This window comes from Streptomyces sp. GbtcB7, assembly GCF_019091445.1.
Classification (GTDB): domain Bacteria; phylum Actinomycetota; class Actinomycetes; order Streptomycetales; family Streptomycetaceae; genus Streptomyces; species Streptomyces mirabilis.
Genome location: NZ_JAGXJM010000005.1, coordinates 284139 through 341809, shown reverse-complemented (window position 1 = coordinate 341809; position 57671 = coordinate 284139). Strand labels below are relative to the sequence as shown.

Genomic DNA, 57671 nt, shown 5'->3' with positions numbered 1-57671 from the left:
TGGCCTCGTGAGTGGCGCTGGGTGCATCGCGTTCGACCAGGCTCGCGACAGTAGTTCCTGGCGCTGAGGCGAGCCGAGAGAATCACGATCTCCCCTCCCGCCTGTTCCCCCGGGCTGTCGCTGGTCCTAGTGCTCGGCTGTGCGTCGTTGACGATGGCCGCGAGAGGCGGAGGCCTGCCGCACGGGCGGTCCGGGCCTGGCCATCCACCTCAGTCCGCGTGGACGCCGCCTTCGGTGCGGGAGGCGCCCTCGGTCGACGCCATGTCCTGCGTGCCGATGACGCCGAGCAGCTCAAGCTGAGCGGCGCCCTCGGTACCGGGCGGCGCCGTGAACCACAGGAGGCGCTGGCGGCCGTCCTCACTGAAGAGACTGTGGCAGTCCAACTCGATGACGCCCAGCGCGGGGTGCACGATGCGCTTGTGATCGGTGCGGCGCAGGCCGACGTCGTGGGTGTCCCACAGGGCAGCGAACTCCGCGCTGCGCCGCCGCAGTGCGGCCGTCATCCCGGCGACCTCGGCGTCGCGGCCCCGGCGGGCGGCGACCGCCTGCAGGTCAGCGACGAAGACCCGTGAGTGGTGCGGATGGTCCTCGGGCGGATAGACCGCGCGGGCGGCCGGATCGGTGAACCAGCGGTACGCGAAGCCGGTGGCGGGGCCGCGCGGCTCCGGAGCCCGGCCGAGCAGTGCCGCGGCCGGCTCGTTCTGGACGAGGGTCTCGTGCAGGTCGGTGATGACCTGGGCCGGGGTGGTGGCCAGCCGGTCCAACAGCCCGAGCAGGGCGGGCTGGACGTGCCGCGCGCTCGCGCCGTGCGCCGATGCGGGCAGCGGCCGGTCGGCGAGATGGAACAGGTGGTCGCGCTGGTCACCCCCCAGCCGCAGCGCCCGGGCGAGGGCGGCCAGTGTCTGGGACGAGGGCTGGGCGCCGCGTCCGCGCTCCAGCTCGGTGTAGTAGTCGGCCGACAGGCCCGCCAGTTGCGCGACCTCCTCGCGCCGCAGGCCGGGCACCCGGCGCCGGGGCCCCGCGGGCAGGCCGACGTCGGCCGGCCGGATCCGATCACGCCGGGACCTGAGGAACGCCGCAAGCTCGGGAAGGTTCACCCGCTCATCGTCGCCTCTCCGGCGGGGTCCGAGCCAGGGGCTGGTGACCCCAGGGTGGGCTCAGCCCTGGCCAGAGCAGGTGACTCGGACGGATGGTTGCCCCATCGGGGTCGACCTCCTGCTCGTTGTGAGCAGCCTCGGCGCCCCCGCACGAAGAGAGAGAGCACCATGCCGTTCGCCAACTTCAAGGTCCCCGCCGGCGCCCTCACCGCAGAGCAGAAGGAGCAGATCATCACGCGCACCACCGACCTGTACGCCGAGATCTTCGGCGACCGCGCCCGGGCCACCACCCTCGTACTGGTCGAAGAGGTCGCCGACGCCGGATGGGGCATCGGCGGCGGTGTCCTGACGCTTGCCAAGATCCAGCAGACGCCGCAGGAGTGACGGCCTGGCCGGTCGCCGCCCGCGGCGCGGCCGTCGAGATTCGTCGCCCCGTGGAGGGCGGCGTGGATCTCGACGAGGCCGCAGCCACGGCGCAGTGCCGCGTCACGGCACGCGCCGCCAGCCCGTGGCGCGGGAACGCGGCGACGGTCATGAAGCCGTCCGGGAAGCCCTTCGGCCGCACCAGGCGCGGTGGCGGCGCCGACCGGGCGGCTCGACGGGGTGGGCGGCCATCTCGGCCCGGTGCGCGAGGGAGCCCGGACCGCCGCCGAAGACCGGGCGTGCGCGGGGATGCCGCCGTCGGCGGACACCGCGAGCCCGGCCTGGACCTGCGTCCCAGTGCGACCTACCGACGTCGATGCCGAACTCGGCGATCGCCCGCGCCCCGACCGTGCCCTCGATCCGCTCCGGCTCCGGCTCCGGCTCCGGCTCCGGCTCCGTCTCCGGGGCGATCGCGTCCAGCGCCCGGGCAAGGCGGTCGTCGTACAGCAGACCCGGCTCGACTCCGAGCACTTCCTCCACCGACCAGGTACGAGCCCAGTCGCCCATCCGCACCAGCGGAGCGGGCGAGGTGAGCCGGTTGGCCCAGACGCTTCCACGGACACCACCGCGCACTCAAAGCACTGGCGCTGGGACCGAGGCCGCGGGGACCGGGAAGAAATCGCAAGGCGCCCCTTGGCGCATCCTCGCCACCTGCCCCGAACGCTGGCCCGAACTGGTCGGCCATCCCACGCTCGGCACGACCGTTCAGCATCTCCTCCTGGACCATGCCGAAGCGGAGCAAGACCTCAACCGTCAGAAGGCGGCAACCGGCAACTCCTTCCTCATGCGCGGCATCCAGGGCGACTCGGAAGAGAACCTGGAGCCAGGGCTGTCGCTCGACGCCGGTCTGCTGGAGGCCTGCCTGCCCTGTGCCTGCGGGAGACGGCCGGCCTGCCCAAGCCGAGCGTGACCGCCCGCCACCGCCTCCACCACATCCCCGAACCCTTCACCGACGAGGGTCTGCGCGCCGTGATCGACGTACGCAGGCAGATCCCCGGCCTGCCCATCGTGGTGCTCTCGCAGTACGTCGAGCAGCTGTACGCCAGGGAACTGATGTCGGACCGCGCCGGGGCGGTGGGCTACCTGCTGAAGGACCGGGTGCTGGACGTCGGCCAGTTCGTCGCAGGCGTCCGGCAGGTCGCCGCCGGCAGTACGGTCATGGATCCCGACGTGGTCGGCGCCCTCCTCACCCACCGCTCGGCAGACCCCCACCTGCTGGAGCTGACCCCGCGTGAGCACGAGGTGCTCTCGCTGATGGCCCAGGGCCGCTCCAACGCCGCCATCGCCGGCCGGATGTTCGTCAGCGAGAAGACCGTCAGCAAGCACAGCTACAACATCTTCACCAAACTCGGACTCGAACCGTCCGAGGACGACAACCGCCGGATCCTGGCAGTACTCGCCTACCTGGAAGGCTGAGCCGCTACCACCGTCCGCCACCGAAGCCGGCTACGTGCCGATCCGGACCCGGACGAGGGCGGTGCTCCAGGAGGCGCTGGTGGGTGCCCGAGAGGTAGCCGGGGACATCGGCAAAGGTCAGCAGCGGGATGCCGATCGCGGCCGCGACGGGATGGGTGTCTCGCGTGCGAGGCTCCGCGGCGCAGTATGCCTCTCTGGACCGCCGCTTCAAGGAGGAGCCACTCGTGCCATGCCGCGGGGCAGTGGAGGAGACAGCCTCGTGGCGCCCATGCGGCGCGTGCGCCCCGCCGGAGTCAAGGCGGACTCGAAGTCGCGCCGGCCTGCCTGTCCAACACCGGCCGGGCCGACGTGGTCCAGGAACCGGGAACCGGTCGGCAGAGTGCGTGACGAAGAGCTGGGGAACGTGCGGAAGCGAGCCCTGGAGCACGCTGGGGACGAGGACCTTGCCCCGTCGGTAACCCACCGTCCATGACGCATGGATCGCGCAAGAATTTGCGCTCCTTGCGTTCACTTGCGGTCTCGGAGCGCAAGCCCGCAACCGCCGCCGAGTCGCGGACCGGACTATGCGAGCCCGTAAAGCTGGCCCCGATGCCTGCCATTTGACCGCTTCAGTGGCTCGGAAGTGGCGCCCGCGCCGCCATCACTCCTGAGTGATGGGTGCTTCTGGTGAATATTGTGCCGTTCCGGCTGTAGACCCGCTCATGCTGCTCTGCAATATTTCGATGAAACAACGCAAAATACTGCCTCGCGGTGCCTTGAGGAGATCTTCTCCGTCAGGTCGGCTCCTGCCGCCTGAACGCACTGCACCCCGCTCCGCACTGATCGTCCTGCACCTTTCTGCACCACTCCGCCAGGAATGAGCCGCCCTCGCCGCCCCACCGGCGCGCGAGCCTCCGCAGGAAGCGACCCCGCATGACTCGACACAAGCAGAGATCCCCAAGGCGGCGCGCAGCGACCGCCGTACTCGCCTCCGCCGTCATGGTTCTGGGCCTGCCCGCCATCGGCGCACACGCGGCCGGCGGCCCCAACGCCGCTGCTGACGCCAAGACCACGGCGGGCAGCACCCGCGGGGCACACGCCGCCGCCAACATCACCGACGGCGACACCGACACCTACTGGCAGGCCGGAAAGAAGTCGGCCCAGTGGGTGCAGACCGACCTCGGGCGGACGAAGCGCGTCCGCGAAGTCGTGCTGCGACTGCCCGAGCACTGGCAGACCCGCAAACAGACACTGGCGCTCCAGGCAAGCGCCGACGGAAAGAGCTTCGCCACGCTCAAGTCGTCGGCGCAGTACGTCTTCAGCCCCGGCAACGACAACACGGTGAAGGTCTCCCTGCCCGCGACTCTCGCCCGGTACGTACGGGCCGATTTCAGCGCCAACTCGGTCGCCGGCACCGCTCAGCTCGCCGAGATGCAGGTCCTCACGACCGCCGCCGCGACCCCCAACCTCGCCCAGGGCAAACCCTTCAGCGAGAGCGGGCACGCCGACGTCTACGGCGCGGCCAACGCTGGTGACGGCAACCGCAACACCTACTGGGAGAGCACGAACAACGCCTTCCCGCAGTGGCTCCAGGTCGACCTCGGCTCGTCGGTCAAGATCAACCAGGTGACGTTGCGGCTGCCCAGCGGCTGGCCGAGCCGCAGCCAGACCTTCAAGGTCCAGGGCTCGACCGACAACCAGAACTTCACCGACCTCACGGCCTCGAAGGCATACACCTTCGACAGCACCAATGACCAGTCGACGTCCATCTCCTTCGACACGACCACCACGCGGTACGTGCGCGTGCTGTTCACCGCCAACACCGGCTGGCCCGCCGGGCAGGCGTCCGAGCTGGAGGTCTACGGACCGGCGACCGGCGACACCCAGGCGCCCACGGCGCCGTCCAACCTGAGCTACACCGAGCCGGCCACCGGGCAGATCAGACTGACCTGGAGCGCGGCCACCGACGACACGGCCGTGACCGGCTACGACATCTACGCGAACGGCCAGTTGCGGGCGAGCGTCGCCGGGAACGTCCTGACCTACACCGACACCCAGCCGGCCGGCAGCGACATCACGTACTTCGTGCGGGCCAAGGACGCCGCGGGCAACGTCTCCGCCAACAGCAACAGCGTCATCCGCAAGGGATCGAGCGGCGACACCCAGGCCCCCACCGCGCCCGGAAACCTCGCCTACACGCAGTCCGGCAACGACGTGAAGCTCACCTGGCAGGCGTCGAGCGACAACGTCCAGGTCACCGGCTACGACGTCTACGCCAACAACCAGGTCGTCAAGACCGTGGCGGGTGACGTCACGACGTACACCGACACTCCGTCGCCTGCGGCCACGGTCACCTACTACGTGAAGGCGAAGGACGCCGCCGGGAACGTGTCGGTGGCGAGCAACAGCGTCACCCGGACCGGTTCCGGCGCCGGTTCCGATCTCGCCCAGGGCAAGCCCATCGAGGCCTCCTCGTACACCTTCACCTACGTCGCCACGAACGCCAACGACGGTCAGAGCAGCACCTATTGGGAGAGCGCGGGCGGCGCCTACCCGGCCACCCTCACCACCAAGCTGGGTGCCAACGCCGACCTCAGCCAGGTCGTCGTCAAGCTCAACCCCGATGCCGCCTGGTCCACGCGCACGCAGAACATCCAGGTGCTCGGCCGCGACCAGGACGCGACGGCGTTCACGAGCCTCGTGGCCGCGAAGGACTATACGTTCAACCCGGCGAGCGGCAACACGGTGACCATCCCGGTCTCCGGCTCCGCCGCCGACATCCAGCTCAAGTTCGCCTCCAACTCCGGTGCTCCGGGCGCGCAGGTCGCCGAGCTCCAGGTGATCGGCACCCCGGCCGCCAACCCGGACCTCAAGGTCACCGGCATCACCAACACACCCGCGGCCCCGGTCGAGTCGGACGCCATCAGCCTGACGGCGACCGTCACCAACAGCGGCAGCAAGCCGTCCAAGGCCACCGACCTGAACTTCACGCTGGGCGGCACCAAGGCAGCCACCGCGGACGTCCCGGCCCTCGCGGCCGGCGATTCGACGACGGTCACGACGAGCATCGGCACCCGGGACGCGGGCAGTTACCCGCTCGGCGCCGAGGTGGACCCGTCGAACAAGGTCATCGAGCAGAACGAGGCGAACAACGTCTTCACCCGCTCCGACGCCCTCGTCGTCAAGCCCGTCTCCAGCTCGGACCTGGTCGCCGCTCCGGTCGCCTGGACGCCCTCCAGCGCCTCGGCGGGCGACAACGTCTCGTTCACCGTCGCGATCAAGAACCAGGGGACGGTGGCCTCGGCCTCCGGCGCCCACAACGTCACACTGACGGTCCAGGACTCCAACGGCGCCACCGTCAAGACGCTCACCGGCTCCTACAGTGGCGCCATCGCGTCCGGCCAGACGACCGCACCGGTCGGCCTCGGCTCATGGACCGCCGCCAACGGCAAGTACACCGTCAAGACGGTCATCGCCGACGACGCCAACGAACTGCCGGTCAAGCGGACCAACAACACCACCACACAACCCCTGTTCGTCGGCCGCGGCGCGGACATGCCGTACGACATGTACGAGGCCGAGGACGGCACCGTCGGCGGCGGCGCCAAGGTCGTCGGCCCGAACCGCACGATCGGCGACATCGCGGGCGAGGCGAGCGGCCGCAAGGCCGTGACCCTCACCGGGACCGGCCAGTACGTCGAGTGGACCACCCGGGCGGCCACCAACACCCTGGTCACCCGCTTCGAGATCCCGGACGGCACCGACACGACGCTCAATGTCTACGTGGACGGCCAGTTCCTCAAGCCGATCGACCTCACGTCGAAGTACGCCTGGCTCTACGGCAACGAGACCTCTCCGGGCAACTCGCCCGGCTCCGGTGCCCCGCGCCACATCTACGACGAGGCGAACCTGCAGCTCGGCAGGACCGTTCCGGCCGGCTCCAAGATCCGGCTCCAGAAGGACGCGGCCAACACCTCCACCTACGCCATCGACTTCATCAACACCGAACAGGCGACGGCGATCCCGAACCCGGACCCGGCCGCCTACACGGTCCCGGCCGGCTTCTCCCACCAGGACGTGCAGAACGCGCTCGACAAGGTCCGCATGGACACCACGGGCAAGCTCGTCGGCGTCTACCTGCCCGCCGGAGACTACGAGACCTCCAGCAAGTTCCAGGTCTACGGCAAGGCGGTCAAGGTCGTCGGAGCCGGGCCGTGGTTCACCCGCTTCCACGCACCCGCCTCGCAGGAGAACACCGACGTGGGCTTCCGGGCCGAGGCCACCGCCAACGGCTCGTCGTTCACCGGCTTCTCCTACTTCGGCAACTACACGTCCCGGATCGACGGTCCGGGCAAGGTGTTCGACTTCTCCAACGTCTCGGGCATCACCATCGACGACATCTGGGTCGAGCACATGGTGTGCCTCTACTGGGGCGCCAACACCGACAACATGACCATCAAGAACTCCCGCATCCGTGACACGTTCGCCGACGGCATCAACATGACGAACGGCTCCACGGACAACCACGTGGTCAACAACGACGCCCGGGCCACAGGCGACGACAGCTTCGCGCTCTTCTCGGCGATCGACGCGGGCGGCGCCGACGAGAAGAACAACCTCTACGAGAACCTGACGTCGACGCTCACCTGGCGCGCGGCCGGTATCGCCGTCTACGGCGGCTACAACAACACCTTCCGCAACATCCGGGTCGCCGACACCCTGGTCTACTCCGGCATCACCATCTCCTCGCTGGACTTCGGCTACCCGATGAACGGCTTCGGGACCGATCCGACGACGATCGAGAACGTCTCCCTGGACAGAACCGGCGGCCACTTCTGGGGCTCGCAGGTCTTCCCGGCCATCTGGGCGTTCTCGGCCTCCAAGGTCTTCCAGGGCATCCGGGTCAACGACGTCGACATCGACGACTCCACCTACGGAGGAGTGATGTTCCAGACCAACTACGTCGGCGGCCAGCCACAGTTCCCGGTGAAGGACACGATCTTCACCGACATCTCCATCACCAACTCCAAGAAGAGCGGAGACGCGTTCGACGCGAAGTCCGGTTTCGGCATCTGGGCCAACGAGCTGCCCGAGCCCGGTCAGGGACCGGCCGTCGGTTCGGCCACCTTCGTCAACCTTCGGATGAGCGGCAACGCCCAGGACATCCGCAACACCACGTCCACCTTCACGATCAACGTCCAGTAACTCCCGGCAGCACGGCTTGAAGCGGGGCCGCCCTTCCTGACAAGGGCGGCCCCGTTCCGGCATGTGCCTGTACCTACCAGCCGACGGCGACCAGGAGCCACTGCGGGTTGGCGTGGGAGATGAAGGAGGACTGGCCCGCCACATCGTCGTAGGGGAAGCCGTAGGCGAGCTGGTTGATGGCGTTGTCGTGCCAGAACTTGGCGTAGTAGTTCGCGGGGGCCGCCTTGTAGAACTGCGCCGGGTCGGACTGCTGCGACGCCGGCAGGGTGGCCACGTGGCGGTTGAGGGCGGCGCACATGTCGGGGTTGGCGGCCAGCGAGGCGGCGCAGCCGAAGATGTCGGAGGTGGCCGCGTTCACGCCGACCGACTGGGCGTAGGACGTGAAGTAGCCGGCGTTGGCGCCACCCGCGCGGAAGCTCGGATCGCTGCCGGGTGCGATGATCCGGTACGGAGCCTGGGTCTGGGCCAGGACCTTGAACTGGGACGGAACCGCGTCGGTGAAGCGCTGGAAGGTGGTGGCCCGGTCCTCGGCGAAGGTCTGCCGGTTCTCGCCGACCTCGACGTCGTAACCGTCCTTGGTGTGCAGGCGCATGGCGAGTTTGAGGCCGAAGGCGTCGACCCGTGTGGTGTTGCCGTTGAAGACGTTGTTGCCGACCGTGAACTCGATGAAGTCGTAGTAGGGGCCGTTGGGCGAGCCCAGGTAGAAGTACATACGGCCCGCGGAGTTGGCAGGCATGTCCAGGTAGGGCTGCTCGGCGATGGAGTGCGCCTGCCCGTTGAAGCTCCAGTACACCTGGCTGTCGGGGTACTTGCCGTTGGTGCGGTTGAGGATCTTCACCTCGACGGCGTTGCTCGCCGGGGGTATGTCACTGGTGCTGCCCCAGAAGTCGTCCGGCGGTGTGGTGCTCCCGGGGCCGTAGACCTGGAACTCCCACAGCGAGTAGCCGTACGGGGTGGCCCGTGCGGTGCCGTACACCCGGACGTAGCGCCCGCTGCCTGTGATGTTGATGTTCTGGGTGCCGCCGGTGGAGGTCGTGGTGGAGTAGACGGTGGTCCAACTGTTCGCGTCGGTCGAGGTCTGGATCTGGTATCCGGTGGCGTAGGCGGCCTCCCAGTTCAGCGAGACGCGGGTGAGCTGCTGCGTGGAACCGAGGTCCACCCGCAGCCACTGCGGATCGGCGAAGGCCGAGGACCATCGGGTGCCGGTGTCGCCGTCGACGGCCGCGCTCGCGGGGAAGGACCCGCTCTCGGTCGAGGACGCGGTGGCGGGCCGTCCTTGGGACAGCAACTGGTCGGCAGCGCGGGCGGGCGAGGGAGTCAGGGCGGCGAAGCAGGCGACTATCAGGATGACGACCAGACCGAGAGCCGTGCGGGAGCCTACGGCACCGGCCGAAGGTCTGCCGAGTGTGCCGGATACGCCGGCGGAAGTCTGCATGGGGGGGTCTCCTCAAGCCGGTTCGGCGTGCGGGGGCAGGAGCAACAGCGGGTGCGAGAGCGCTCTCACCGGGTTGTAGCCCCACCTGTGCCTGGCGTCAACAACTGAAGTCGAATCCACGGCAGTTCGTCGATACGGGGGCAGCAAGAGGCGGACGGCTTGGGCAACGCCGCGCGCCGCCCCGGCGATCCGTTCAGAATCCGATCACGGGCCTCACCTCGACCCGGCCTGTTCCTCCATCACTTGACGTCTCCGGTATGGACCTTCGTGATCGTCGTGGCCGTGAACGAGTAGACCCCTTGCGTCGGCGAGGAGCTTTGGATGAACGAGACCACCATGCCCGCGGCCATACCGGCAGACGGCTGCGCGCCACCCGAGGCCCCTGCCTCGAGCGAGCTGAGTGCGGGACCCCTTGCACACCTTGCTGGACACGGTGGCCACCTGCCGCCCGCTCGACCAGGTCACCACGCTGCCGGCACCGCTCAAGGAGAGCGGTCGGCACCCGGAGCTGGTACGGGAGGCCCTGCGCACGACCGCCGTCGCCCGCCCCGTCGACGAGGTGGGTCAGCTGATCGACCTGCTGTGCAAGTCCCCGCAGGGGCAGGCCGAGGCCGACATCCTGCTGCGTGCGGCGGCCGTGAAGCGACCCATGGAGGACGTCGCCTCCGCGCCGCGCGGGGCGGCCGGGAACCCCGCCGTGTCGTGGGCGGTCCCAGCCTGGCAGCGGGCCCTGCGCCGGCCGGTGGCGCTCGCGCTACCGGCCCTCGCCGCCCCGCACTTGCCCGCGGACCTGGCAGAAGCTCGGGTTCTTCCAGAGCCGGGGCAACGTTCCCCTCCAGACAACCGACTTGAGACGGCCGTTTGCCGCGACCGGATTGCGGTTAGGGTGCTGACGGCTCCCGCGGAGGCGTACATGCCAGGAGCGGGTGTCCGCGGGGCGGTCATGGTCGCTGGAGAGTGAATCGGACACGACGGGGGGCTCGCGTTGGATCACGGCGCGCGGCAGCGGAACAAAGTCACTACCGCAGGTCGACCGGACGCGGTGAACGTGTGACCGGCCGACCGGCGCCCACGGTGCTGCCCCCGTCACTGCGCCCGTGGCTCGGGCTGATCGCGGCCCTCGCCGCGCTGGTGGTCGTCGCGCTCGGGGTCCTCTACGCCGGCCACAGCGAGCCCGGCGTGGTGGACAGGTGGATCATCCAGCCGACGGCGGACAGTTTGCGGCCGCCGTGGCGGCACGTCGCCCTGGCCCTGGACTTCTTGGGGGAACCCGCGGGATCGGCGATGCTGATCGTGGCCGGCGTGGCGGGCTGCCTGCTGCTTCGGCGTCCCCGCGCGGCGGTGCTCGTCGTTGTCGGCGTCGGCATGACCGTGGGGACGACCACGCTGCTCAAGCACCTGGTGGGACGCACCATCCACGGCGCCGGCAACCTGTCCTATCCGAGCGGGCACACCGCCTTCTTCACCGCACTCGCCCTCATCGTGGCGCTGCTCGCGACCGGCCGGCTCGGTCTCGGCAGGACGGCCGGCACGTCACTCGTGCTCGCCGCGGCGCTGGTTGCCGGCGCCGCCATGGGATGGGCGCAGGTCGGCCTGGGCGCGCACTATCCGACCGACGTCCTCGGCGGCTGGTGCACCGCGCTGGCGGTGATACCGGCGACCGCGTGGCTGGTCGACCGGATGGCTGACCGGCTGGTCGATCGGATGGCCGACGCCGGTCTGCGGGAGCGTCGCTGACGTCGCGTCACGCCAAGCGGCGGAATACGGGCTTCACGGGTCGTCCGCCCAGCCAGGGGGTGGGGTCAGCGGCGTCCAGTGCCTTCCGGTACACCGCACATGCCTGGGCCACCACGTCGACGGTGTGATCGATGTCGGCGTCGTCGAGCGCGCTGCTCACCACGAACGACGGTGCCAGCACCCCGCCCGCGAGGAGCCGGCGCAGGAACAGGGTGCGGTACTGCTGCGACGGCTGCCGGTTCTCGTCGAGGGTGGCGAAGACCAGGTTGCTGGCCCGGCCCCGGACGACGATGTGGTCGCCGACGCCCATGCCGGCCGCGGCGTCGCGGACACCGGCGGCCAACCGCTCGCCGAGGGTGTGCAGCCGCGCGGTGACGCCCTCTTCGACGTAGGTGGTGAGCACGGCCATCGCTGCTGCCAGGGAGTGCGTTTCCGCACCGTGCGTGGTGGACAGCAGGAACACCCGGTCGCCGGAGTGACGCAGCCCGCCCCGCTCCATCAGATCGCGGCGCCCGGCCAGCGCGGAGACGGCGAATCCGTTGCCCAGCGCCTTGCCGAACGTGGAGAGGTCGGGGACGACGCCGTACAGGCCCTGGGCGCCCGCCTCGGACCAGCGGAAGCCGGTGATCATCTCATCGAAGATCAGTACGCAGCCGTACCGGTCGGCCAGCTCGCGCAGGCCGGCGAGGTACCCGGGCGGCGGCTCGGTGTGGGTGGCGGGTTCGACGATCAGGCAGGCGACCTCGTCCTCGTACCGGGTGAGCAGCTCCTCCGTGGCGGCCAGGTCCCCGTAAGGGAACGCCACGGTCAGCTCGTTGGTCGCCGCCGGAACACCGGCGGCCATCGGCGTGGTGCCGATGAACCAGTCGTCGACGGAGAAGAACGGATGGTCGGCGCAGAGGGCCACCCGCGGGCGCCCGGTGGCGGCGCGAGCGAGGCGCACCGCGGCGGTGGTGGCGTCGGAGCCGTTCTTCGCGAACTTCACCATCTCGGCGGTCGGCACCGTGGCCAGGAAGCGTTCCGCGGCCTCGACCTCCACGATGGACGGCCGGACGAAATTGCTGCCGCGGTCGAGTTCCCGCCGCACCGCCTCGATCACGCGTGGGTGGGCGTGGCCGAGGCTGACCGACCGCAGGCCGGAGCCGTACTCGATGTAGCGGTTGCCGTCGATGTCCCACACGTGGGCACCGTGGCCGTGGCTGATGACCGGGGCCAGGTTCTCGGGGTACTGGTCGTCGCCCTTGGCGTAGGTGTGCGCGCCACCGGGGATCAGGGCGTGCAGCCGCTCGTTGGCCAGCCGCGAGCGGGGCAGGAGGAACTCTTCGGTGTCTTCGGTATGCACGCCGACCTCAACCTTCTTGGTGCTTAAGGACCTCGGCGAGGCTCGGCGCCTCCCGGTCCCGCTGGGACATCGATACGACCGGCAGCGGCCAGGGTATGGCGAGCTCGGGGTCGTCGAAGGCGATCGTCACGTCCTCGGCCGGATCGTGCGGGCGGTCGATCCGGTACGAGGTGTCGGCGGTCTCGGTCAGCGCCTGGAAGCCGTGCGCGCACCCCGCCGGGATGTACAAGGTCACCTGCGTCTCGCCGGACAGCTCGAAGAAGGCCCGGTTCCGGTACGTCGGCGAGTCCGGCCGCAGGTCCACGACGACGTCGAAGATCCTCCCGTACGAGCACCTCACCAGCTTGGCCTCGCCTGCGCCGGAGCGCAGGTGCAGGCCGCGCAGCACGCCCCCGGCCGAACGGGACAGGCTGTCCTGGACGAAGGCGTCCGGGTCGAGGCCCACCGAGCGGACCACGTCGGCGTCGAAGGTGCGGCAGAAGAAGCCGCGTTCGTCGGCGTACGGCGTCGGCTCGAAGAGGTACGCGCCGGTGATCTCCGGGACTTCGGTCGCCTTCATGGAGACTCCTGCCGAGCGTGAGCGTGGGTGTGGGCGGTCGCGGGGAACACGGCCGCGGTCAAGGAGGTGAACTGGTCCTCCAGTTGCCGCGCGGCGGCCAGGTTCCGCTCGGTGAGGGTCTGCCGCAGCTCGGCCGAACGCTTCTCCAGCGCCCGGAACTGTTCGAGCAGCCGGTCGGCGTCGACCTCGCGCGCCGGGTGACAGTACGCGCCGAGGCCCATCCGGTCCATGAGCGCGTCGCTCTTCGCCGCATAGCTGAGGGCGAGCACCGGCGTGCCGGTCTTCAGCGCGCAGATGAGGTTGTGGTAGCGGACCGCCACTACGGTGTCGGCGGCCACCATCTCCTTCATCAGGTCGGCCAGGGAGGCCGGCTCGGCCGCGGTGACCAGCGGTGAGTCGACCGCGTCGAGGATCGCGGCGACCACCGAGGCATCGCACTGGTCGCCGGTGAGCAACCGGACCGGCCTGCCCTCCTCGACGAGCGTGCGGACGAACCGGATCGTCCCGTCGAGATAGCGCCGGTATATCTCCTCGGCGCGGGCGCGGTCGTCGTTGCCGCCGTGGAAGTCCATGACGCCGACGCAGACCGGGCCCGGCGGGCCCGAGGGCACACTGGCCGGCGGTGTCGGCAGGGCGAACGCGAGGTCCGGGTAGACCTCGTCGCGCGCGGTGTCCACGCCCATCGCCCGCATCGCGTCCCGGGACTGGGCGTCCCGGTAGGACCGGTAGGCGGCCAGGCGCCCCGACCAGCGGACCAGGGCCCGGGTCGGCCGGTTGCGGATCTCGGCGGCGCCGACGCTGACCAGCGCGACCCGGGTGCCGAGCAGCCGGCCGCTCGCGCAGAGCAGGAACAGCGAGTACGGGAAGCCCCACGGCCGTAGCGGGAGGGTGGCTTCCAGGACGCCCATGCCCGGCACGATCACCACGTCGTGTCGGCGTACCCAGGCGGCGGTGCGGAAGACGTCGACGAGTTTGCCGAGCCCCTTCGCCGCGATCGCGCCCGCGCGTGAGGCGGTCCGGTACTCGGCGCGGTTCCAGTGCATCCGTGTGGCGGGGATCCCGAACCGGGCCGTCACGGCCTCGGGCCCGCCGCACAGCGCGTCCACGACCGCCTCCGGGTGGTCGGCGCGGAGGTAGCCGAGGACGGCTTCGAGCGATCCGTCGTTGCCGAGGTTGCCGGAGCCGAGCAGGCCGAACACCCCGACGCGCACCGGCGTTCCGTCCGCGGACGTCATGCGTGCCTCCCCTCGCGGCCGGCGACGAGGGCGTCGACGGAGACCGTGAGCTGGGCCGGGTCGACCGGGGCGCGGTCCTCGACCCGCTCGCCGGCGCCCGGCCTGACCCGGCTGGTCATCCACGCGGCCAGGTGGCGGTAGCACGCGCGCCGGTCGGCCGGGGACAGGGGCGCCCGCCGGATCGCCGAGGCGAAGCCCCAGACGTACTCGGCGAGCAGCCGGGGCGTCGGGTGCAGCGGGCCTGCCCGGCGCGGGTCCAGGTTGACGCACCGGGCGCGCTTGGAGGGGTTCGCCCGCTCGGCGCGGGTGGGGTGGTCGCGGCGGAAGTACAGCAGTTCCGGCACCTGGTGGAAGCGTCCGTGCAGGGTGATCTCGGCGACGAACGTGCGGTCCGCGTGGTGGTAGCTGTCCATCGGTTTCACCCGGCGCAGCATGTCGGCCCGCATCACCCCGTAGAAGTCGTCGCCGCCCGGCTCGAACAGCAGACTGCGGAAGCGCTCCGGCGCGTGCGGGGAGTCGGTGGCGAGCGTGTACTCGTAGGGCACCGTCACCTGGCCGTCGCCGTCGATGACCGCCTGGTCGGTGTGGGCGAGGATCACGTCCGGCCGCTCGTCCAGCGCTTCGACGCAGCGCCGCAACAGGTCGCGGCCGTAGAGGTCGTCGTGCGAGGCCCACTTGAACAGTTCGCCTCGGGACTCGGCGAAGACATGGTTGTGGTTCGGCGTGGCGCCGATGTTCCGGGGCAGCCGGAGGTACCGGATGCGGGAGTCCTGCGCGGCGTACTTGCGGCAGATGTCCTCGGTCCCGTCGGTCGAGGCGTTGTCGGAGACGACCAGTTCGAAGTCCTCGTAGGTCTGGCCGAGCAGGGCGTCGAACGACTCGGCCAGGTACTCCTCGCCGTTGTACACGGGCAGGCCGATGCTCAGCCTCGGTCGGTCGGTCATGAGGTCCTCACTTCGGGGATGGGATCGCGGTGGCGCTCGCGCAGGGCGGAGCGCAGTTGCAGCCACCACACGGCCGAGCCACTGATGGTCGCGGCGGCGACGCCCCAGGCCGAGCCGGCCGTGCCGCCGAGGGCCGCGCCGCCGAGCCCGCCGCCGACGTAGCAGGCGGAGGCGAACAGTTGGCAGCGCAGGCTGCGCCGGGCGGCGCCGAGCGCGCGCAGCCCGGCCGCGGCGCCGGTGCCGAGGCCCGCTCCCGCGACGCTGAGGGTGATCTGCACGATGAGGTGCGATGAGGAGTGCCAGACGTCGCCGAGCGCCAGCTCGCCGAGCCGCCCGGGCATCAGCAGCAGCGCCGAGCCCCAGAGCAGCGCCCCGGCGGCCTGTCCCCCGCCCAGGAGGAGGCAGAACCTGCCCAGTTGATGCGGGGCCTGCCGCAGCACGCGTGCCGCCTCCGGGACAGTGACCAGCGAAAGCCCCATGAGCACCGCCAGGAACGGGCCGAGCAGGAGCTCGGCGCCCCGCACCGCGCCCACCGCGCTCACTCCGACGATCACGCCGAGCCCGTACGCCCGTAGCTGGCTCGCGCCGCTGAGGCTGACGTTCTCGACCAGATACCGGTAGCCGAGATCACGCTGTTCGCGCAGCCACCCGCGGGCCCGTGCCGTCCGGGGCCGGATGCCGGACTGGACGCAGCCGTATCCCGCCGCCACCGTGGCCGACGCGCCCCAGGCGAGCACGAAGGCGGCCACGCTGCCCACATGGGCCGCCACCACCATGGCCGGGACGAGCGCGACGCCCCACACGACGTCGTTGACGAACGCCTTCCGCCCGTCGCCGGCGGCGAAGAACGAGAACCGCCAGGCGTCCTGGAGCAGCAGCCCCGGCATCATGAGACCGAGGGCGGCGAAGGCCGGCCCGACCCGGCCGCCGAGACCGAGCCCGGCCGCGAGGCACAGCACTCCGAGGGCCGTGCCGACGCCGAGCGCGGTGCCCGTCGAGCGGGCCACCGCCCCGCGCCAGGACGCCTCCGGCACCCCACTGAAGCGCACCACGAGCGGGTCGGTGGCCAGGCCGCGGGAGACGTTGAGCACCACGCCGTAGGTCACCCAGGCGAGGCTGAACACGCCGAACGCGGTGACCCCCAGCGAGCGGGCCACGTAGATGCCCACCGCGAAGTTGCTGATGCTGGAGGCCGCCTGGTCGGCCAGTCCCCAGGACAGTCGGCCGACGAGGGCCCGCTTGGCGGATCGGGCCGGCGCCGTCGCCTTCTCCCCGTCGGTGGTCATCGGCGTCATGTCTTGATCAGCCCGGCCTCGTGCAGAGCGCCGGCCGCGCCCGCGACGGTGTCGAACGGGAGCCCGGACCGCTCGGCGACGTCCAGCAGACTGTGCTCGCCGTCGGAGAGGTTGAGCACCCAGAGCATGGCCATCTGGGCCTGCTTGGTGTCGCTGCGTCCGCCGAGCGCGTCGTACAACCCGCGCCGGCCCAGCTGGGGTTCGCCGTAGGGGCTGAGGTTGAGATACCGCCGGTTGCGGTCCAGGACGGCGAACGCCTCGCGGCAGACCGCGAGGGTGTCCGCCATCGCCTCCGGGGAGACGAAGTCCGGGTTGTCCGCCGAGGTGTGGTACTCGGGGTACCCGGCGTACGGGGTCCGGCTGAGCGATCCCACGCCCAGATTGAACCCGGGCGAGCAGTACTGCCGCTCGTCGTAGCCGTACGGGGTGAACTCGTCGACGCGGTGCGGGCGTTCGGACGCGGCCAGCACGTGCCGCAGCACCCGGTCGATCTCCGCGTCGCCGCGCCTGCTCTGTTTGTACGTCAACTGTCCTGGGTCCCCGGCGCAGGCCAGGACGAGGCCGTGCTTGACCCGTTCCATCCGCTCCGCGTTGCGGGCCAGCCAGGTGATCGCCCCGATGGTGCCGGGCGCGTAGATGAACCGGTAGGTGTAGTACGGCGTCTCCCGCGCCAGCGCGCGGGCCAGGAACGTCGCCACGGCGATGCCGGCCAGGTTGTCGTTGGCCAGCGACGGATGGCAGACGTGGCAGGAGACGATCACCTCGTCGGCCACCTGTCCGGGGACCACGTGCTCGGCGTAGGTGAGGTGGCCGTCGGCGAGCGTGGAGTCGATGCGCACCTCGTACTCGCCCTCGGGCAGCGCGTCCAGGGTCTCCTGCGCAAGGCAGAAACCCCACTCCGGCTTGTAGTAACTCGTGCGGTACGGCACCCAGGACGGGTGGTCCGGCAGCGTGTGCAGGTGTGCCCGCAGCTCGGCGAGCGGCATGCTCGCCGACACCGGCACGCTGTAGCCGAGCACGTGCAGGCTGGACGCGGCGAAGTCGACGATCCGCCGGCCGGTGGTGTCGGCGATGTACGCGTCCCGGATGTTCCACTCCTGCGGAATCGTCCAGTCGAGCACCTGCGTCCCGGTCGGCACCTCGTGCACCTGGAGCGGGACGTACTCGCCGACGATGTCCAGGGTGGCGCGCACACCGTCGCCGGTGATGCTCCGGCAGAGCGGGTACAGCCGCTCCACCAGCGCGTGCATCTCCTCGCCGACTGCGGTCATCGGCGCCACCGCAGGGTGTCGTCGACGGTGCCGGCGTCGGAGGCCGCGCGCAGCACGGCGAGGCGGGTGAAGCGCTGCTCGAAGTCCTCCCGGGTCAGCCCGAACTTCCGGTAGGCGTCGGCGAGTTCGAGTGCGCCCTGCTTCACCGTCCATTCGCAGTCGAAGTCGGGGATCGCGTTGCGGAAGCGGGAGAAGTCCACCCGGTACGACCGCGGGTCGGCACCGTTCTCCCCGGTGATCACCACCTTCGCGCCGGAGACCGCCTCGGCGACCTGCTCGGCGATCTCGGCGACGGTGACGTTGTTGGTCTCGCTGCCGATGTTGAACGCCCGGTCGTGCACCGCCTCGCGCGGCGCGGTCAGCGCGGCCGTGAAGGCGCGCGCGATGTCGGCGGCGTGCACCAGCGGGCGCCAGGGGGTGCCGTCGGAGAGGACCAACACCTCGCCGGAAAGGAGCGCGTGGCCGACAAGATTGTTGAGCACAATGTCGGCACGCAGCCGGGGCGAGTAGCCGAAGGCGGTGGCGTTGCGCATGAACACCGGGGTGAAGTCGCCGTCGGCCAGCGCGTGCAGGTCGTCCTCCACCCGCACCTTCGACTCCGCGTACGGCGTCACCGGGCGCAGCGGGGCGTCCTCGGTCACCAGGTCGTCGCCGCCGGAGGCGCCGTAGACGGAGCAGGTCGACGCGTACAGGAAGCGCCGCACTCCGGCGTCGCGGGCCAGTTGGGCCAGCCGTACGGACGCGTGGTGGTTGATGTCGTAGGTGAGTTCCGGCGCCAGCGAGCCCAGCGGGTCGTTGGACAGGGCGGCCAGGTGGATGACGGCGTCCACTCCGGCCACGTGGTCGGCGGTGATGTCGCGCAGGTCCACCCGCACCCCGGGCGGGTCGGCGGGCGCGGGGCCGAGGACGGAGTCGGCGAACAGGCCGGAGTCGAGGCCGACGACCTCGTGTCCGGCGGCGGTGAGGACGGGTGCCATCACGGTGCCCAGATAGCCCTGGTGTCCGGTCAGTAGTACGCGCAAGGTGTTCAACCCCCCAGGTTGAGCGTGAGTTTGGTGACAGCGAACGCCTCGGCGTAGCGCGCGTGGCATTCGATACCGCGGATCCGGGCGAGGCCGAGGAATGCCTCCCGGTCGTACCAGGGCCGGTGCCGCTGCGAGGGGTAGTGCTCCTGCAGCAGTCGGACCTTCTGTTCGGCGGTCTCCGTCTCCAGCGGCTGGTATGCCGCCGGTCGGCCGAGGTCGCCGTCCCACTTGACGATCTCGTAGCCGAGCACGAGGTGGTCGCGGAACGCGGTGGTCATCAGCTTCGCCAGGCCGCGGTGGTCCTGATGAGCGTCGTCGGTGCGCGGCGCGAGGACCAGTTCCGGCTCGGTCTGCGCGCGCAGTTCCTCGACCGCGGCCTTGGCCTCCTCCCAGTGCGCGGGCAGCCGGCCGTCCGGCAGCTTGTGCACGGTCAGCCGCAGGTCGGCGCCCGGGCAGAAGGCGGCGAGCGCGGCCTGCTCCTCCTGCTCCCGCTCGCTGCCACCGCCGGAGAGCACCAGCGCGTCGACGCGGATACCCGGTCGCGCGAGGCAGAGCGTCAGCAGCGTGCCGCCGGCGCCGATGGCGATGTCGTCGCAGTGCGCGCCCACTGCGACGATCCGGTCCAGGGGCCCCGCCCCGAGCCGGATCACGCTCTGACTCCGGCACTGTCCCGCTCCCACACGGCCCACGGACGGTCGCCCCGGGTGTAGGCGTCGTCGAGCGCGGCCCGCTCCTTCACGGTGTCGGTCGGCTTCCAGAAGCCGCGGTGCTGATGGGCCACCAGCCGCCCGCGCTTGGCCAGTTGGGCGCATCCGTCGGCGACCAGGTCCCCGTTCTCCGGTATGTGGTCGAAGACCTCCTGGCGGAGCACGAAGTAGCCGCCGTTCTCCCACAGCGGCATGTCGCTCACCGCGGTGATGCCGCCCACCAGGCCGTCCTCGCCCAGGTCCACGCAGTGGAACGAGGACTGCGGCGGTACGACCATCATCGAGGCACCGGCGTCGCGCTGGGCGAAGTTCTCGATCATCGCCGGCAGCGGGGCGTCGGTGAGCACGTCGGCGTAGTTGGCGAGGAACATCTCGTCGCCGTCCAGGTGGTGCCGCACCCTGCGCAGCCGCTCCCCGATCGGTGACTCGATGCCGGTCTGCGCGAACGTGATCGTCCAGTCCGCGATGTCGGTGGACAGCAGCTCGGTCCGCCCGCCCCGCAGCACGAAGTCGTTGGACGCCGTCTCCTCGTAGTTGAGGAAGAACTCCTTGATGTGGTGGGCCCCGTAGCCGAGGCACAGGATGAACTCCGTGTGCCCGAAGTGCGCGTAGTAGCGCATGACGTGCCAGATCAGCGGTCGCGGCCCGACCATCGCCATCGGCTTGGGCACGTCGTCGGAGGTTCCGTTGCGCATGCGCATCCCGTAACCGCCGCAGAACAGAACGACCTTCATGACTTGACCTCGACAATGCTCAGTTCCGGGATCGGAAAGACCAGCCGGCCGCCCCAGTCGTGCACGAAGGACAGCTGCTCGACCAGCTCGGCTCGCAGGTTCCACGGGAGGACGAGGACGTAGTCCGGCTTGTCGGCGGCTATCTGCTCGGGCGGCAGGATCGGGATGCGGGTGCCCGGGGTGAACCTGCCGTGCTTGTACGGATTACGGTCGACCGTGTACGCGAGCAGGTCCGGTCGGATGCCGCAGTGGTTGAGGAGGGTGTTGCCCTTGCCCGGGGCGCCGTAACCGACGACCGTCTCGCCGCGCTCGGCCGCCTCGATGAGGAACCGCAGCAGGTCCCGGCGCACCTTGGCCACCCGGGCGGAGAACTCGGTGTATCCGGCCAGCTCCTGCAGTCCGGCGGCCTTCTCGCGGGCCAGTACGTCGGCCACCCGCTGAGTCGGCTCGCCCGCCACCTCGGCCGGCCGGGCCCACAGCCGGATGGAGCCACCGTGCGTGGGCAGCAACTCGACATCCACGAGCGCGAGTCCGCCGCTCGCGAGGGCCCGGATCGCGGACGCGACCGTGTAGTACTGGAAGTGCTCGTGGTAGATCGTGTCGTACTGGTTCTCCTCGATCAGGGTCAGCAGGTGCTGCACCTCGATGGAGACCCAGCCGTCGTCGGCGACCAGGGCGCGCAGCCCCTGGGTGAACCCGACCACGTCGGGGATGTGCGCGTACACGTTGTTGGCCACGACCAGGTCCGCCGGGCCGTGCTCGGCTCGGACGGCCGAGCCGGTGTCGGGGCTCAGGAACTCCGTGAGCGTGGGCACACCCGCCTCCCGCGCCGCGGCACCGACGTTCACCGACGGCTCGATGCCCAGGCAGCGGATCCCCCGGTCCACCACGTGCCTCAGCAGGTACCCGTCGTTGCTCGCGACCTCGACCACGAAGGCGTCGGCGCCGAGATCCAGCCGCTGAACGGCGCCGTCGACGAACGTGCGCGCGTGCTCCACCCAGGAGGTCGAGTAGGACGAGAAGTACGCGTACTCCTTGAACGTCTCCTCCGGCGTGATCAGCGGCGGAATCTGCGCCAGCCAGCAGTCGGTGCAGACCCGCAGGTGCAGCGGGTACGCCGGCTCCGGCCGGTCCAGTTGGTCCGCGGCGAGAAAGCTCTCACACGGCGGCGTCGCCCCAAGATCGACGACGCTCGCCATCGCTTCCGAGCCGCACAGTCGGCATCGTGTCATCTGCTGTCCCCATCCCCCCTGCTCGCGCGGGTGTCCCCACCGCGAGCCAGTGCTGACCGACCCGCGATCGCGGTGCGGTACTCCTCCACCAGGCGCTCAAGGCCGACGGCCGGGCTGAATCCCTGCTCGTAACGGCGCCGGGCCGCCTGGCCCATCTCCTGGTTGCGGGCCGGCTCGGCCGCGATCCCGCGTATGCAGGACGCGAGCGAGGCGGGCTCGCCCGGCTGGTGCAGCAGCCCGGTGACGCCGTCCTCGACGAGTTCGACGAAGGCGCCGTGACCGGCGGCGACGGTCGGGACCCCGGCCGCCATCGCCTCCACGACCACCAGGCCGAACGCCTCCAGCCACGTCGAGGGAGCCACCACGGCGACCGACCGCGCGATGGCCTTCCGGCACTCCGCCGGGTCCAGCAGGCCGACGTAGCGCACGTCGTCCCGGCCCGCCGCCCAGGCGGTGACCTCTCGCTCCAGCGGCCCCGTGCCGGCGATCACGAGCGGCACACCCACACCGCCGCTCGCCGCGACCTCGTCCCACGCGGCCATGAGCAGCCGTACGCCCTTGGCCTCCGCGAGCCGGCCGAGATAGAGCAACTGCTCTCCCCCGCCTTCCCGGCGGATGTCGGGTTCGGGGACGAAGTTGTGCTTCACCGCCAGGCGTTCGGCCGGCATGCCGGAGCGCACCAGGACGTCTCGCTGCGCGGCGGAGATGCAGAGGAAGCGCTCGACGCCGGTCCACCAGCGCCGCCGGTTGACCGACAGGCTGACCGCGAGCGGCACGGTCGCGAGGCGGGAGTTGCGGTAGCAGCCGTGCCGGACTGCGGGCAGCGGCGTCGAGCCGACGCACTCGGTGCACGGTCGGCCGTCCCGCTGGAGTGTGCCGGGCGGGCACACCTGGGTGTAGTTGTGCAGCGTGGCGACGGCGGGCACACCGGCGTCGGCGCAGGCGGCGAGGACCGCGGGCGACAGGAGCGGGAACACGTTGTGGACGTGCACCACGTCCGGCCGCTCGGCGCGCAGCCTGTCGGCGAGTTCCGTGCGGACCGCCGGATTCCACGGCACCAGGAGCGGCACCGCGACCTTGCCGAGGAGGGAGCGGGCGCCGATGTCGTCGCTGCGCCGCTCGAACACCTCGACCCGGTGGCCGGCCGCGCGCAGCAGCTCCACCTCCTGGTCGACGACCTTGTTCTCCCCGCTCGGCTGCGCCGAGGCGTAGCGGTTGTGCACCACGAGAACGTGCATGCTCAGTTCACCTCCGATCTACGGGCCCAGCGCGGGACGTGCCGTCGAGGGGCTTCGGGCAGCGCGAGCGGAGCGGCCTGGGCGGGTGCCGCCAACAGCGAGGCGGCCAGGGCCAGATGGAGCAGATAGGGCGAGGCGTCGCCGAGGCCGGCCTCGGTGTACGACGCGATCGCGCAGTAGCTGATCAGGAAGATCGCGCAGGCCCTCTGCAGCGACGGTGGCCGCAGCAACGCGACGCCGCCCAACACGATGATGATCGCCGCGACGAGGGTGACGCCGATCAGACCCTGCTCGTTGTAGACGGCCAGCCAGCTGTTGTCGATCGGCAGCCCGCCGAACGACTTGTCGCCCAGGCCCACGCCGAACAGCTTCTCCGAGGTCGACCGGGGCGCGCCCAGCAGGGCGTTCCAGACCTTGGCCCGGCCGGTGAGACTCGAGAAGTTCTCCTGGCTCTGTCCGCGCAGGAACCAGGTCTGCAGCGCGGAGGCGAAGCCGACCGCGGCCACCACGGAGCACAGCACCGCCCAGGTGAAGAACCGGCGGGCCGCGGCGCTGGTCAGAACGAGCGAGCCGATCGCCAGCACCAGCCCGAGCAGCAGGCCGAGCGTGGCCGTCCGGGTGTGGGTCAGCGCGAGCAGCACCAGCGACGGCACGATGACCAGCACGGCGCTGGTCCGGTCGGTCCGCCTGCCGATGACGAGCAGCACGGTGAGCCCGATGATGACCGCCGCGTACTGCCCGATCTGCGGCGGGGTGAGCGGCCACAGCGCGCCGACCAGGCGTCCGCCGTAGAGGTCGGGCAGGGCCTTGCCCGGTGAGACGACCAGGCCGACGGCCACCGAGCCGAGGACCGCGAAGTACGCCCGGATGTGGTAGCGGACGAACGTGAGGCTGCCGTCCCACCAGCGGCTGAGCAGCCACAGGGTGCCGACGAAGAGGGTCAGGCGGAAGCAGCGGAACAGCGCGCCCATCCCTGACTCCAGGCTCGCGCTGGAGATCACGCTGGACACCAGCAGCAGGGTGAGCAGCAGCACGTAGGCGCTGGCCCTGATGCGCACCCGCTGGTTGACCACGAGTGCCAGCGCGAACGCGGCGACCAGCGAGCCCATGGTGACCATCTGGATGAGGGAGCGGGGCAGCGGGACGATGGTCTTCGCCCCGGCGGAGCCGAGCGTGTTGAGGACCAGCAGCCCCCAGACGATCCCGACGATCTTCGGTGTGCCGGCCGGGCGCGGCTCGGCGCCGGGCAGCCTCCCCGCCGTGTCCGGTCCGCGCGTCAGGTTCTCACCCATCTCAACCACCGGCCTGTAGGTCGAGGGTGCTGCCCTTGTCCTGCTGGTACGGCGTCGCCTGCCACTGCCCGAAGTCGAGCGCCCGGCTCTGGTCCTCGGCGACGAACTTCCACGGCCCGACGTAGACGTTGTCGTGCCAGCGGTTGTGCTGCTTCTCGGTGATGGCGTCGGCCACCCCTTCGCCGTGGTAGGGCGACCAGTCCGGATAGGTGCCGTAGTTGGACAGCACCGCCATGCGGTCGCACATCTCCGTGCACTTGACGACGGACTCGTCGAGCACGAAGCGGTTGTCGTGGATGTCCACCCACTGGGTCTTCCACCGGCAGTCGGAGTAGAGCGGCGCCTTGGCGATCGCCGGTCTCACACAGCTGCTCGTCTTCTTCACCAGCAGCGTGCAGTCACCTGACGAGGTGTTGGCCGGGCTGTTGCAGAACCGGTCGGCGTTCTCCCACAGGGTGATCCCGGACCAGTTGTTCTCCAGCACGTTCCCGTAGATCTCGATCTTGTGGGTGCGGGCCGGGACCCGCGGTTCGCCGCCGGACTCGGACAGGTAGACCGTCGCGTACGGGAAGTTGTCGCCGCTGTCGGCTGCCTTGCGTCCCTCGACCCAGTTGTTCCGCCGGATCGTGTTGTTCCGGATGACCGCGTTGTAGCTGATCTCGTAGATCAGCGCGGCACCGTCGTTGGCCTCGAGCACGTTGTTCTCGATGCGGAAGTCGTTGTTGTTGGTGTCCGCCCACAACCCGGCTCCACGGTTGTCGTGCACCCAGTTGCCGCTTACGTCGGCGCCGTTGACGGCCCAGAACTTGATGCCTCCGGTGCAGCCGCAGCCCTTCCTCCGCCGCTCCCAGTCACCGGTGTTGTTGCCCACGATCTCGTTGCCCTCGACCACCAGGCCGGTGATACGGCCGTTGCCCTTGTACGCGTTCATGCCGTACTGACCGTTGTCGCGCAGGCAGCTGGCGCGGACCTGCTGGCGGGCACCGGCCATCAGCCCGGCGCCGGAGTTGTCCTGGATCGTCGCGTGTTCGATCACCCATCCGTCGGCCGAGTCATGGTTGACCACGCCCTCGTCCTGCGGCGCGACGAAACCCTGCACGGTCAGGTAGCGGATGGTGACATCACTGGCGGTGCCGGCGAAGGCGTACTGGTTGACCTTCCGGCCGTCGAGCACCGCGCCCGGCGCGCCGAGGTAGCGGTCCCCCTTCTTGGGGATGACCTGGGAGTAGCGGTCCCGCTCCAGCTTGTGCGTGCCCGGCTTGAGCCAGAACGTGGTGTTCGGGGGGCTCTTCTTGGTCTTCGCCGCCAGGTCGCCGACCACAGCGGGGTCCACGGTGACCGCGCCCGTCGGCGCCTTCACCGGTCCGGCGGCGGGGTTGGCGCACACCCGGGCCACGGACCGGGCGGCGGACGTGGCCGTGGACGGCGCGGCGTTCGGCTTCGTCGCGGCCGGGGCGCTCGACGTGCTGTCGCAGCCGGTGACCGTCAGCAGGGCCAGCGCCAGCGGTGCCGCCGCCAGCGCCCAGTGCCGTTTCATGTTCCCCACGCGCCCCCCTGGCCGCGGAACCCGAGCACGGTGGTGAATCCGTCCGTGCCGTCGGCGAAGCCGGTGCCGATCAGCGTGGTGGTGGGTTCCTTGCGCCCGAATCCGGCGGAGTACCAGCCCAGCGGCGGTTCGCTCTCACCGCGGTGCGCCCGCCAGGACAGCTGCCCGGGCAGGTCGAGCACCGCGGAGCGCCCCTCGCCGTCCCGGATCCAGGTGAGCACCACGCGGTGCCCCACCAGGTCCGCGGCGATCGCCGGACCGAGGTGGAACGCCAGTTGGACCTCCCGGCGCGGACCCTGCACCTCGTCGACGATCCTCAGCTCCTGGCTCGCGGCCGTCAGCTCCACCCGGCGGCGGTGCACCGAGCCCTGGTAGCCGTCATGCTCGGCGGACCAACGGGCCACCCCTGCCCCGGAGTTGTCCACGTCCAGCACGCGGGTGCGGGCATGCCGGGTCCACAGGAACGGCCCGCCGGAGACTGACTGGTCACCGCCGTCCAGCTGGAGGGTGTTGTGGCCGAGGGTCGACCGGAAGTACTGCCGCCACTCGGGCTGCCCGTGGTAGCAGTACGTCCCCGGGTCGGCGAGCACGTCGATCCCGTCGTGCCGGACCTCCACGGACAGCGCGTCGGCGTGGGCGTGCGCGGCGATGGACAGGAAGCCGTGCGGACCGCCGTCGCAGCGGCACCAGATCTCTCCCGGACCGCGCAGGACGGTGAGCCCCGCGTCGGCGAAGTGGGCGGGCCTGGTCGCCGGGCGGGCGGTTCCGTCCTTCGCGTACGGCCGGAGGAGCGCGGCCAGCAACGGAGTGCGCACGTCGGTGCCGGTCACCTCCGGCCACCAGCCGAGCCGGCCGAACACGGCATCGCCGGTGGCCAGCAGCGAGCCCCAGCGGTCGGTGCCCTCGCCGTCCAGGATCAGGCCGTGGCCGTCGTCCGCGTCCCCCTGGCGGGGCGGTCGCAGTCGGTTGTCCACGACGGCCGCGAGGGCGTCGGTCATCCGCAGCAGCACCAGCCGGAGCGACTCGGGGACCGGCACGCCGGCGGCGTCGGCCTCGGCCAGCGCGGCCAGGCCGAGTTCCAGTACGAGTCCGTGGTACTCGGTGGCCAGCTCGCGGTTGAGGCCGGAGTCGAAGGTGTTGGCGCGCAGCTGCCGCTCCAGCGACCGCAGTGCGTCGCACCGCCAACGCGCCGACGAGGGGAACCAGTTGAAGGCGCAGGCCGCGGCGAACTGTCCGGCAGTCTCGGCGATGACGTGGTTGTTCGCCGAGGAGCCCCGGCTGGGGAAGGCGGCCAGCCAGCGCTGGTGGTGCCAGATCTGGTTGAGCGCCACCGGGTTGTCCTCGAACAGTTCGGCCGCGCCCGGCCAGCCGTCGAGCAGCCGGCGGATCCACACCCAGGACAGCAGCCGGATGCCCAGCTCGATGCCGCTGATCCAGTGCACACCGCGCAGCGGCGGGTTGGCCGCCCACCAGGACCGCAGGTGCTCGGCGACGCGCTCGGCGTACCGCTCGTCCCCGGTGACCGCGTAGGCGGCGGCGAGCACGGTGAGGTACTGGTGCCGCGAGGGCTCCCAGATCTGCTTGATGTCCCCGGCCACGTTCTCGTCGCGGTACGGCACGTCGAAGGCGTAGCCCGAGGGGGCCCGGCGCCCGGTCTTCGGGTCGTACGACCAGTCCGGGTCGGTGAGGTCGTCGCGGTCCACCCCGAAGAACTCGGCGTGCCCGGCCATCAGCCGGTCCGCCTCGGCGACGAGCCGTTTCGCGGCGTCCGGCGGCACCTCGGCGATCGTCGCCGCGGGCAGTACCGCGGTGAACCGGGCGCCGGTCACGCTCGGGCAGTCCGGCCGCGCCGACCGCCACCGCCGTCTGCGCACGGCGTCGCCCGCCCGGCCCGCGACCTCCCGCGGTCCCATCCGGGACAGCCGCCGCAGGTACCAGCCCACGCTCATGGTCATCGCGTCCTCGCCAACGCCACCGGCACACCGCCGGCCAGGCCGGCCTGCACGGCGAGGGTGGCCGAGGTGGTGGCGACCAGCGACTCCAGCGGCACCGGCATCGGCCCGCCGGTCCGCACGGCCTTGATGAACGCGGCGAGTTCGGCGTTCTGACCCTTGTCCCGGGCCTTGGGCAGCCGCGAGCTGACCCACCGCTTGCTCCCGTAGACCGAGGCGCGGACGAAGTCGTCGAGCCGCAGCACCTTGCCGTCCGCGAGCAGGTCCAGGGTTTCCTTGGGGAAGCCGGGCGCGCCGGTGGTGACGTAGCTGATGGTGGCGGTGGAGCCGTCCGGGTAGCGCAGGACGACCTGGAGGTCCTCGTTGCCGGGCGCGGCTGTCGCGTACACCGATATCGGGTCGGCCTCCAGCAGCCAACTCGCCGTGTCGATGAAGTGTCCGCCCTCGCCGGCGAACCGTGAGCCCTCGGTGCCCTGTTGGAGGTACCAGCTGCCGTGCTGCAGCCGGCCCGCGTTGACCAGGTAGCGCAGGCTCGCCGGGCCGGTCCGGGCGCCGAACCGCTTCCTGGCCTCTTGGAGCAGCGGCGCGAACCGGCGGTTGAAGCCCACCTGGAGCCGGTCGTTGCCGGACTCCTCCACCGCCGCGAGTACGCCGGCCAGCTCGTCCTCGGTGAGGGCCAACGGCTTTTCCACGAACACGGTCTTGCCGGCCAGCAACGCCTTCCGGGTCAGTTCGGCGTGCGAGCTGTGCCGGGTGACCACGAACACCGCGTCGATGGACTTGTCGCCGAGGACGGCGTCGAGATCGGTGGTCGCCTCGGCGAAGCCGAACTTCCGCTGCGCGTTGGCCGCGGACAGCGCCGTCGTGGTGACGACTGTCGACAGCTCGACGCCGTCGCGCTGTGCCAGGTGCGGCAGCAGCATCGACGTCGCGTAGTTTCCCGCGCCGACGAACGCGAGGCGCACCGGCGTCTTGGCGGCCCGGGCCGGGGTGGACGCTCCGCCGGCTGGTCGCTTCACCGCGGGCACGGCCACCGCCGGGGCCGCCGCTTCCTCCGTTTCCCCCGCTTCCGCTTTCTGCTCGGGGTACCGGAACAGCACGGCCACGGCCTTGAGGTCGCCGTCCTTCAGGCGCTGGTACGTCTCGACGGCGTCATCGAAGTCTGCGATGTGGGAGACCAGGGGCTCCACGTCGACGCTGCCGCGGGCGAGGAGATCGAGGAAGCACGCCAGGTTGCGGCGCTCGGTCCAGCGCACGTAGCCGATCGGGTAGTCCCGGCCGTCGAGTTCGTACTCCGGGTCGTAGCGCCCGGGGCCGTACGAGCGCGAGAACCGGACGTCGAGTTCTTTCTCGTAGTACGCGTTCCATGGCAGGTCCAGGCGGCACTTGCCGATGTCGACGACCCGGCCGCGGTCCCGGCAGAGCCGGGCGGCCAGCTCGACGGGTTGGTTGCTGCCGCCGCCGGCGGCCAGGTACACCTGGTCCACGCCGTGACCGCCGGTGAGTTCGGCTACGGCGGCTTCCACGGCCGCGGACGCGGGATCGCCGCAGGCCGCGGCGCCCAGGTGCTCGGCGAGCTCGCAGCGCACCGGGTCGGGGTCGGCTCCGACCACGCGGACTCCCGAGGCGGCGAGCAGCTGCACCACCAGCTGCCCGATCAGCCCGAGGCCGATGACCAGCGCCACCTCGCCGAGCTGCGGCTCGCCTTGGCGCACGCCCTGCATCGCGATCGACCCGACAGTGCCGAAGGCCGCGTGCCGCGGCGCGAGGCCGTCGGGGACCGGGGCGTAGAGGTTCTTCGGCACCCAGTTCAGCTCGGCGTGCAGCGCGTGCTCGTTGCCGGCGCAGGCCACGAGGTCGCCGACCTTCACATCGTCGATCCCGGTGCCGACCTGCTCGACCACCCCGCACAGCGAGTAGCCCAGCGGCGTGTAGGAGTCCAGCTTGCCCATCACCTTGCGGTAGGTGGCGGGCACCCCGTTGGTGGCCACGCTCTGCATGACCTTGGCCACCTGGTCCGGCCGGGAGCGGGCCTTGCCCAGCATCGACATGCCGGCCTCGGAGACCTTCATGAGCTCGGTTCCGGTGGATATCAGCGAGTAGGCGCTGCGGACCAGCACACCGCCCGGCTTGCACCCCGGTACCGGAACGTCGAGCACCGCCAGCTCGCCGCTCTTGTAGTTCTGTACGACCTGCTTCACCCGAACTCCTGATTCCTAAGCCGTCAACCGAGTGCTCTGGCCGGACCCGGAGGTCGCGTCGCGATACCAGTACTCGAGGGTCAGTACGTGCCACAGATGTTTGGAGAAGTCCCGCTGCCCGGCGGCGTCCTCGGCGACCATCCGCGCCAGCGCGTCGCGGCGCAGGAGCCCGGAACGGACGAGCTCGCCGTCGTTGACCACCTCGCGCACCAGCGGTGCCAGATCCCGGCTCATCCAGGCCCGCAGCGGGGCGCTGAACAGGCCCTTGGGCCGGTACACGATCTCCCGGGGCAGGACCGAGGTGGCCGCCTCCTTGAGGACGGCCTTGCCCTGTCGTCCGACGATCTTGCGATCGCCGGGCACGGCGAACGCCGCCCTGACCACCTCGACGTCCACATACGGCACCCGTACCTCGGTGGAGGCGGCCATGCTCGACCGGTCCGTGTACGCGAGGTTCAGGCCCGGCAGGAACATCCGGGCGTCGGTCAGGCACATGCGGTTGACGAAGTCGTCGAGGTCGTTGTCCTGGTAGACGTCCGCATGTTCGGTCAGCACGTCGTCGACCGTCCCGGCCAGGTCCGGATCGAGAAGGGCGAGCAGCTCGTCCTGGTCGTACATGGTGTAGCTGCGCCGGAACGCGGTCTCCTCCGGCAGTTCGGCGAAGGAGAGGAACCGCTTCGCGAAGCGCACCGACCGGTACCCCCGGCGGGACGTGGCGACCGGCAGCCGGTCCACGACCCCGGACACCCCGCGGCGCAGTGGCCGCGGGACGCGCTGGTAGCGCAGCGCGAGCAGGTTGGCCAGGTGCTTGCGGTACCCCGCGAACAGCTCGTCGGCGCCCATCCCCGAGAGCATCACCTTGACCCCGGCCTCCCGGGCGGCCGAGCAGATCAGGTACGTGTTGATCGCGGCTGGGTCGCCGATCGGCTCGTCCAGGCTGTACGTCATCTGCGGCAGCAGGTCGAGCACGTTCGGGGCGATCTCGATCTCGTGCAGGTCCACGCCGAACCGCTCGGCGACCTGCCGGGCGTAGCGCAGGTCGTCCGGCATCGCCTCGAACTTGGCGTCCTCGGCGCGGAAGCCGATCGTGTAGGCGGAGATCCCGGGTTGGTGGCGGGCCGCCAGCGCGGTGAGGTAGCTGGAGTCGAGGCCGCCGGAGAGGAAGGTCGCCACGGGTACGTCGGAGAGCAGGTGGCGCCGGGTCGACTCCTCGACGACGGCGGCGAGGTCCGGCTGCTCGCCCGTCCGGGCCCGCTCCCGGCCCTCGGCGGCGACGTCCTTCAGGTTCCAGAACCGGCCGCGCTCCACCCGGCCGTCGGGCCGGCACCTCAGCCAGCTCCCCGGCGGCAGCTTCTCCGCTTCGCGGAACGCGCAGCGCGAGTCCGGCACCCAGTAGTACAGCAGTGAGGCCACCAGCGCCGCGTGGTCCACCTGCAGCGACCCGCCGGTCGCGGCGGCGAGCGCCTTGAGCTCGGAGGCGAACATCAGGCCCTCGCCGCGCCGGAGCAGGAACAGCGGCTTGATGCCGAGCTGGTCGCGGGCGAGCACCAGGTCACCGGTTCGCTCGTCGAAGATGCCGAACGCGAACATGCCGCGCAGTCGGGGCAGGCAGTCCGTGCCCCAGCGCCGCCAGGCCTCAAGGAGTACCTCGGTGTCGGAGGTACCGCGGAAGCGCACCCCGGTGGCCGCCAACTCGGCACGCAGTTCGGGCGCGTTGTACAGCTCGCCGTTGTACGTCAGGGCGAGGCCGTCCGAGACCATCGGCTGGGCGCCGGTCTCGGACAGGTCGATGATGGCCAGCCGGCGGTGCCCGAGCTGTACTTCGCCGTCACCGACGGGGTGGCCGTAGCGGCCCGCGCCGTCCGGGCCGCGGTGGGCGAGGGTGTCGGTGAGCCGGTCGGTCACGACCTTTCCGTCCGGCCATCGGTAAGTGCCTGCGATACCACACATGTCCTACCGCACCTCCTGGTCGTCGTCCGGGACCCGTGCCGCCCACATCGGCAGCCGCTCAGCCCGCCGCCGGCCCGTCCCGTTCTGTCGGGCCAGCAGCTCGATCTGGCCGCGCAGCGCGGTGTGCAGCCCGTCCCACAGCGTGCCGTCGGTCCGGTCACGCGGATCGGGGTCGATCAGCACCACACCGATCACCGGAATGCGCTGGTCCGCGAGCTGCCGCGCCACTGTGTGCAGCCATGCGGCGCTGCCGTGCCCGGCACGCACGACGAGCACGGTCTGGGTGCCGAGGTACTGGAGGTCGGTCCACGCCGTGCCGGGTGCCACCGAGCCGACACCGATCCGCTGCTCCTGGGGCGACACGGCCGCGGCATGTTCGCCGCCGACCACGGTGGGGTCGCCTGGTTTCGGGCGGCGCCTTGCGAGCTGCGGGCCGGGGAGACCGTCGACGACGATCACCGGCCCGTCCGCCGCCAGTGCCCGGGCGAGGCTCAGGGCGATCACGCTCGTGCTGCGTGCACAGCCCAGTTCCAGCAGCGACAGCGGTTCCGCCGAGCCGCGCACGGTGCGAGCCAGCGTCGTGGTGAGCCGTTCGCGTGCCACCCGGGTCCGTCGGCGCTGCCACAGCCTGCCCGACCGGCGGGGCAGTTCGGCGATGACGGAGGCGCCGAGGTTCGCCGCGATGTCCCGGCGCAGCACGGGGCGGTCCGCGACCACCACGCCGACCGCGGCCAGCGCGAGCCCGAGGAAGAGCCCGAGGACGAGTCCGATCACGGCGTTGGTGACGACGGCCTTGGGCAGGGAGTGCAGCACCGCGCGCGGGGCGTCCACGATCTGCGTGCCGGCGACGAGCTGGGGCGCGCCGACGCGCGCCTCCTCGGCACGTTGGCCGAAGTCGGAGATCTGCGAGGTGAGTTCGGACCGCCGGGCGAAGAGCGACTCGAGGTTCGCCGCGTCCTTCGGGTCGGTGGCGGGCGACCGGCCGCCGATCGCCTTGTTGACGTCGGCAAGCTCCGCCTGCATGCGGTCACGCTGGTCGAGCAGGCCCTGGGCGTTGGCGTTGGCGATGGCCTGGATGCGCTTGGCGTGGTCCGCGACGAACGCCTCGGCCAGTGCCTTGGCCCGGGCCACCGCTTCCGCGTCGGTCTTACCTGTCACATCGATCTGGAGGACGTTGTTGGTCAGTCCGGTGCCCCGGTAGTCCCGCATGAGGTCCTCCGGTTTTTCCGGGGACTTGAGGATCCGCAGGGCCTGGCCGGCGATCCGCGAGGTGCCCAGCAGCTGGGCGTCGGTGCGGATCAGCGTTCCGGTGTCGTTCGGCTGGTCCTCCTGATGCGCGACCAGCACCTTGGTCACGGCGGCCGGTGCCGGCGGCAGCAGGACCGCCACAGCCGCGCCGATCAGCAGTCCGAGCAGCGCCATGGCGCTCCACAGGCGGCGGCGTCTGCGGACCGCGACCACCAGCGCCTGCAGGTCGAGGAGCGGAGTGGCGGCCGACGACTCCGAAGTCGTGCTCGTCGTCACGCTGAATCTCCCGTCGCGTGGCCGTGAACCGCAAAGGCCAAAGTGGCCTCGTCCGAAGGACGGTCGGCGGTCCGCGTCGGGCGTGTGCGGACCGTGCCGGCGACGACGACGCCGACGACCTCGTGCCCGCCGTCCGCACACGCCTCGGCGATGCCGGCGAGCTCGTCAGCGGTCCAGCTGCCCGCGCTGAGGACGACCAGGGCACCGGACTCCGTGTCGCGGTCCGGCACGATCGGCCGGTCCACCGAGACCTCCACCACCCGCAGCAGCGGATCGCTCGTGGCCTCGGCGACGAGCTGCCCGGCGGCCCGGCGGGCGACCTCGTCGCCTTCCGGTACGACGACCAGCAGCCGCCGGGGGGCAGGCAGTTGGTCCCGAAGGCGAGCGCACACCCGCCGGTAGCGGATCCGTCTCTCGGCCTCGTCGCCGGATCTCTGCGGGGCAGGTATGTCCCACCGGGTGTCGATGCCGAGAAGCCGGCGGATCCGGGCCCGTGAGCCATGGCTTTCGGGCCGGTGCCCGCGCGGTTCACCGGGCACGTCGACGGTGCCGAGGAACGCCGAGCCGAGCGCCGCGGCGATCTCCGGTTCGGTGCGCAGCCGACGGCTCACCCGTGCGGCGGCGAGATGGCCGATGACCGCGAGCAGGACGAACAGCAGCGCCCCGGCGACGATGAGCTGCATCCTCGTCGGCGCCGCCGCGCCGGTGGGTCGGAGCGCCGGCCCCATGACGACCATGCTGGCCTTGGTGGTCGCCGGGTTGGCCTCCTCCAGCTTCTTCATGGCGTCCTGCAGCCCGGTGCGCAGACCCTCGAGCTCGGTGCGGGCCTGCACGCCCTCCACGGTCTGCCCCGGATCTGCCGAGTTGGCCAGGTCGGTGATGCGGCGGTTGGTCTCCGCCACCTGCTTCCGCAGCGCCTCTGTCGCCGTATCCGCCGCGGGGTCGGTGCTGCCGCCCGCGATGCGGGTGGCGAAGGTGACGAACTGCTGGGCCAGCTGGTCGGAGAGCCGCTGCGCGCGCTCCGGGGTGTCGGCCGTACCCGAGATCTTGATGATGTTCCCGTCGTCCGCCTTGGCGCTCACTTGATCCCGCAGTTCGGTGCCGTTGACGCCCTTCCAGTTGAGCGTGGCGGCCGCGCGGTCGACCACCGCCGAACTGGTCGCGATGTCCACCTGAGTCAGCAGTTCGCGCTCTTCCCACTGCCCCGGCAGCAGTACCGATGCCTCTGCCGTGTACCGCGGCGGAAGCAGCAGCACCGAGGTGCCGTAGCCGAAGAGCGCGCCCACTACGGCGAGGACGGCGAGAAGCCGCCACCGCCGACGGAGAATCCGTCCGATCGTGACCAGGCGGATCGTGTCGTCATTCAATGGTGCGGCCTCTTCCCCGTACGGACCGGCCCACCCGCCGTCACCGGGGCATGGTCCCGGCAGGCGGCGGCGTAGGCGGCGAGCAGTGACGCTTGCGAGTTCTGCCAGGAGAGCGGCCCGCTGATCCGCTCCTGGCCGATCTCTCCCATCCGGGCCCGCTTCTCGGGATCGTCGAGGAGCAGCGCGATGAGCTTGGCGAACTGGGCCTCGTCGTTGGCGGGCGCGTAGACGGCGGCGTCACCGGCGGAGACGCGCGCCTCCCGGAGGTCGAACGAGACGATCGGCCGCCCCATCGCCATGTACTCCAGGACCTTGTTCATGGTCGACACGTCGTTGAGCGGATTGTGCGGGTCGGGGGAGAGACACACGTCCGCGGTGCACAGGTAGCGCACCAGGTCGGCGTCCGGGATGCGCCCGGTGAACTGCACCTGCTCGGCGAGACCGAGCCGCCCGGACAGCTCCACCATCGCGTCGAAGGCGTCGCCGGCGCCGACGAAGACCGCATGCCAGTCGGTCCGGCCAAGCTCGTCGCGCAGCTTCGCGAGGGCCCGCAGGGCGTAATCGACGCCGTCCTGAGGGCCCATGACGCCGAGGTAGCACAGCAGATGGGGCTTGCCGCGCTTCAACTCCGGCTCCGGCGGCACCGGTTGGAACCGGTCGGTCGCGGGCGCGCTGCGCACCACGAAGACGTCCTCCGGCCGCCGGCCGCCACGGCGCAGCGCGACGTCCCGGTAGCTCTCGTTCGTGGCGAGCACGATGTCCGCGGCCCGGTAGGTCCGTCGTTCCAGCGCGCACACGGCGCGGTAGAGCAGGTCTTCGCCGCGGTCGAACCGGGAGAGGTACAGCTCGGGTACCAGGTCGTGCTGGTCGAAGACGAACCGCGCGCCGCGCCGCTTCATCCACAGGGCGGGCAGGAACAGCAGGTCGGGCGGGTTGCAGGCGTGGACCACGTCGACCGGGCCGACCTTGCGGGCCAGCCGGACCGTGTGCCACAACGCCGATCCGTACTCCCGCAGGTAGCCGGCCGGCCCTCCGGTGGCCGCGCGCAACGGGTAGCGGTGAATCCGCACCCCGTCGATCACCGCCTCCAGCTCCGTGTCCCGCTTCTCCCCCCGGGGACAGATGACGTGCACCTCCCAGCCCGCGTCGCGCAGGGTCGTGCACTCCTGCCACACCCGCCGGTCGAACGGCACCGACAGGTTCTCCACCAGGATCAGCGCGCGACGGTTCGTCCCGTCGCCGCTGGTCGCGTTACCAAGCAAGGCCCATGTACCCCGGTTCGGCCCGACGCGCCTCGGCGTCGGGAAGGCGGATGAGGTCGACGATCACCGGTCCGCCCGCATGGGGCAGCGCCGACAGCACGGCCGGGTCCTTGGTCCCCACCAGGCACACCTCGGCGTGCTCCAGCACTTCGTCGACCGAGTCCGCGAGCAGCTGCGCGAGATGCGGAAGCCTGCTCTCGATGTACTCGCGGTTCGCGCCGAGCAGCCGGGAGAGGCTCACGTTGGCGTCGTAGATCTTGAGGTCGTAGCCCTTGCCAAAGAGCCTCTCCGCCAGCTCGACGAGCGGGCTCTCGCGGAGGTCGTCGGTGCCGGGTTTGAAGGACAGCCCGAACAGGCCCACCCGGCGCTTGCCGGTGCGCTCGACCAGGTCCACCGCGCGCTGCAGATGGTCGGAGTTGGAGGCCAGCACATGGGAGAGGATGGGCACCGAGACGTCGGCCCGCTGCGCCGCGTGGACCAGGCTGCGCAGGTCCTTGGGCAGGCAGGAGCCACCGAAGGCGAAGCCGGGCCGCAGGTAGGCGGGGCTGATGTTCAGCTTGCGGTCGGCCAGGAACACGTCCATCACCTGGTGCGAGTCCACCCCGAGCGCCTGGCACACCGCGCCCAGCTCGTTCGCGAAGCCGATCTTGAGGCCGTGGAACGCGTTGTCCGCGTACTTGATCGCCTCGGCGGTCGGGACCGGCACCCGGAACACCTCGCCGGGCAGGCCGTCGTACAGCGCCGTCACCGCGTCGCCGCTTGCCGGGTCGAGCTCGCCGATGACGGTCTTGGGCGGGTCGAAGAAGTCCCGCACGCTCGTGCCCTCGCGCAGGAACTCCGGGTTGACCGCGACCCCGAAGTCCACCCCGGCCGTGCCGCCGACGCTCTTCTCCAGGATCGGCACCAGCAGGTTCAGGCAGGTGCCCGGGAGCATGGTGCTGCGGAACACGACGGTCTGCCGCCCGCCCCGCTCGGCGAGCGCGGCGCCGATCTCCTCGGTGACCCGCTCCAAGTACGTGGTGCACAGGCTGCCGTTGGGCTCTGACGGCGTGCCCACACAGACCAGCGATATCTCGCTGCCCATGATCGCCTCGTGGACGTCGCCGGTGGCGCGCAGCGCTCCGGTCCGCACGACCTCGGCGATGAGTTCGCCGATACGTTCCTCCACCACCGGGGCCTTGCCGTCGTTGACCAGGTCGACCTTCACCTGGTTCACGTCCACCCCGATGACCTCGTGCCCCATGCTGGCCAGGCACGCGGCCGATACGCAGCCCACGTAGCCGAGCCCGAAAACGCTGACTCTCATGACCCGTTCCTCCCCCCAGGCAGGCCCTTGCGGCCTGCGGTCCACGCGCCGGTCGGACGATCCCCGCGCATCAGTAGGCCCCCTGCCCGTGGAGCACGGCACGCAGCGTCTTCCACAAGATCACTGTGTCCAGGGCGAGCGACCAGTCCTCCACGTACCGCAGGTCGAGGCGGACCGCCTCCTCCCACGGCAGGTCGCTGCGTCCGCTGATCTGCCACAGGCCGGTGAGCCCGGGCTTGACCAGCAGCCGCCGCCGGATGTCCGGGTCGTACGCGGCGCACTCCTCCGGCAGCGGAGGCCGTGGACCGACGAGCGACATCGCTCCGGTGAGCACGTTGAAAAGCTGCGGGAGTTCGTCGATCGAGTACCGGCGCAGCACCGCTCCCACCCGGGTCACCCGCGGATCCCGGCGGAGCTTGAACAGCAGGCCCGCGCCCTCGTTGCGGTCGGCCAGCTCCGCACGTGCCTTGTGGGCGCCGGCGACCATGGTGCGGAACTTGAGCATGGTGAACTCGCGGCCGTCCTTGCCGACCCTGCGCTGGCGGTAGAACACCCCGCCCCGGCTGTCCGCCAGCACGAGCAGCCCTACGAAGACCATCAGCGGTGCGAACAGCACCAGCAGGATCGCCGCACCCATCCGGTCGACGACCCCCTTGATCGCCCGGCGGCCTCCGGTGAAGGTCGGCATGCTGACCCGCAGCAGCGGTATCCCGAGCACCGCGTCGACATGCAGCCGCGGGCCGGCCACCTCCATCAGCACGGGGGCCACGATCATCTCGGCGTCGCTGCCCTCGAGGTTCCAGGCCAGCCGCTGCAGGCGGTCCGGTGACCAGTGCGGGTCGGGTGTGACCGCGACGACCCGGTAGCCGTCGTGGCGGACGTGCTTGGCGACGTCCTCCAGCAGGCCGATGACCGGCACTCCGTCCAACTGGTCGCCGTCGAGCCCGCCTTGGTCTCCGTCGAGCCCGCGGCCGTCCGTCGTGCACACCGCCTCCACGCGCCAGCCGAGGTGCGGGAACTTGCGGGTCCGGTTGATCAGGTCGCGCACGGTGGCCGGGCTCCCGGCGGCGAGCACCGGTCTCAGGCATCGTCCTTCCTTGCGCTGCTTGTGCAGCCACAGGCGGAGCAGATACCGCTCGGTCATGGTGACGAGCGCGATCGCGGGGACCGCGACGAAGATCCAGAGTTTGATGTTGCGCGAGGTCAGGGCGATCCCGCCGAGCGCCAGGACGACGGTCGCCGTGAACAGCGAGCGTCCGAGCCGACGGAATTCCTCGGCACCCTGGCCGAGCACGGCCGGAGCCCACGACCGGCTCACCGCAAGCGCTCCCAGCACCAGCAGTTGGGTGCCGAATGCGAGAATTCCCCACTTCTCGTGCCAGTTGGCCGCGTCCCGGGCCCCGAAGAAGTTGCCGATCGCCGCCACCACGAAGGCGGTGGCCACGGTATCGCTGGTGATCACGGCACGCCGGTACCGCTGCTCCCATTCGATCGCGGGCTGGCTGATTGCGCCGTCCGCCAGACGCCCGCGCGCCGACGGAAACGGGCCGACTAGTCCCCCTTGCCGCACAGAACCCCCCAAGGTCCCCAGTGGTTCGACGTGTTCGCCTCACACTGTTTCGCCCCCTGCGGGAGGCCCCCGCCTCCCGCCGTGCTGTTCCCCCCTCGGGAGGCCCCCGCCCCCCGCGCATGACATCCCGGCTATTTCAGAGCTACGTGAACAACCCACCCTGGCCGCAGCGGACTCGCACGTCCTGCCAGGCTCTTGAGGTGCGTAGGAACCCGTCGAAACCTCGGATGCCCCCCGCGCCTCAAGCCCCTCTCGGGCTCCACGAATTGATCACCCCCACGTCTGGCGCGAGAGACGCGGCTGCTGGCCGTCTGTATCGCCGGACCCATAGATCATCATTTGTCGCCTGGTGTCCCACCATGCGAAGCACGGTCAATCTAGACCATCGGGGCCCGTCTGAAGAGAGGGGTGTGTGGAATTTGTGCGCAAGATTTGAAGCCGGATGCATGGATCGGTGACCGCTTGCGGGTGCCTTGGCGACGAAAGACGTCCTGACCTGCCTCGTCACGACCGTTCTTGTACTTGTGCAAACAGATCCACAGTCATGTCATGTGGCTCAAATGCTCTGCGGGTGGGCGCGCAGCCGGCCTCGTCTTGCCAACAGGACTCATCGGCTCCCAAGGGGGCGCCCGGCGACGACAGTTACCACTGCCAGTGCTTGACCGGAAAACCTCTCCCCAGACAGGGGCGCCCGGCACCACCGGCGATGGACCCCCACGCGCAGCGATCGTTCGTTGGTGTTGGTGGCGCGAGCCGACCACACGGTGACCTCCTGATACGTCGCACACATCCGTACTTCGGAAGGACTCGCCGTGATCTACCGCGGTATCGACTGGGCGGAACGCACGCACGATGTCGCCCTGGTCGACGACACCGGCGCGCTACTGGCCAAACGCCACATCACCGACGACGCAGCCGGCTACACGCTGCTGCTGGAACTCCTCGCCGAGCACGATGACTTCGGGAAAGACCCGATTCCGGTGGCAATCGAGACCTCCCGCGGCCTGCTGGTGGCGGTACTGCGGACCGGCAAGCGGCAGGTCTTCGCGATCAACCCGATGGCCGCGGCACGTTACCGCGACCGGCACTCCGTCTCGCGCAGGAAGTCCGACCCCGGTGATGCCCTTGCGCTGGCGAACATCGTGCGCACGGACATGCACGCCCACCGGCCCCTGCCGCAGGACAGTGACCCGGCCCGAGCCGTCGCCGTCCTGGCCCGCGCCCAGCAGGACGCCACCTGGAACCGCCGGCAGATCGCCAACCAGCTGCGCTCCCTGCTGGGCGAGTACGACCCGGCCGCACTGGAAGCCTTCGCGCCCTGGACCAACGGCCTATGCCGACCCGAAGCCCGCGAGCTGTTCAAGACCGCCCCGACACCCGCCCGGGCTGCGCGGCTGACCCGCACCCAGCTCCAGTCCGCTCTCAAGCGGGCCGGCCGCCGGCGCGGCACCGCCGCCGAGGCCGATCGCCTCCGCGACGTCTTCCGCTCCAACTGGACCCACCAGCGCCCCTCGTCGAGGACGCACTCGGCAAGCAGACCCACGCCCTCCTCATCCAGCTGGAAGCCACCTGCACCGCCGCCGACCAGCTCACCGACGCGGTGGAAGTGGCGCTCCCTCAACACCCGGACGCCGAGGTGCTGCTGAGCTTCCCCGGGCTCGGCATCCAGCTCGCCGCCCGGACCCTCGCCGAGATCGGGGACGACCACACCCGCTTCGCCGACGCCCCCGGCCTGAAGGCATACGCCGGCCCCTCGCCCATCACCAGGGCCTCCGGCCAGAAGTCGTCCATCACGAGACGGTGGGCGAAGAACGACCGGCTCAACCACGCCGGCTACCTCTGGACTTTTGCGGCCCTGCGGCCTTCACCCGGGGCCCACGCCCACTACCGGCGCCGACGAGATGTCGGAGAAACGCGGTGTGTTCGTCGAACAGCCCGTCGCGGCTTGACGGCATAACCACGTGAGGTGTCCGGGGAGTACGAGGGACGCTGGGGAGCCCTTGAGGAGACACACCACCAGTCCTGGTTGGACCAGACCAATCCTGTCGGAATCGTTGACATGTACGGCACCCGCCGCAATTCTGAGAGCGCTCTCAACGAGAACCGGACGGCTCCACTCCGCCGGAATCGACCTCGTTGGAATCCCCCCACCCAAGGAGAGAGCGAGTGTCCAGAAGGCTGAAATGGCATGCTCTGGCGGTGGCGGCGGCCACCGCCACCACGGCGCTTCTCACGTTCGGCGCCCCCGCCGACGCGAACGCGGCCGTCCCGACGACGATCCCACTCAAGTTCACGAACAACTCCGGCCGCAGCGAACCCGTTTACATCTACGACCTCGGAACACTCCTCTCGACGGGCCAGCAGGGCTGGGCCGACGCGAACGGCACGTTCCACGCCTGGCCCGCCGGCGGCAATCCGCCGACGCCCGCGCCCGACGCCTCGATCACGGGACCGGCCAACGGCCAGTCGATGACGATCCGGATGCCCAAGTTCTCCGGCCGGATCTACTTCTCCTACGGCCAGAAACTCGACTTCCGCCTGACCACCGGCGGCCTGGTGCAGCCGGCCGTGCAGAACCCGAGCGACCCCAACCACAACATCCTCTTCAACTGGTCCGAGTACACGCTCAACGACTCCGGGCTGTGGATCAACAGCACCCAGGTCGACATGTTCTCGGCCCCGTACGCCGTCGGGGTCCAACTCGCCGACGGGAGCACCAAGAACACCGGCCACCTCAAAACGGGCGGCTACACCGGGTTCTTCAACGCCCTGCGCGGTCAGCCCGGCGGCTGGGCCAATCTGATCCAGACCCGGTCCGACGGCACCGTCCTGCGGGCGCTGGCTCCCGGCCACGGCATCGAGGCGGGCGCGCTGCCGGGCACCGTCATGGACGACTACGTCAACCGCGTGTGGCAGAAGTACAGTTCGTCGACGCTGACGGTGACGCCGTTCACCGATCAGCCGAACACGAAGTACTTCGGGCGGGTCTCCGGTGACGTCATGAACTTCACCAACAGCGCCGGAGCGGTCGTCACCAGCTTCCAGAAGCCCGACTCGGACAGCATCTTCGGTTGCTACAAGCGGCTGGACGCCCCCAACGACCTGGTACGCGGCCCCATTTCACGGACCTTGTGCGCGGGCTTCAACCGCTCAACCCTTCTCACCAACCCCAACCAGCCGGACACGAGCTCGGCGAACTTCTACCAGGACACGGTGACCAACCAGTACGCCCGCAAGATCCATGCGCAGATGGCCGACGGCAAGGCCTACGCGTTCGCCTTCGACGACGTCGGCAACTACGAGTCCCTCGTCCACGACGGCAACCCCCAGCAGGCGTACGTCACGCTGGACCCGTTCAACTGACGGACACCGAAAGGCTAGGGCCTGTCCGGCACCGGGCAGGTGGTCCGCTTCACCAGGTCGTGCCAGCCGGACTCCAGGCGTTCGAGGGGCATCCCGCACTGTCGCGTCAGGTGGTGGATCAGGGCGGGTTCCAGGTAGCCCATGAGGGTCTGGGCGAGAAGAACGCTGTCCGCGCCGGGCACGGCCTCGCGCAGGAGCATGACGACGTGGGTGAAGCGGACCCGGTACGGGGCGGAGCTGAAGCGGCGGGAGGCGTCCGGCTCGGCGGCGAGGTACAGGTCGAGCCGGTCGTGGATCTCGCGCAGGACCCGGCAGCCGAAGGCGTGCAGGCGGTCCGCCGGTGCCGCGCCGGGGCCGAGAGGTGGCGGGCCGCTGAGGAAGGCGGCCTGGAACTGCTGCTCGGTGTGGTCGAGCAGGGCCATCAGCAGGCCGGTGCGGTCACCGAAGCGGCGGAAGACGGTCCCCTTGCCCACCGAGGCCGCGGCGGCGACGGCCTCCATGGTCACATTGGCGACCCCGTGCTCCTCCACCAGGCGGGTGGCGGCCTCCAGCAGCCGGGCGCGGTTGCGCGCGGCGTCGGCGCGGAGCTGCGGCGCGGCGGGCCCGACGGTCAGCTCCAGCGGGACCGGGGCTCCCGAGGGTTCCTGCCCCCTCGGGAAGGGCGGAAGTGGGGTGGACATGAACACAGCGTAACGGCAGAAGGGGACAACTGGACCCTGGTCCGTTTAGGTGCTACAACATTAAACAGACCAGCAAGCGGACCTCGGTCCGCTTTATTGCCGCAATGTTTCGTCCCCGGGAGTTCCCCATGTCCGTACGCATCCTCGCGCTCGTCGGCAGCCTTCGCGCCGGCTCCCACAACCGCCAGCTCGCGGAGGCGGCTATCAAGCTCGCCCCCGAGGGCGCGGAGATCGAGCTGTTCGAGGGGCTCGCCGAGGTCCCCTTCTACAACGAGGACCTCGACGTCGAGGGCAAGGTGCCGGCCGCCGCCATCGCCCTGCGCGAGGCCGCGGGCCGCGCCGACGCCTTTCTGCTCTTCTCGCCGGAGTACAACGGCACGATCACGGCCGTCCTGAAGAACGCCATCGACTGGCTGTCGCGTCCGTACGGCGCCAGCGCCTTCACCGGCAAGCCCGCCGCCGTGGTCGGCACCGCGTTCGGTCAGTTCGGTGGCGTCTGGGCGCAGGACGAGGCCCGCAAGGCCCTGGGGATCGCGGGTGCCGCCGTCCTGGAGGACCTCAAGCTCTCCGTTCCCGGCTCCGTGACCCGCTTCGCCGAGACCCACCCGGTCGACGACGCCGAGGTCGCCGCCCAGCTCACCGAGGTCGTCGCCCGCCTGCACAGCCAGGTCGGCACCGCCAGCGCCTCCTGACGACTCCCCCCAGGGCCGGTCCGGTGTCACCGGACCGGCCCTTCGCGCGTTCCCGGCAGCCGCCAACCGCCTCCAACGGCTCCCGGTTGTCAGCGATCTTGGCGGAATCGGACCCTCCGGGCCAAGATGCCCGCATGAAGGGTGATCTCTTTTCCAGTGACCACATGGTGCAGCCCGCCGTCACGCCGGGCATGACCATCCAGAACGCCAAGTCGATCAAGTACGCCGTCAACGGCGACATGCTCGCGCGCCAGGGGGCGATGATCGCCTACCGGGGGAATCTGCAGTTCGAGCGCAAGGGCCAGGGCGTGGGCGGCATGCTCAAGCGGGCGGTCACCGGTGAGGGACTGCCGCTGATGACGGTGCGCGGGCAGGGCGAGGCCTGGTTCGCGCACGAGGCGCAGAACTGTTTCATCATCGACATCGAGCCGGGCGACCTGTTCACCGTGAACGGGCGCAACGTCCTGTGCTTCGACTCCACGCTGTCGTACGAGATAAAGACCGTGAAGGGCGCGGGCGTCACCGGCGGCGGCATCTTCAACAGCGTCTTCAGCGGTCACGGCAGTCTGGGGTTGATCTGCGAGGGCAACCCGCTGGTGATACCCGTCTCGCCGCAGCAGCCGGTGTACGTCGACACGGACGCGGTCGTCGGCTGGACGGCGCAGCTCCACACCTCGCTGCACCGCTCGCAGTCGATCGGTTCGATGATCCGCGGCGGCTCGGGCGAGGCCGTGCAGTTGAAGCTGGAGGGGGACGGCCTGGTCGTCGTACGGCCGAGTGAGGCGACTCCGCAGAAGGCACAGCAGCACTGACGCCGGGGGGAGACGGCGAAAGGGGCCCCGCCCGGTGGCGGGGCCCCTTCTTCTGGTGCCGTCCTTCTCGTGCCGTCCGTCAGCGGCCGACGGCCGGGGTGTTGGCGGTGGTCACATTGACGGCGGCCCACGCCGCGTCCACCGCCAGGTACTCGGCGCTGGTCGCCCCGTACATGTCGGCGGCGGCCTTGAGGGTCGCGGTCCGCGCGTCATGAAAGTCGGTCGTGGAGACCATGTAGCGGGTCAGCGCGCGGTAGAAGATCGCGGTCGCCTTGGCGCGTCCGATGCCGGTCACCCGCGAGCCGTCGTACGTCGGCGAGTCGTACTTCACACCGCCGATCGTCTTGCGGCCACTGCCCTCGGCGAGCAGGTAGTACGCGTGCGAGGAGACGCCGGAGCCGGCGTGCACCTCGGTGTCGTACGCCGCGGGCGACCAGTAGTCGATGGTGCCCTCCAGCTTGTCCAGGGAGGGGTGGTCGAGGCGGCGCAGGAACTTCTGGGCGAGGCCCAGCTTCTCGCCCATGAGGTAGTTGGGCGGGTTCTTCGGGTTGTTGGCGGAGAACTCGACGTTGGACCCGAAGATGTCGGCGAGCGACTCGTTGAGTGCGCCCGGCTCGCCGTACTGGTTGCCGCGCGCGTCCACCCGGGTGGGTTCGAGGGCGGCGGTGGCGTCGACGACGCCATGGGTCAGCTCGTGGCCGGTGACGTCCAGGACGACCAGCGGCTTCTTGAACATGGCGCCGTCACCGTCGCCGTAGAGCATGCAGCCGCACGTCGAGTCCCAGAAGGCGTTGCCGACCTTGCGGCCGAAGTGGACCATCGCGCGGGCGCCGGTGCTGTTGTTCTTGATGCCCTTGCGGCCGAAGGTCTTCTTGTAGAAGTCCAGCGTCTGGGTGATGCCGTACTGGGCGTCGACCGCGGCGGTGGTCCGGTTGGCGGTGGTGCCGGTGCCCCACTTGTTGGTGGTGCTGGTGAACTTCGTGCCGCGCGAGAAGGCTTCCAGTTCCGCGCCCTTGGCGTCCCTGGTCTCGGTGTTCCACCGGGTGGGGTCCTTGAGGAGGAAGCTGGTGCGCGCGGTCCGGGTCGTGGTCAGCGTCACCTTGCCGGCGAAGAGGGAGGTGCCGCTGCCGGTGGCCTTGACCGGGTAGCGGGCGGCCGCCGTCGCGCCGAGGAGGCCGGCCGGCTGGGTGGCCACGCCCGTCTCCGGGCTCGCCGTCTCGCCCTTGTCGCGCAGCGTCTTCTCCAGGTGCGGCGAGATGAACTCGTCGCTGTCGGGGGTGTTGCTGCGGATCCGGCCGCTCTGCGCGTCCACGACGACCGTGCGGGAGCCACCGGCCTCGGTGGTGTCGCTGTCGGTCACGCGCACCTGGTAGGCGAGGGCGGCGGCGCCGTCGCGGGCGTCGACGACGAGTTCGGCGCTGCCCGCGTCGCCCTGGGCGACCACGGCGGCCTTCTGTTCGGCCTGCTGGGGCGTCAGCTTCGCCTCGGTCGTGGCCGGCTTGACGGCGTGGTCGGCGGCCCGGGTCACGCCCAGGTAGGCGGACTGCTTGCCGAGGTGGACGACGAGGTCGCCGCCGAGCACCGGGAGCCCCTGGTGGCTGCGGACGAAGCGGACGTGCTGCTTGCCGTCCGGGTCCGTCATGACGTCCGTGGCCCGCAGGGTGTCACCCGGGCCGACACCGGTGGCCGGGGCGTGGGCGAACGCGGCGGCCCGGGCGGCCTCCACCGGCGAGGAGGCCGAAGTCGCGGCGCGGGCGGGCGAGTCGGGCGCCGCGAAGGCGGGGCCCATCGGAAGCGTGGCCGCCGTCGTCACCGCGACGGCGATCGCCACGCGGCGTATGTGGGGTCTACGCACTGAGTTCCTTCGAACGGGGGCGGCCGGCGTCGCCAACCGCCCTGAGGCACGGCGCCGTTGAACGCCGTGGAGGCTGTCGGGCCCTCCCGACAGATGCGACGAGAGGGGCGGTGGTTGCCCGATGAGGTCCACCAACCCGCACATGTGATCGAGGTCGCAGCGCCTCCGGCCCACATCGGGGGGAGCCGGAGGCGCGCAGGTGTCAGATCGTGCGGTGGGCGAGGGAGGAGAGGAGCGTCCGCAGGTCCGCGGCGGGACGTGGGGCCAGGGAGGCTCCCGCCAGCAGGGTGTCCGCCGCGGTGAGATGCCGGCGCGCCGCTCCCAAGGCCACCGTGCGACCGCCCGCCCGCTCGACCAGGGTCGCCGCCCGGCGTACGGCGCCGTCGTCGAGGACGGCGGTGGAGGCGAGGAGTTCGGCGAGCGGGGAGCGGCCCGGCGCGGCCAGGGCGGCGAGAACGGGGAGGGTCTTCTTCCCGTGCCGCAGATCACCGTGCACCGGCTTCCCGGTGACGGCCGGATCGCCCCAGATGCCGAGCAGGTCGTCGGCGATCTGGAAGGCCACCCCGAGATGCCGTCCGGCGCGGTCCAGGGCGGCGGCCGTCTCCTGCGGCGCTCCCGCCAGTCCGGCACCGAGGGCCAGCGCGCAGCCGAGCAGGGCACCGGTCTTGTGCTCCGCCATCGCCTCGTACTCCCCCGCGCTCACCGCGTCGGGGCCGGTCCACGGGCGGTGGGCGAACAGCAGGTCGTCGGCCTGACCGCGGACCAGGTCGCGCGAGGCCCTCGTCAACCGCCGCACGGCCGCCGCGGCGTGGGAGGTCGCGGGCGCCGCGGTGAGGGTCTCGACGGCCAGGGCGAAGAGCGCGTCGCCCGTGAGGACGGCGGGGCCGGTGCCGTACGCCTTCCACACGGCGGGACGGCCGCGGCGCAGCGCGTCGCCGTCCATGATGTCGTCGTGCAGGAGCGAGAAGGTGTGCAGCAGTTCCACCGCCACCGCGCCCGGCACGCCCGCCTCGGCGGAACCTCCGGCCGCCTCGGCCCCGAGCACGGCGAGTGCCTGTCGTACGCCCTTGCCCTGGCGGTGGGTCGCGGGGGCGCCGCCGACCTCGCAGCGGCCGAGCGCGTAGCCGGCCATCTCCGCCACCCAGGGGTGCAGCCCGTCGATCGCCTCCGCGAGGGCCGGGGCGACCAGTTCGCGGCAGCGCGCCAGGATCTCCGGGGCGGCGGGCGGCGCCGTCAGGACCGTACGGGGAGAGGTCATCGGGCGGCCTCCGTGTCCGCGCCCTCCGGCGGGGTGAGGCCGAGTTCCGTCCGCGCCCGTTCGACCATCTCCCGGGCGTGTCGCAGCCCGATGCCCTCCAACACGTGGGCCAGTTCGGTGAGTTCGGCGGCGGTCTCGGCGTGGTCGCGGCCGAGCCTGGCCAGGGACTTGACCAGCCCGAGCCGGGACAGCGCCCGGCCGCGCGGCTCGCTCATCGCCTCGAACTCCGCCAGTGCCTGCGTGTAGAGGTCCCGGGCCCGCTCATAACGCCCGGCCCGGTAGAGGACGTTGCCGCGCATCTTGTGGTTGTAGGCGAGCGCCCCGGACAGGTTCATCGCCCGGCAGGACACCTCCGCCTCGCTCAGCAGTGCCAGCGCGCGGTCCGGGTCCCGGTCGCGTACGGAGACGATGTCCGCGAGGCCGCGCAAGGCCCAGGCGTGGCCGCGCCGGTCCTCGGCGCGCGCGGCGATCTCGGCCGCTTCCTCGAACAGGGCGTACGCGGTGTCGTAGGCGCCGGTGTTGCGGTGTATCTGTGCGATGCCCTCCAGGGCCCACACGGTGTGGCGGGCCTCGCCGCGCTTGCGGGCCTCGGCCAGCAGTTGTTCGTGCAGGGCGGTCACGGCGGCGTAGTCGCCCTGGATGCGGCCGGTCTCCGCCATGCCCGCCAGGGAGTAGCCGCGTACGACGACGTCCCCGGACTGCTTGCCGAGTTCGGCGGCCAGTCGCAGCAGCCGCCAGGCCAGCGGGAACGCCCCGCGCTGGCGGGCCAGGGTGCCGCCGCTCCACAGCGCCCACGCCATCGCGCCGGTGTCCCGGGCCTCGCGGGCGGTGCGGTAGCTCGCCTTCCACGCCCGGTCGGCGTCGGCCACCTGCCCGAGCCTGCGGTGCGCCTCGGCGACCGCCAGGCCCGAACGGGCCGCCTCGGCACGGGCGCCCACGCGCTCGGCGGCGCGCAGCTGCTCGGTGCCCGCCGCCAGGACATCGGTCAGCGAGGAGTTCACGGACAGGGTGGTCAAAGCGCCCTGGTACTCGGGGGCGAAGGCCTTGCCGTACATGGATCCCTTTCGATCGGCCGACTTTCACGGACCGGCGGCACCCGACGACTCGACTCCGCACCTCACGTATACACACCACGTATACACACTTTGTATACACGGAGAGTATAGTGTGCTGGATTTCCACTCGGGAATCCCTGCCGTATCGCGGTTGTCGTGCCACCCATCCGTTGTCGATCAAGACGGCGACGGCGGGCGCCAGGTTGCCTGTCGCGAAAAAGAAGCGCGAACCTCCCTCGCCCCAGGCATAGTTGGGCCCCGTGTCAGACAGAGAACCAGAAGCGCAAACGATCCCCGAGGGCCCGATGCGCCCCGGCGAGTTCCCGATCGACGCCTCGCTCGTGCGACGGCTACTGGCCGCGCAGTTCCCACGGTGGGCCGAGCTACCCCTGAAGCGCTTCCCGTCGGCGGGTACCGTCAACGCCCTGTACCGGCTCGGCGACGACCTGGCCGTACGCCTCCCCCGGATCGAAGGGGGCGCCGAGGACGTGGCCAAGGAAGCGCACTGGGTGCCGCGGCTCGCCCCGCTGCTCCCGGCCACCCTCCCCGAGATCCTCGCCACCGGCACACCCGGCGAGGGCTACCCGTGGCCCTGGATGGTGCAGCGCTGGCTCGACGGCGAACCCCCGCGCGCCGACCGTCTCACCGATCCGCTACCCCTGGCCGCCGACCTCGGCGCCTTCGTGGCCGCGCTACGCCGGGTCCGGCTGCCCGACGGGCCGACCGCCTACCGGGGCGTGCTCCTGTCCACCGCCGATGCCATGACGCGCGCCGCGCTCGACGAGCTGCGCGGCACGATCGACACCTCCGCCGCCACCGCCGCCTGGGAGGCGGCGCTCGTCGCACCCGCGTGGACCGGTCCGCCCACATGGGTCCACTCCGACCTGATGCCCGGCAATCTGCTCACCCGCGGGGGCCGGCTCGACGCCGTGCTGGACTTCGGCACCGTCGGCGTCGGCGACCCGGCCTGTGACCTCATCCCGGCCTGGAACCTGCTCCCCGCCGAGGCGCGGGACACCTTCCGGCGGGCGGCGGGCGCCGACGACGCCACCTGGGCGCGGGGGCGCGGCTGGGCCCTGTCCATGGCGCTCATCCAGCTCCCGTACTACCGCCTCACCAATCCGGTGATCGCCGCCAACGCCGAGCACGTCATCCACGCGGTCCTCACGGAGGCCGACGCCAGGCCCTGAGACATCAATGGAACGTATATTCGAATACGGAGTATGCTGGAGGCATGTCCACGCACCTCCAGGGCTCGCTGTTCGACCAGACCGACGAGCTCCACCTCAGTCAGCTGAACGCGATGCGCCGGACGGTCCTGGGCGACGGGGCCTGGATCGACCTGTTGCCCGGATGGCTCAGCGGCGCCGACGCCCTGTTCGCACGGCTCGTCGACGAGGTGCCGTGGCGGGCGGAACGGCGGCAGATGTACGAGCACGTGGTGGACGTACCGAGGCTGCTCGCGTACTACCGGGCGGGCGACGCGCTGCCGCACCCGATCCTCGACGAGGCGCGACAGGCACTGTCCGCGCACTACGCCCGTGAGCTGGGCGAACCGTTCACCACCGCGGGCCTGTGCTACTACCGGGACGGCCGCGACAGCGTGGCCTGGCACGGGGACCGGATCGGGCGGGGCGCACGGGAGGACACCATGGTCGCGATCCTCTCCGTGGGCGCGCCGCGCGACCTGTTGCTGCGCCCGCGCCTCGGCGGGGAGACCGTACGGCGCCCGCTCGGACACGGCGACCTGATCGTGATGGGCGGCTCCTGCCAGCGCACCTGGGAGCACGCCATTCCCAAGACGGCGCGGGCGGCGGGGCCGCGGATCAGCGTCCAGTTCCGTCCGGACGGCGTGAACTGAGACGGGGGCGGCTGTTCCGGTCCGGCAGCGTCCTTCGCCTCACGGCGTCAGGAGTGCCTGGACCGTGGGGCCGTACCGGTCGACGATGTCCTCGATCGCGGTGGCGCGCAGCCGGGTGCCGCGTGCGATGCCGTACATCGCGCCGAGCCCGAGCAGTGTGCCGACGGCGAGTTCGGCGCGCAGGTCCGCGTCAGGGCCGCTCAGCCGCAGGGCGAGGCGGTCGCTGACCTGGGTGCGGAAGTTGGCGCGCATGATGTCGCCCTGGTCGCCCTGGCGCGGGGCGAAGATGATCCGCAGGACGGGGTCGGCTCCGCGCTCGGTCTGGCCCACGAGCACCTGGCGGACCATGTGGGGGCCCAGTCGGTCCAGGGGTGCGTCCAGGAGGGCGGCGGCATCCGTCTCGAAGGACATCACGCGCCCGAAGAGCGCGTCCTTGTTCCCGAAGTACTTGAGGATCAGCGGAGCGCTCACCCCCGCGCGGTCGGCGATCGCCTTGAGCGTGATGTCCGCGTGGGCGTGCCGGGCCATCAGATGGCGGGCCGCGCGGAGGATGGCCTCCTTCGTGGCCTCGGCGTCGCGGCGCGGTGGGGCGATCGGGGTCGCGCTGAGGCCGGGGGGCGGAGTGGACACGGTGCTCAGGCTCCTTCGAATGCCTCGTCCCGAGGTGCGTCCGAACTGCCGGAGGCCCGTCGGGTGTCACGGAGGGTGGGGTCGGCGGGTATGACGAGGGCGGCGACACAGGCCACCAGTGCGACCGTACCCGCCATGGCGAAGGCCAGCAGATAACCGTGCAGCGTGGGGATCGGGGCACCGCCGACGAGGCTGGTGTGGTGGACCAGGATGGCGGCGACGGCGGCACTGCTCACGGCCTGGCCGACGGTACGCATCAGTACGTTGACGCCGTTCGCGGACGCGGTCTGCCCCGCGGGCACCGCGCGCAGGATGAGGGTGGGCAGCGCCGAGTAGGAGAACGCCGTTCCCATCGCGCAGACCGCGGAGCCCAGCAGGATCACCAGCAGGCTGTGGCTGTTGATGATGCGTATGCCGTAGCCGGCGGCGATGACCAGGGTGCCGAGGGCCAGCGTCACCCGGGCACCGCGGGCCGCCGAGATACGCGCCGAGACCGGCGAGAGCAGCAGCATGATCACCCCGCCGGGCAGCAGGACCAGGCCCGTCGCCACGATGGACAGCTCGAGGCCGTAGCCGGTCGCCTTGGGTGCCTGCACCAGCTGCGCCGTCACCAGGGAGTTGGCGTAGAAGGCGAAGCCGGTCAGAAGCGCCGCGACATGGGGCAGGGCGACGCGGGGGCTGGTCGCCAGTTTCAGGTCGACCAGGGGGCGTGCGGCGCGTAGTTGCTGCGCCCACCACAGGCCGAGGACGCAGACGCTCCCGACGAACAGGCCGAGGATGCGGGGGCTGGTCCAGCCCCACTGGCCGCCCTGTGACACCCCCAGCAGCAGACAGGAGAGCCCCAGGGCCAGGCCCAGCGCGCCGGTCATGTCGAAGCGGCCCGGCTCGCGGACGGGGGACTCGCCCACCGCCCACCAGGCCAGCGCCGTCCCTAGGGCGCCGACCGCGGTCGTCCCCCAGAACATGACGTGCCAGCTCGCGTACTGAACCACCATCGCGGCGATCGGCAGGCCGAGGGCGGCGCCGATCCCGACGGTGGAGCTCATCAGTGCCACCGCGGAACCCGTGCGCTCGGGCGGGAGTTCGTCCCGCAGGAGGCTGATCGACAACGGTACGACGGCGGCCGCGGCCCCTTGCAGGGCTCGGGCCGCGATGAGTATGCGGATGTCGGACGTGAGGGCGCACATGAGCGAGCCGACCGTCATCATCCCGAGGGCGATCAGCAGCACCTTCTTCTTGCCGTACATGTCGCCGGCGCGGCCCAGCACGGGGTTGAGCACCGCTCCGGTCAGCAGCGTCGCCGTCACCATCCAGGACACGGCGCCCGCCGACGCACCCGTCAGCCGCGGCAGGTCGGGCAGCAGCGGCACCACCACCACCTGCATGACGGCCATGAGGCTCCCGCCGAGCGCGAGGACCGGGACCGTCAGTCGGTCACGCAGTGCCACCATGAACTCTCCAAGAGTCGGCGCGAAGAAGGAGGGTGAATAGCAATTCACCATAGCTGGTGAATTGCTATTCACCCAATGGGCGCCCTACTTCAGTTGTCCGGGCGCGCGGTCGATCCGGTAGTACAGCTGCGGCGGGATGCTAGGGATCGGCCTCAATTGATCACGTAGGGCAGCAGGCAGGTGCGACCCCCGCGGTTCGCGCCAGCTTGCGGGCGTGAGCCGCGCCACCCGCCACCGGCCGACCCGGGAAGATCACCGGCGGGACGTCCGCCGACCGGAGGAATTCCGCCTTCCGGTCGATCGCGGACACCCGCACAGCAAGATCATCTTCGTTCAACCTTGCACGACATTTACTTAATTGTCCTGATCGCGGCCAACCGACATCCGGCGATTTCTCCCGCTCTCCGACGAACCGATAGGCATATCGGGTCATCGACCGAGCTTGATCGCAGGAGGTCTCCGCATGCCGGAACTCACCCGTCGCCGTGCCCTCGGGACCGCGGCCGCCCTCGCCGCCGCGGCCGGCACCCAGACCGTCGCCGTGGCCAGGGCCGCGGACACCGGACACCACGGCGGGCCCGAGGCCTTCGACGAGGTCTACCGGGGTCGTCGCATCACGGGCCGCGCCGCCGCCGGCGGCGGTCACCATCACGAACACGGCGCCGGGTACGCCGTGTTCATCGATGGGGTCGAGCTGCACGTGATGCGGAACGCCGACGGCAGCTGGATAAGCGTGGTCAGCCACTACGACCCGGTGCCCACCCCGCGCGCCGCCGCCCGCGCCGCGGTCGTGGAACTCCAGGGGGCACCGCTCGTCCCCCTCGGCATGCCCATGCCCCAGCAGTGACCCAGCCCCGTCAGCACACCGTGGAGTCCCGCACATGACCGTACGCAAGAACCAGGCGAACCTGACCGCCGACGAGAAGCGGCGTTTCACCGACGCGCTCCTCCAGCTGAAGCGCAGTGGCCGGTACGACGCCTTCGTCACCACGCACAACGCGTTCATCCTCGGCGACACGGACAACGGGGAACGGACGGGCCACCGTTCGCCCTCCTTCCTGCCCTGGCATCGCAGATTCCTGCTGGAGTTCGAGCGGGCGCTGCAGTCCGTGGACGCCTCCGTCGCCCTCCCGTACTGGGACTGGAGCACCGACCGTTCGCCCCGTTCCACCCTGTGGGCCCCCGACTTCCTCGGCGGCACCGGGCGCAGCCTGGACGGGCGGGTGATGGACGGCCCCTTCGCGGCCTCCGCGGGCAACTGGCCGATCAACGTGCGCGTCGACGGCCGTACGTATCTGCGGCGTTCGCTCGGCAGCGGTGCCCGTGAGCTGCCGACCCGCGCGGAGGTGGACTCCGTGCTCGGCATGGCGACGTACGACATGGCGCCCTGGAACAGTTCCTCGGACGGTTTCCGCAATCACCTCGAAGGGTGGCGCGGGGTCAACCTCCACAACCGGGTGCACGTCTGGGTCGGCGGCCAGATGGCCACCGGTGTCTCCCCCAACGACCCCGTCTTCTGGCTGCACCACGCCTACATAGACAAGCTCTGGGCCGACTGGCAGCGCCGCCACCCCGCCTCCGGCTATCTGCCGCTCTCCGGCACCCCCGACGTCGTGGACCTCGACGAGACCATGAAGCCGTGGAACGACGTGAAACCGGCGGACCTGCTGGATCACACCGCGTTCTACACCTTCGACACCGTCTGACCGCGCGTTCACAGGTCCGGCCCCGCTCGCCCCTCCTCCTCGGGAGGGGCGAGCGGGGCCTCACGCCGCTCGTCTAGACGTCCTCCACCTGCCAGCCGTCCGCGTACCCGATCCGTACGTGCGTCGTGGTGGTGTCCGTCGCGTCCTGATGCAGCAGGACGACGGGGCGCTCGGTGAGGACGACGGCGTCCTCCAGCGGCCACCAGGCGCCCACCTGGTACAAGGCCTCCTGCAGGGCTTCCAGAGCCGGCGAGCCGGGAAGCCCGGCGGCGACGAGCATGCAGCGCCAGTGGATCAACTCCCTTGCGGCGGACCAGCTGTCCAGCCTGCCGCCGAACTCCTGCCGGAAGTAGATCTCCTCCCGGCTCGGCGGCGGTGGCGGGGTGATGACGTCCATGACGCGGACGGGCCGAACGATGTGCTCCGGCACCGGACCGCGGAGCCTGTCCTGAAGGCGGCGCCGCACCAGCCCGCCGAAGCGCCCCGGCGCGGGGTCCGTCGACCGGGAAAGGACACGGCTCATCTCCTCCTCCAGTTCGTAGGCGCCGGACTCGCCGCGTTCCCAGTGCAGGCCGAGCGTGTCGTACAGGGGCTCGCCCAGGGCCCGTACCAGTCGTGTCCTCGCTTCGGAGGTGTCCCAGAAGGTGCCGGTCAGCGGCCTTCTGGCGCGACCGGCCCGCGGCCGGTCGGCTCCCGCCGGGAGTTGCCCGCGCATCCGTTCCTCCGCCCGCCGCGCGAACTCCGGCGAGAGCCGTAGCGGCGGACCGGCGGCGAGATCGGTGAACACTGTCCCGTCGAGCCGTCCCTCGCGCCCGTGGCGCAGTACCCAGGACGCCGGCGCGCCGCCCAGCGGGGAGTCCATCCATACGACGGTCCGCGGGACCGGCAGACCATGGGCGCGGTACACGGCGGCGACCGAGGCCTCGGCCCTCGGCCGGTCGCAGGGCTCGGTACTCAGCCCCGCCCGCAGCCATCGGTCGGCTTCGGCCAGCACGCGGGCCTCGACGTCCGCGGTCAGCAGTTCTTCGTGTCCCAATTTCTTCCCCATCCCCCATCCTTCATCCCCTATCCCCCTCCCCTATCCCCCGTCCCCCATCTCCCACCCGAATCCGTCGCTACCGTGTCACCGCGTGCAGATAGCCGTCCTCGCTGCCGACGTACACCACCCCGTCGGACACGGCGGGCGTGGAGTACACGGCCCCGCCGGTGGCGAACTTCCACCGCTGTTTGCCCGTCGGACCGTTCACCGCGTACAGGTGGCGGTCGCCACCGCCGACGTACACCACCCCGTCGGAGACGGTCGGCGAGGAGAGCGTGCGTTTGCCGATGGGAAACCTCCATCGTCGCTTGCCCGTGGCGGCCTCCACCGCGTACAGGTTGCCGTCGGCACTGCCGGCGTAGACCACCCCGTCGGACACGGTCAGCGACGAGGACACGACACCTCCGACCGCTGTCTTCCATCGTTGCTCGCCCGTCACGGCGTCCACCGCGAGGAGGGCGCCGCCCTCGGAGCCGGCGTAGACCACCCCGTCGACCACGGCGGGCCGTGTGAACACGCTGGCGTCGGTGGTGGCCTTCCACCGCTGCTCACCGGTGGCCGCGTCCACCGCGAACAGGCTGTGGAAACTGCCGAAGTAGACCACCGCCTCTGCCACGGTCGGAGACGAGGACACCCCGCCGCCGGCGAAGAAGTGCCACTTTTCGCTGCCGTCGGCGATGTCCACGGCATGCAGGTTGCCGTTCTCACCGCCGGCATAGACGATCCCACCGACCTCGGTGGGCGACTGGGAACCGACGCTGCCGAGGTGGAACTTCCACTGTTCCTTGCCGGTGGCGCCGTCCAGTGCGTACAGGTTCTCGTCGATGCTGCTGAGGAGGACGGTCCCCCGGACGGCGACCGGTGACGAATACCCGACACCGGTTCTGGGACGCTTCCAGCGCTGTTCGCCGGTGGAGGCGTCCACCGCGCACAGGTTGCGGCTGCTGCTGATGTACACCAGACCGTCCGCCACGGCCGGCGACGCGTACACCAGGCCGCCGACCTGGAACCGCCAGCGCTGCTCGCCGGGCCCGGCCTCGCGTCTTCGGGTGGCGGAGGACCTGTTGTCGTAGATGCTCCAGCCGCCGAACCCAAGACCCGCGACTCCGGCGCCCACGCCGAGCAGGGCCCGTCTGCGCGACGGCCCCGCCGGCCCACCGGCGGCATCGACGGACGGCGGCCGGTCACCGTCGGGCCACTCCCCCGGCCGGGGCGGCACCACCCGCGCCGACGGTTCGGGCGAGGGCTGCGTGGCGGTACGGGTGTGCACGGCGGCGGCCACCGGCTCGGGCAGCCAAGCAGCGTGCGACGGGGCGGAGTTGACGGCCGGTGCGCCGCCGGTCGCTCGGGCCAGCCGGTCCAGCAACGTGGGCACGGTGGGCCGTCCGCCGGGCTCCTTGACGAGGCACTCCGCCACCAAGTCCCGTACGTCGGGCGGGAGTCGGCGCAGGTCGGGTTCCTCGTAGACGACACGGAAGCTCAGGGCGTGCGCCGAGCCGGTCCCGAACGGCCCGGCCCCGGTGGCGGTGAAGGCCAGGACCGCGCCCAGGGAGAAGACATCACTGGCCGGCCCGACCGGCTTGCCGGTCAGCTGCTCGGGAGACATGAACCCTGGCGTCCCCACCACCACGCCGGTCCGGGTCAGCGCGCTCGCCTCCCCGGTCACCGAGATCCCGAAGTCGATCACCCGCGGTCCGTCCGGGGCGAGCAGGATGTTCGACGGCTTGAGGTCCCGGTGGACCACCTCGGCCGCGTGGATCGCCTCCAGGGCCTCGGCAAGTCCCGCGCCGAGCGCCAGCACCGGGCCCTCGGGCCACGGCCCGTGCGCCGCCACGGCGTCACCCAACGGGACCCCGGGCACGTACGCGGTCGCCAGCCACGCGGGCGAACCGTCCGGATCGGCGTCGACCACACCCGCGGTGAACACGCCGTTCACCCGTCGGGCCGCGGCGACCTCCCGGGCGAACCGGCGCCGGAAGTCACCGTCGTCCGCCAGTTCCGGACGCACCACCTTGACCGCGACCGCCCGCCCTCCGGGCGAACGCCCCAGGTAGACGCGCCCCATCCCGCCCTCGCCGAGCCGCGCCACGATCCGGTAGCGCCCCACCTGACGCGGGTCCCCCGCCTCCAGCATCTCGAACGCCTCCACGCAACCCCCTGCAAGGCCCCACGCCCCCGGCCGGTGCCGAAGATCCCACATCCTCCCCGACGCGCCCCGTCTTGGCACCAGTGTCCGCCACGCGCTTCGGGGGCTGTCCGCCGAGCGTTCGGCGGACAGCCCCCGAAGGAGACCGAGGCAGGGAAAGTACTAGGCGTTGCTGGGCTCGGCCGTGCGGCACTCGGGGTGCCCCCAGCCCTGGCCGTTCTTGGCGATGGGCTCACCCGCCGCGTACGAGCGGCCGCAGAGGCAGCGGCCCGGGAACTT

General features: G+C 70.9%; 46 protein-coding genes and 2 pseudogenes (2 of these 48 cut by a window edge). 14 read left to right on the top strand and 34 right to left on the bottom strand.

Translation table 11 applies throughout. From position 1 onward, the window contains the following. Positions 1-40: pseudogene (locus KVT44_RS57980) on the bottom strand (SAM-dependent methyltransferase) (it extends 463 nt beyond the left edge of the window). Positions 41-209: 169 nt separating this feature from the next. Next, positions 210-1097: a helix-turn-helix transcriptional regulator gene (locus tag KVT44_RS11795; RefSeq protein ID WP_217566985.1), complete on the bottom strand. Its 888-nt coding sequence runs from the start codon at positions 1095-1097 to the stop codon at positions 210-212. A gap of 168 nt (positions 1098-1265) precedes the next feature. On the opposite strand from KVT44_RS11795, the gene KVT44_RS11790 reads away from it, so the two are divergent. Further along, positions 1266-1481, top strand: coding sequence for a 4-oxalocrotonate tautomerase family protein (locus tag KVT44_RS11790; RefSeq protein WP_099924602.1), 216 nt, complete (start codon positions 1266-1268; stop codon positions 1479-1481). Positions 1482-1628: 147 nt separating this feature from the next. Here KVT44_RS11790 and KVT44_RS11785 read toward each other — a convergent pair whose 3' ends face one another. After that, complete coding sequence (locus KVT44_RS11785) at positions 1629-2027, bottom strand: hypothetical protein (protein WP_308313967.1); 399 nt, start codon at positions 2025-2027, stop codon at positions 1629-1631. Between the two features lie 31 nt (positions 2028-2058). Here KVT44_RS11785 and KVT44_RS57975 point away from each other — a divergent pair, with 31 nt between their 5' ends. From KVT44_RS57975 to KVT44_RS11775, 3 genes are all read left to right on the top strand, one after another. After that, a complete protein-coding gene (locus KVT44_RS57975; protein WP_254649283.1) occupies positions 2059-2430 on the top strand; it encodes a hypothetical protein in 372 nt (123 codons plus the stop codon). Then, positions 2427-2936, top strand: a complete 510-nt coding sequence (locus tag KVT44_RS11780; RefSeq protein WP_308313966.1) for a response regulator transcription factor — start codon at positions 2427-2429, stop codon at positions 2934-2936. Before KVT44_RS57975 ends, KVT44_RS11780 begins: the two co-directional genes overlap by 4 nt. 912 nt (positions 2937-3848) lie before the next feature. Further along, positions 3849-8120, top strand: a complete 4272-nt coding sequence (locus tag KVT44_RS11775) for a discoidin domain-containing protein (RefSeq protein WP_217566983.1) — start codon at positions 3849-3851, stop codon at positions 8118-8120. Between the two features lie 73 nt (positions 8121-8193). Here the strand turns inward: KVT44_RS11775 and KVT44_RS11770 are convergent, their stop codons facing one another. Continuing rightward, the gene (locus KVT44_RS11770) at positions 8194-9555 is read right to left on the bottom strand and encodes a beta-1,3-glucanase family protein (protein ID WP_217566982.1); all 1362 of its coding nucleotides are present in this window, start codon (positions 9553-9555) and stop codon (positions 8194-8196) included. A 412-nt stretch (positions 9556-9967) separates the two neighbouring features. Between KVT44_RS11770 and KVT44_RS11765 the strand changes: the two genes are divergently transcribed. Both KVT44_RS11765 and KVT44_RS11760 read left to right on the top strand, forming a co-directional pair. After that, positions 9968-10516, top strand: a complete 549-nt coding sequence (locus tag KVT44_RS11765) for a hypothetical protein (RefSeq protein WP_217566981.1) — start codon at positions 9968-9970, stop codon at positions 10514-10516. Between the two features lie 89 nt (positions 10517-10605). Next, positions 10606-11292, top strand: coding sequence for a phosphatase PAP2 family protein (locus tag KVT44_RS11760; RefSeq protein WP_217566980.1), 687 nt, complete (start codon positions 10606-10608; stop codon positions 11290-11292). A 7-nt stretch (positions 11293-11299) separates the two neighbouring features. Here the strand turns inward: KVT44_RS11760 and KVT44_RS11755 are convergent, their stop codons facing one another. The 21 genes from KVT44_RS11755 to KVT44_RS11655 all read right to left on the bottom strand — a co-directional run bounded on the left by KVT44_RS11755 (position 11300) and on the right by KVT44_RS11655 (position 38844). Next, positions 11300-12634: a glutamate-1-semialdehyde 2,1-aminomutase gene (locus KVT44_RS11755; protein WP_217566979.1), complete on the bottom strand. Its 1335-nt coding sequence runs from the start codon at positions 12632-12634 to the stop codon at positions 11300-11302. 7 nt (positions 12635-12641) lie between these two features. Continuing rightward, positions 12642-13193 (bottom strand): dTDP-4-dehydrorhamnose 3,5-epimerase family protein, encoded by a 552-nt coding sequence (locus tag KVT44_RS11750; RefSeq protein ID WP_099924591.1) that lies wholly within the window; start codon positions 13191-13193, stop codon positions 12642-12644. Then, entirely contained in the window at positions 13190-14428 is a 1239-nt protein-coding gene (locus tag KVT44_RS11745) for a polysaccharide pyruvyl transferase family protein (protein WP_217566978.1), read from the bottom strand. The genes KVT44_RS11750 and KVT44_RS11745 overlap by 4 nt, the downstream gene beginning before the upstream one ends. Beyond that, entirely contained in the window at positions 14425-15372 is a 948-nt protein-coding gene (locus KVT44_RS11740) for a glycosyltransferase family 2 protein (protein WP_099924589.1), read from the bottom strand. Before KVT44_RS11740 ends, KVT44_RS11745 begins: the two co-directional genes overlap by 4 nt. Then, positions 15369-16658, bottom strand: coding sequence for a hypothetical protein (locus KVT44_RS11735; RefSeq protein ID WP_217567030.1), 1290 nt, complete (start codon positions 16656-16658; stop codon positions 15369-15371). Before KVT44_RS11735 ends, KVT44_RS11740 begins: the two co-directional genes overlap by 4 nt. A 5-nt stretch (positions 16659-16663) precedes the next feature. Then, positions 16664-17938: a DUF4910 domain-containing protein gene (locus tag KVT44_RS11730; RefSeq protein ID WP_217566977.1), complete on the bottom strand. Its 1275-nt coding sequence runs from the start codon at positions 17936-17938 to the stop codon at positions 16664-16666. Continuing rightward, the gene (locus tag KVT44_RS11725) at positions 17935-18960 is read right to left on the bottom strand and encodes an NAD(P)-dependent oxidoreductase (protein ID WP_217567029.1); all 1026 of its coding nucleotides are present in this window, start codon (positions 18958-18960) and stop codon (positions 17935-17937) included. The genes KVT44_RS11730 and KVT44_RS11725 overlap by 4 nt, the downstream gene beginning before the upstream one ends. Before the next feature lie 5 nt (positions 18961-18965). Beyond that, positions 18966-19613: a PIG-L deacetylase family protein gene (locus KVT44_RS11720; protein WP_217566976.1), complete on the bottom strand. Its 648-nt coding sequence runs from the start codon at positions 19611-19613 to the stop codon at positions 18966-18968. After that, a complete protein-coding gene (locus tag KVT44_RS11715) occupies positions 19610-20404 on the bottom strand; it encodes a glucose-1-phosphate cytidylyltransferase (protein ID WP_217566975.1) in 795 nt (264 codons plus the stop codon). The genes KVT44_RS11720 and KVT44_RS11715 overlap by 4 nt, the downstream gene beginning before the upstream one ends. Continuing rightward, positions 20401-21636, bottom strand: coding sequence for a class I SAM-dependent methyltransferase (locus KVT44_RS11710; protein WP_217566974.1), 1236 nt, complete (start codon positions 21634-21636; stop codon positions 20401-20403). The genes KVT44_RS11715 and KVT44_RS11710 overlap by 4 nt, the downstream gene beginning before the upstream one ends. Next, entirely contained in the window at positions 21633-22874 is a 1242-nt protein-coding gene (locus KVT44_RS11705) for a glycosyltransferase family 4 protein (protein ID WP_217566973.1), read from the bottom strand. Before KVT44_RS11705 ends, KVT44_RS11710 begins: the two co-directional genes overlap by 4 nt. Positions 22875-22876: 2 nt before the next feature. Then, the gene (locus KVT44_RS11700; protein ID WP_217566972.1) at positions 22877-24166 is read right to left on the bottom strand and encodes an O-antigen ligase domain-containing protein; all 1290 of its coding nucleotides are present in this window, start codon (positions 24164-24166) and stop codon (positions 22877-22879) included. 1 nt (position 24167) lies between these two features. Continuing rightward, positions 24168-25703, bottom strand: coding sequence for a right-handed parallel beta-helix repeat-containing protein (locus tag KVT44_RS11695; RefSeq protein ID WP_217567028.1), 1536 nt, complete (start codon positions 25701-25703; stop codon positions 24168-24170). Next, a complete protein-coding gene (locus tag KVT44_RS11690) occupies positions 25700-27667 on the bottom strand; it encodes an alginate lyase family protein (RefSeq protein WP_217566971.1) in 1968 nt (655 codons plus the stop codon). Before KVT44_RS11690 ends, KVT44_RS11695 begins: the two co-directional genes overlap by 4 nt. Continuing rightward, on the bottom strand, positions 27664-29865 hold the full coding sequence (locus KVT44_RS11685; protein WP_217566970.1) for a bi-domain-containing oxidoreductase: 2202 nt from the start codon (positions 29863-29865) through the stop codon (positions 27664-27666). The genes KVT44_RS11690 and KVT44_RS11685 overlap by 4 nt, the downstream gene beginning before the upstream one ends. 15 nt (positions 29866-29880) lie before the next feature. After that, the gene (gene asnB, locus KVT44_RS11680) at positions 29881-31815 is read right to left on the bottom strand and encodes an asparagine synthase (glutamine-hydrolyzing) (protein ID WP_217566969.1); all 1935 of its coding nucleotides are present in this window, start codon (positions 31813-31815) and stop codon (positions 29881-29883) included. Positions 31816-31818: 3 nt separating this feature from the next. Beyond that, positions 31819-33339 (bottom strand): Wzz/FepE/Etk N-terminal domain-containing protein, encoded by a 1521-nt coding sequence (locus KVT44_RS11675; protein WP_217566968.1) that lies wholly within the window; start codon positions 33337-33339, stop codon positions 31819-31821. Next, positions 33336-34706 carry a Wzz/FepE/Etk N-terminal domain-containing protein gene (locus KVT44_RS11670; protein ID WP_217566967.1) on the bottom strand — a complete coding sequence of 457 codons (1371 nt, stop codon included), beginning with the start codon at positions 34704-34706 and terminating at the stop codon, positions 33336-33338. The genes KVT44_RS11675 and KVT44_RS11670 overlap by 4 nt, the downstream gene beginning before the upstream one ends. Then, positions 34703-35968 (bottom strand): glycosyltransferase family 4 protein, encoded by a 1266-nt coding sequence (locus tag KVT44_RS11665; protein ID WP_217566966.1) that lies wholly within the window; start codon positions 35966-35968, stop codon positions 34703-34705. The genes KVT44_RS11670 and KVT44_RS11665 overlap by 4 nt, the downstream gene beginning before the upstream one ends. Further along, the gene (locus tag KVT44_RS11660) at positions 35958-37274 is read right to left on the bottom strand and encodes a nucleotide sugar dehydrogenase (RefSeq protein WP_217566965.1); all 1317 of its coding nucleotides are present in this window, start codon (positions 37272-37274) and stop codon (positions 35958-35960) included. The genes KVT44_RS11665 and KVT44_RS11660 overlap by 11 nt, the downstream gene beginning before the upstream one ends. A 70-nt stretch (positions 37275-37344) precedes the next feature. Next, complete coding sequence (locus KVT44_RS11655; RefSeq protein ID WP_217566964.1) at positions 37345-38844, bottom strand: sugar transferase; 1500 nt, start codon at positions 38842-38844, stop codon at positions 37345-37347. Between the two features lie 812 nt (positions 38845-39656). Here KVT44_RS11655 and KVT44_RS11650 point away from each other — a divergent pair. Continuing rightward, positions 39657-40756, top strand: a pseudogene (locus tag KVT44_RS11650) (IS110 family transposase); the annotation flags it as partial. Between the two features lie 287 nt (positions 40757-41043). After that, on the top strand, positions 41044-42207 hold the full coding sequence (locus KVT44_RS11645) for a glycoside hydrolase family 64 protein (protein WP_308313971.1): 1164 nt from the start codon (positions 41044-41046) through the stop codon (positions 42205-42207). Positions 42208-42221: 14 nt separating this feature from the next. On the opposite strand, the gene KVT44_RS11640 is transcribed toward KVT44_RS11645, so the two are convergent. Next, positions 42222-42887, bottom strand: a complete 666-nt coding sequence (locus KVT44_RS11640; protein ID WP_190172044.1) for a TetR/AcrR family transcriptional regulator — start codon at positions 42885-42887, stop codon at positions 42222-42224. A gap of 128 nt (positions 42888-43015) precedes the next feature. On the opposite strand from KVT44_RS11640, the gene KVT44_RS11635 reads away from it, so the two are divergent. Together KVT44_RS11635 and KVT44_RS11630 are read left to right on the top strand one after the other, a co-directional pair. Then, the gene (locus KVT44_RS11635) at positions 43016-43579 is read left to right on the top strand and encodes an NADPH-dependent FMN reductase (RefSeq protein WP_099924572.1); all 564 of its coding nucleotides are present in this window, start codon (positions 43016-43018) and stop codon (positions 43577-43579) included. 134 nt (positions 43580-43713) lie between these two features. After that, a complete protein-coding gene (locus KVT44_RS11630) occupies positions 43714-44391 on the top strand; it encodes an AIM24 family protein (protein WP_099924571.1) in 678 nt (225 codons plus the stop codon). Between the two features lie 79 nt (positions 44392-44470). Here the strand turns inward: KVT44_RS11630 and KVT44_RS11625 are convergent, their stop codons facing one another. The 3 genes from KVT44_RS11625 to KVT44_RS11615 form a co-directional block, all read right to left on the bottom strand. Next, positions 44471-46246, bottom strand: a complete 1776-nt coding sequence (locus KVT44_RS11625) for a M4 family metallopeptidase (protein WP_217566962.1) — start codon at positions 46244-46246, stop codon at positions 44471-44473. A 202-nt stretch (positions 46247-46448) separates the two neighbouring features. Beyond that, entirely contained in the window at positions 46449-47504 is a 1056-nt protein-coding gene (locus KVT44_RS11620; protein WP_217566961.1) for a polyprenyl synthetase family protein, read from the bottom strand. Then, positions 47501-48559, bottom strand: a complete 1059-nt coding sequence (locus tag KVT44_RS11615) for a tetratricopeptide repeat protein (protein ID WP_217566960.1) — start codon at positions 48557-48559, stop codon at positions 47501-47503. Before KVT44_RS11615 ends, KVT44_RS11620 begins: the two co-directional genes overlap by 4 nt. A 305-nt stretch (positions 48560-48864) precedes the next feature. Between KVT44_RS11615 and KVT44_RS11610 the strand changes: the two genes are divergently transcribed. Further along, entirely contained in the window at positions 48865-49749 is an 885-nt protein-coding gene (locus KVT44_RS11610; protein ID WP_217567027.1) for an aminoglycoside phosphotransferase family protein, read from the top strand. 44 nt (positions 49750-49793) lie between these two features. Continuing rightward, complete coding sequence (locus tag KVT44_RS11605; protein WP_217566959.1) at positions 49794-50420, top strand: alpha-ketoglutarate-dependent dioxygenase AlkB; 627 nt, start codon at positions 49794-49796, stop codon at positions 50418-50420. 39 nt (positions 50421-50459) lie between these two features. On the opposite strand, the gene KVT44_RS11600 is transcribed toward KVT44_RS11605, so the two are convergent. Further along, a complete protein-coding gene (locus tag KVT44_RS11600) occupies positions 50460-51059 on the bottom strand; it encodes a TetR family transcriptional regulator (RefSeq protein ID WP_217567026.1) in 600 nt (199 codons plus the stop codon). Next, positions 51056-52501: an MFS transporter gene (locus tag KVT44_RS11595; RefSeq protein ID WP_217566958.1), complete on the bottom strand. Its 1446-nt coding sequence runs from the start codon at positions 52499-52501 to the stop codon at positions 51056-51058. Before KVT44_RS11595 ends, KVT44_RS11600 begins: the two co-directional genes overlap by 4 nt. Positions 52502-52964: 463 nt before the next feature. Between KVT44_RS11595 and KVT44_RS11590 the strand changes: the two genes are divergently transcribed. Beyond that, positions 52965-53348, top strand: a complete 384-nt coding sequence (locus KVT44_RS11590; protein ID WP_217566957.1) for a tyrosinase cofactor — start codon at positions 52965-52967, stop codon at positions 53346-53348. Positions 53349-53382: 34 nt separating this feature from the next. Next, entirely contained in the window at positions 53383-54207 is an 825-nt protein-coding gene (locus tag KVT44_RS11585; protein ID WP_217566956.1) for a tyrosinase family protein, read from the top strand. Positions 54208-54280: 73 nt separating this feature from the next. Here KVT44_RS11585 and KVT44_RS11580 read toward each other — a convergent pair whose 3' ends face one another. The 3 genes from KVT44_RS11580 to KVT44_RS11570 form a co-directional block, all read right to left on the bottom strand. Further along, positions 54281-55255, bottom strand: coding sequence for a hypothetical protein (locus KVT44_RS11580; protein ID WP_217566955.1), 975 nt, complete (start codon positions 55253-55255; stop codon positions 54281-54283). A 67-nt stretch (positions 55256-55322) separates the two neighbouring features. Continuing rightward, complete coding sequence (locus KVT44_RS11575) at positions 55323-57395, bottom strand: PQQ-binding-like beta-propeller repeat protein (RefSeq protein ID WP_308313965.1); 2073 nt, start codon at positions 57393-57395, stop codon at positions 55323-55325. 159 nt (positions 57396-57554) lie between these two features. After that, a protein-coding gene (locus tag KVT44_RS11570) for a ribonuclease H (protein WP_099924562.1) crosses the window boundary here: on the bottom strand, positions 57555-57671 show its 3' end. Its footprint extends 603 nt past the window's final position; 117 of the gene's 720 nt are visible here — the last part of the coding sequence; the start codon falls outside the window, past its right edge; it ends in the stop codon at positions 57555-57557.

What these genes read in the sequence shown, in the direction of transcription:
- KVT44_RS11790 (WP_099924602.1), top strand. Translation starts at nt 1,266, where the DNA reads ATGCCGTTCGCCAACTTCAAGGTCCCCGCCGGCGCCCTCACCGCAGAG.
- KVT44_RS11785 (WP_308313967.1), bottom strand. Translation starts at nt 2,027, where the DNA reads ATGGGCGACTGGGCTCGTACCTGGTCGGTGGAGGAAGTGCTCGGAGTC.
- KVT44_RS11775 (WP_217566983.1), top strand. Translation starts at nt 3,849, where the DNA reads ATGACTCGACACAAGCAGAGATCCCCAAGGCGGCGCGCAGCGACCGCC.
- KVT44_RS11770 (WP_217566982.1), bottom strand. Translation starts at nt 9,555, where the DNA reads ATGCAGACTTCCGCCGGCGTATCCGGCACACTCGGCAGACCTTCGGCC.
- KVT44_RS11750 (WP_099924591.1), bottom strand. Translation starts at nt 13,193, where the DNA reads ATGAAGGCGACCGAAGTCCCGGAGATCACCGGCGCGTACCTCTTCGAG.
- KVT44_RS11745 (WP_217566978.1), bottom strand. Translation starts at nt 14,428, where the DNA reads ATGACGTCCGCGGACGGAACGCCGGTGCGCGTCGGGGTGTTCGGCCTG.
- KVT44_RS11740 (WP_099924589.1), bottom strand. Translation starts at nt 15,372, where the DNA reads ATGACCGACCGACCGAGGCTGAGCATCGGCCTGCCCGTGTACAACGGC.
- KVT44_RS11735 (WP_217567030.1), bottom strand. Translation starts at nt 16,658, where the DNA reads ATGACCACCGACGGGGAGAAGGCGACGGCGCCGGCCCGATCCGCCAAG.
- KVT44_RS11730 (WP_217566977.1), bottom strand. Translation starts at nt 17,938, where the DNA reads ATGACCGCAGTCGGCGAGGAGATGCACGCGCTGGTGGAGCGGCTGTAC.
- KVT44_RS11715 (WP_217566975.1), bottom strand. Translation starts at nt 20,404, where the DNA reads ATGAAGGTCGTTCTGTTCTGCGGCGGTTACGGGATGCGCATGCGCAAC.
- KVT44_RS11710 (WP_217566974.1), bottom strand. Translation starts at nt 21,636, where the DNA reads ATGACACGATGCCGACTGTGCGGCTCGGAAGCGATGGCGAGCGTCGTC.
- KVT44_RS11705 (WP_217566973.1), bottom strand. Translation starts at nt 22,874, where the DNA reads ATGCACGTTCTCGTGGTGCACAACCGCTACGCCTCGGCGCAGCCGAGC.
- KVT44_RS11700 (WP_217566972.1), bottom strand. Translation starts at nt 24,166, where the DNA reads ATGGGTGAGAACCTGACGCGCGGACCGGACACGGCGGGGAGGCTGCCC.
- KVT44_RS11695 (WP_217567028.1), bottom strand. Translation starts at nt 25,703, where the DNA reads ATGAAACGGCACTGGGCGCTGGCGGCGGCACCGCTGGCGCTGGCCCTG.
- KVT44_RS11690 (WP_217566971.1), bottom strand. Translation starts at nt 27,667, where the DNA reads ATGACCATGAGCGTGGGCTGGTACCTGCGGCGGCTGTCCCGGATGGGA.
- asnB (WP_217566969.1), bottom strand. Translation starts at nt 31,815, where the DNA reads ATGTGTGGTATCGCAGGCACTTACCGATGGCCGGACGGAAAGGTCGTG.
- KVT44_RS11660 (WP_217566965.1), bottom strand. Translation starts at nt 37,274, where the DNA reads ATGAGAGTCAGCGTTTTCGGGCTCGGCTACGTGGGCTGCGTATCGGCC.
- KVT44_RS11640 (WP_190172044.1), bottom strand. Translation starts at nt 42,887, where the DNA reads ATGTCCACCCCACTTCCGCCCTTCCCGAGGGGGCAGGAACCCTCGGGA.
- KVT44_RS11635 (WP_099924572.1), top strand. Translation starts at nt 43,016, where the DNA reads ATGTCCGTACGCATCCTCGCGCTCGTCGGCAGCCTTCGCGCCGGCTCC.
- KVT44_RS11630 (WP_099924571.1), top strand. Translation starts at nt 43,714, where the DNA reads ATGAAGGGTGATCTCTTTTCCAGTGACCACATGGTGCAGCCCGCCGTC.
- KVT44_RS11620 (WP_217566961.1), bottom strand. Translation starts at nt 47,504, where the DNA reads ATGACCTCTCCCCGTACGGTCCTGACGGCGCCGCCCGCCGCCCCGGAG.
- KVT44_RS11615 (WP_217566960.1), bottom strand. Translation starts at nt 48,559, where the DNA reads ATGTACGGCAAGGCCTTCGCCCCCGAGTACCAGGGCGCTTTGACCACC.
- KVT44_RS11610 (WP_217567027.1), top strand. Translation starts at nt 48,865, where the DNA reads ATGCGCCCCGGCGAGTTCCCGATCGACGCCTCGCTCGTGCGACGGCTA.
- KVT44_RS11605 (WP_217566959.1), top strand. Translation starts at nt 49,794, where the DNA reads ATGTCCACGCACCTCCAGGGCTCGCTGTTCGACCAGACCGACGAGCTC.
- KVT44_RS11595 (WP_217566958.1), bottom strand. Translation starts at nt 52,501, where the DNA reads ATGGTGGCACTGCGTGACCGACTGACGGTCCCGGTCCTCGCGCTCGGC.
- KVT44_RS11590 (WP_217566957.1), top strand. Translation starts at nt 52,965, where the DNA reads ATGCCGGAACTCACCCGTCGCCGTGCCCTCGGGACCGCGGCCGCCCTC.
- KVT44_RS11585 (WP_217566956.1), top strand. Translation starts at nt 53,383, where the DNA reads ATGACCGTACGCAAGAACCAGGCGAACCTGACCGCCGACGAGAAGCGG.
- KVT44_RS11580 (WP_217566955.1), bottom strand. Translation starts at nt 55,255, where the DNA reads ATGGGGAAGAAATTGGGACACGAAGAACTGCTGACCGCGGACGTCGAG.